The 57,671-nt window shown below is 61.6% G+C and carries 54 protein-coding genes and 1 tRNA gene; 31 read left to right on the top strand and 24 right to left on the bottom strand.

From position 1 onward, the window contains the following. Positions 1-652 precede the first annotated feature (652 nt). The 14 genes from NLR35_RS27405 to NLR35_RS27340 all read left to right on the top strand — a co-directional run bounded on the left by NLR35_RS27405 (position 653) and on the right by NLR35_RS27340 (position 11,905). On the top strand, positions 653-1,297 hold the full coding sequence (locus NLR35_RS27405; RefSeq protein ID WP_257169655.1) for a c-type cytochrome: 645 nt from the start codon (positions 653-655) through the stop codon (positions 1,295-1,297). After that, positions 1,294-2,040: an ABC transporter ATP-binding protein gene (locus tag NLR35_RS27400; protein ID WP_257169654.1), complete on the top strand. Its 747-nt coding sequence runs from the start codon at positions 1,294-1,296 to the stop codon at positions 2,038-2,040. Before NLR35_RS27405 ends, NLR35_RS27400 begins: the two co-directional genes overlap by 4 nt. After that, positions 2,027-3,400, top strand: coding sequence for an ABC transporter permease (locus NLR35_RS27395; protein ID WP_257169653.1), 1,374 nt, complete (start codon positions 2,027-2,029; stop codon positions 3,398-3,400). Before NLR35_RS27400 ends, NLR35_RS27395 begins: the two co-directional genes overlap by 14 nt. A 29-nt stretch (positions 3,401-3,429) precedes the next feature. Further along, the gene (locus tag NLR35_RS27390; protein WP_257169652.1) at positions 3,430-4,122 is read left to right on the top strand and encodes a hypothetical protein; all 693 of its coding nucleotides are present in this window, start codon (positions 3,430-3,432) and stop codon (positions 4,120-4,122) included. A 234-nt stretch (positions 4,123-4,356) separates the two neighbouring features. Continuing rightward, positions 4,357-4,953, top strand: coding sequence for a superoxide dismutase (locus tag NLR35_RS27385; RefSeq protein WP_257169733.1), 597 nt, complete (start codon positions 4,357-4,359; stop codon positions 4,951-4,953). A gap of 132 nt (positions 4,954-5,085) precedes the next feature. Further along, entirely contained in the window at positions 5,086-5,217 is a 132-nt protein-coding gene (locus NLR35_RS27380; RefSeq protein WP_257169651.1) for a hypothetical protein, read from the top strand. Between the two features lie 467 nt (positions 5,218-5,684). Continuing rightward, the gene (locus NLR35_RS27375; protein ID WP_257169650.1) at positions 5,685-5,978 is read left to right on the top strand and encodes a hypothetical protein; all 294 of its coding nucleotides are present in this window, start codon (positions 5,685-5,687) and stop codon (positions 5,976-5,978) included. Between the two features lie 425 nt (positions 5,979-6,403). After that, positions 6,404-6,994 (top strand): superoxide dismutase, encoded by a 591-nt coding sequence (locus tag NLR35_RS27370; RefSeq protein ID WP_257169649.1) that lies wholly within the window; start codon positions 6,404-6,406, stop codon positions 6,992-6,994. Between the two features lie 38 nt (positions 6,995-7,032). Beyond that, entirely contained in the window at positions 7,033-7,371 is a 339-nt protein-coding gene (locus NLR35_RS27365) for a hypothetical protein (RefSeq protein ID WP_257169648.1), read from the top strand. A 50-nt stretch (positions 7,372-7,421) separates the two neighbouring features. Next, on the top strand, positions 7,422-8,363 hold the full coding sequence (locus NLR35_RS27360; protein WP_257169647.1) for a DUF1259 domain-containing protein: 942 nt from the start codon (positions 7,422-7,424) through the stop codon (positions 8,361-8,363). Positions 8,364-8,536: 173 nt separating this feature from the next. Then, positions 8,537-9,010 carry a hypothetical protein gene (locus tag NLR35_RS27355; protein ID WP_257169646.1) on the top strand — a complete coding sequence of 158 codons (474 nt, stop codon included), beginning with the start codon at positions 8,537-8,539 and terminating at the stop codon, positions 9,008-9,010. An 8-nt stretch (positions 9,011-9,018) separates the two neighbouring features. After that, positions 9,019-10,278, top strand: coding sequence for a cytochrome b N-terminal domain-containing protein (locus NLR35_RS27350; RefSeq protein ID WP_257169645.1), 1,260 nt, complete (start codon positions 9,019-9,021; stop codon positions 10,276-10,278). Between the two features lie 50 nt (positions 10,279-10,328). Continuing rightward, a complete protein-coding gene (chrA, locus tag NLR35_RS27345; RefSeq protein WP_257169644.1) occupies positions 10,329-11,507 on the top strand; it encodes a chromate efflux transporter in 1,179 nt (392 codons plus the stop codon). Positions 11,508-11,557: 50 nt separating this feature from the next. After that, the gene (locus tag NLR35_RS27340; protein ID WP_257169643.1) at positions 11,558-11,905 is read left to right on the top strand and encodes a cytochrome c; all 348 of its coding nucleotides are present in this window, start codon (positions 11,558-11,560) and stop codon (positions 11,903-11,905) included. A gap of 688 nt (positions 11,906-12,593) precedes the next feature. Here the strand turns inward: NLR35_RS27340 and NLR35_RS27335 are convergent. Together NLR35_RS27335 and NLR35_RS27330 are read right to left on the bottom strand one after the other, a co-directional pair. Next, a complete protein-coding gene (locus NLR35_RS27335; protein ID WP_257169642.1) occupies positions 12,594-14,015 on the bottom strand; it encodes a cell wall metabolism sensor histidine kinase WalK in 1,422 nt (473 codons plus the stop codon). Then, positions 14,012-14,695 carry a response regulator transcription factor gene (locus NLR35_RS27330; RefSeq protein WP_257169641.1) on the bottom strand — a complete coding sequence of 228 codons (684 nt, stop codon included), beginning with the start codon at positions 14,693-14,695 and terminating at the stop codon, positions 14,012-14,014. Before NLR35_RS27330 ends, NLR35_RS27335 begins: the two co-directional genes overlap by 4 nt. Positions 14,696-15,011: 316 nt before the next feature. Here NLR35_RS27330 and NLR35_RS27325 point away from each other — a divergent pair, with 316 nt between their 5' ends. After that, positions 15,012-15,557, top strand: coding sequence for a hypothetical protein (locus NLR35_RS27325; RefSeq protein WP_257169640.1), 546 nt, complete (start codon positions 15,012-15,014; stop codon positions 15,555-15,557). A 642-nt stretch (positions 15,558-16,199) separates the two neighbouring features. Here NLR35_RS27325 and fetB read toward each other — a convergent pair. From fetB to NLR35_RS27310, 3 genes are read right to left on the bottom strand one after another with little or no spacing between them, the layout of a single operon-like run. Then, entirely contained in the window at positions 16,200-17,006 is an 807-nt protein-coding gene (gene fetB / locus NLR35_RS27320) for an ABC transporter permease (RefSeq protein WP_257169639.1), read from the bottom strand. After that, the gene (locus NLR35_RS27315) at positions 17,003-17,599 is read right to left on the bottom strand and encodes an ATP-binding cassette domain-containing protein (protein WP_257169638.1); all 597 of its coding nucleotides are present in this window, start codon (positions 17,597-17,599) and stop codon (positions 17,003-17,005) included. The genes fetB and NLR35_RS27315 overlap by 4 nt, the downstream gene beginning before the upstream one ends. A gap of 4 nt (positions 17,600-17,603) precedes the next feature. Next, positions 17,604-18,638, bottom strand: a complete 1,035-nt coding sequence (locus tag NLR35_RS27310) for a Cj0069 family protein (protein ID WP_257169637.1) — start codon at positions 18,636-18,638, stop codon at positions 17,604-17,606. A 303-nt stretch (positions 18,639-18,941) separates the two neighbouring features. Here NLR35_RS27310 and NLR35_RS27305 point away from each other — a divergent pair, with 303 nt between their 5' ends. The 13 genes from NLR35_RS27305 to NLR35_RS27245 all read left to right on the top strand — a co-directional run bounded on the left by NLR35_RS27305 (position 18,942) and on the right by NLR35_RS27245 (position 31,600). Beyond that, complete coding sequence (locus tag NLR35_RS27305) at positions 18,942-19,802, top strand: sulfurtransferase/chromate resistance protein (protein ID WP_257169636.1); 861 nt, start codon at positions 18,942-18,944, stop codon at positions 19,800-19,802. Further along, positions 19,799-21,190: a chromate efflux transporter gene (gene chrA, locus NLR35_RS27300; RefSeq protein ID WP_257169635.1), complete on the top strand. Its 1,392-nt coding sequence runs from the start codon at positions 19,799-19,801 to the stop codon at positions 21,188-21,190. Before NLR35_RS27305 ends, chrA (NLR35_RS27300) begins: the two co-directional genes overlap by 4 nt. Before the next feature lie 52 nt (positions 21,191-21,242). Then, complete coding sequence (locus NLR35_RS27295) at positions 21,243-21,479, top strand: hypothetical protein (protein WP_257169634.1); 237 nt, start codon at positions 21,243-21,245, stop codon at positions 21,477-21,479. 15 nt (positions 21,480-21,494) lie between these two features. Then, positions 21,495-22,406, top strand: a complete 912-nt coding sequence (locus tag NLR35_RS27290; protein ID WP_257169633.1) for a DUF1259 domain-containing protein — start codon at positions 21,495-21,497, stop codon at positions 22,404-22,406. 25 nt (positions 22,407-22,431) lie between these two features. Next, positions 22,432-23,106, top strand: coding sequence for a superoxide dismutase (locus NLR35_RS27285; protein WP_257169632.1), 675 nt, complete (start codon positions 22,432-22,434; stop codon positions 23,104-23,106). 61 nt (positions 23,107-23,167) lie between these two features. After that, a complete protein-coding gene (locus tag NLR35_RS27280) occupies positions 23,168-23,575 on the top strand; it encodes a hypothetical protein (RefSeq protein ID WP_257169631.1) in 408 nt (135 codons plus the stop codon). A 245-nt stretch (positions 23,576-23,820) separates the two neighbouring features. Then, complete coding sequence (locus NLR35_RS27275; RefSeq protein WP_257169630.1) at positions 23,821-24,819, top strand: YncE family protein; 999 nt, start codon at positions 23,821-23,823, stop codon at positions 24,817-24,819. Positions 24,820-24,841: 22 nt separating this feature from the next. Beyond that, entirely contained in the window at positions 24,842-25,627 is a 786-nt protein-coding gene (locus NLR35_RS27270) for a hypothetical protein (RefSeq protein ID WP_257169629.1), read from the top strand. A 284-nt stretch (positions 25,628-25,911) separates the two neighbouring features. Next, complete coding sequence (locus NLR35_RS27265; protein WP_257169628.1) at positions 25,912-26,982, top strand: YncE family protein; 1,071 nt, start codon at positions 25,912-25,914, stop codon at positions 26,980-26,982. Further along, on the top strand, positions 26,975-27,568 hold the full coding sequence (locus tag NLR35_RS27260) for a family 16 glycoside hydrolase (RefSeq protein WP_257169627.1): 594 nt from the start codon (positions 26,975-26,977) through the stop codon (positions 27,566-27,568). Before NLR35_RS27265 ends, NLR35_RS27260 begins: the two co-directional genes overlap by 8 nt. A gap of 29 nt (positions 27,569-27,597) precedes the next feature. After that, entirely contained in the window at positions 27,598-28,098 is a 501-nt protein-coding gene (locus NLR35_RS27255; protein WP_257169626.1) for a heme-binding protein, read from the top strand. 404 nt (positions 28,099-28,502) lie between these two features. Then, positions 28,503-28,910 (top strand): sensor histidine kinase KdpD, encoded by a 408-nt coding sequence (locus tag NLR35_RS27250; RefSeq protein WP_257169625.1) that lies wholly within the window; start codon positions 28,503-28,505, stop codon positions 28,908-28,910. Positions 28,911-29,191: 281 nt separating this feature from the next. Beyond that, positions 29,192-31,600 carry a family 16 glycoside hydrolase gene (locus NLR35_RS27245; RefSeq protein ID WP_257169624.1) on the top strand — a complete coding sequence of 803 codons (2,409 nt, stop codon included), beginning with the start codon at positions 29,192-29,194 and terminating at the stop codon, positions 31,598-31,600. A gap of 512 nt (positions 31,601-32,112) precedes the next feature. On the opposite strand, the gene NLR35_RS27240 is transcribed toward NLR35_RS27245, so the two are convergent. The 6 genes from NLR35_RS27240 to NLR35_RS27215 all read right to left on the bottom strand — a co-directional run bounded on the left by NLR35_RS27240 (position 32,113) and on the right by NLR35_RS27215 (position 39,769). Further along, positions 32,113-35,361: an efflux RND transporter permease subunit gene (locus NLR35_RS27240; protein WP_257169623.1), complete on the bottom strand. Its 3,249-nt coding sequence runs from the start codon at positions 35,359-35,361 to the stop codon at positions 32,113-32,115. Between the two features lie 3 nt (positions 35,362-35,364). Beyond that, a complete protein-coding gene (locus NLR35_RS27235) occupies positions 35,365-36,408 on the bottom strand; it encodes an efflux RND transporter periplasmic adaptor subunit (protein WP_257169732.1) in 1,044 nt (347 codons plus the stop codon). A 127-nt stretch (positions 36,409-36,535) separates the two neighbouring features. Next, on the bottom strand, positions 36,536-36,817 hold the full coding sequence (locus tag NLR35_RS27230; RefSeq protein ID WP_257169622.1) for a metal-sensing transcriptional repressor: 282 nt from the start codon (positions 36,815-36,817) through the stop codon (positions 36,536-36,538). A 101-nt stretch (positions 36,818-36,918) separates the two neighbouring features. Then, a complete protein-coding gene (locus NLR35_RS27225; RefSeq protein WP_257169621.1) occupies positions 36,919-37,983 on the bottom strand; it encodes a nickel/cobalt efflux transporter in 1,065 nt (354 codons plus the stop codon). Between the two features lie 4 nt (positions 37,984-37,987). Next, positions 37,988-38,266: a metal/formaldehyde-sensitive transcriptional repressor gene (locus NLR35_RS27220; protein ID WP_257169620.1), complete on the bottom strand. Its 279-nt coding sequence runs from the start codon at positions 38,264-38,266 to the stop codon at positions 37,988-37,990. 261 nt (positions 38,267-38,527) lie between these two features. Then, complete coding sequence (locus NLR35_RS27215; protein WP_257169619.1) at positions 38,528-39,769, bottom strand: APC family permease; 1,242 nt, start codon at positions 39,767-39,769, stop codon at positions 38,528-38,530. Positions 39,770-40,216: 447 nt separating this feature from the next. On the opposite strand from NLR35_RS27215, the gene NLR35_RS27210 reads away from it, so the two are divergent. Continuing rightward, entirely contained in the window at positions 40,217-40,765 is a 549-nt protein-coding gene (locus tag NLR35_RS27210; RefSeq protein WP_257169618.1) for a hypothetical protein, read from the top strand. Positions 40,766-40,920: 155 nt separating this feature from the next. Here NLR35_RS27210 and NLR35_RS27205 read toward each other — a convergent pair whose 3' ends face one another. From NLR35_RS27205 to NLR35_RS27150, 12 genes are all read right to left on the bottom strand, one after another. Then, positions 40,921-41,409 (bottom strand): DNA-binding protein, encoded by a 489-nt coding sequence (locus NLR35_RS27205; RefSeq protein ID WP_257169617.1) that lies wholly within the window; start codon positions 41,407-41,409, stop codon positions 40,921-40,923. Further along, positions 41,409-42,590, bottom strand: coding sequence for a DUF2220 domain-containing protein (locus NLR35_RS27200; RefSeq protein WP_257169616.1), 1,182 nt, complete (start codon positions 42,588-42,590; stop codon positions 41,409-41,411). Before NLR35_RS27200 ends, NLR35_RS27205 begins: the two co-directional genes overlap by 1 nt. After that, positions 42,587-46,042: an SbcC/MukB-like Walker B domain-containing protein gene (locus NLR35_RS27195; protein WP_257169615.1), complete on the bottom strand. Its 3,456-nt coding sequence runs from the start codon at positions 46,040-46,042 to the stop codon at positions 42,587-42,589. Before NLR35_RS27195 ends, NLR35_RS27200 begins: the two co-directional genes overlap by 4 nt. After that, positions 46,039-46,728, bottom strand: coding sequence for a DUF4194 domain-containing protein (locus tag NLR35_RS27190; RefSeq protein WP_257169614.1), 690 nt, complete (start codon positions 46,726-46,728; stop codon positions 46,039-46,041). Before NLR35_RS27190 ends, NLR35_RS27195 begins: the two co-directional genes overlap by 4 nt. Continuing rightward, positions 46,725-48,113, bottom strand: a complete 1,389-nt coding sequence (locus tag NLR35_RS27185) for a Wadjet anti-phage system protein JetA family protein (RefSeq protein WP_257169613.1) — start codon at positions 48,111-48,113, stop codon at positions 46,725-46,727. The genes NLR35_RS27190 and NLR35_RS27185 overlap by 4 nt, the downstream gene beginning before the upstream one ends. 241 nt (positions 48,114-48,354) lie before the next feature. Next, on the bottom strand, positions 48,355-49,317 hold the full coding sequence (locus tag NLR35_RS27180; RefSeq protein ID WP_257169612.1) for a hypothetical protein: 963 nt from the start codon (positions 49,315-49,317) through the stop codon (positions 48,355-48,357). 16 nt (positions 49,318-49,333) lie between these two features. After that, positions 49,334-50,167: a hypothetical protein gene (locus NLR35_RS27175; protein ID WP_257169611.1), complete on the bottom strand. Its 834-nt coding sequence runs from the start codon at positions 50,165-50,167 to the stop codon at positions 49,334-49,336. Continuing rightward, the gene (locus NLR35_RS27170) at positions 50,164-50,727 is read right to left on the bottom strand and encodes a hypothetical protein (protein WP_257169610.1); all 564 of its coding nucleotides are present in this window, start codon (positions 50,725-50,727) and stop codon (positions 50,164-50,166) included. The genes NLR35_RS27175 and NLR35_RS27170 overlap by 4 nt, the downstream gene beginning before the upstream one ends. A 394-nt stretch (positions 50,728-51,121) precedes the next feature. Then, on the bottom strand, positions 51,122-52,231 hold the full coding sequence (locus NLR35_RS27165) for a hypothetical protein (RefSeq protein ID WP_257169609.1): 1,110 nt from the start codon (positions 52,229-52,231) through the stop codon (positions 51,122-51,124). Between the two features lie 363 nt (positions 52,232-52,594). After that, a tRNA-Val gene (locus tag NLR35_RS27160) sits at positions 52,595-52,669 on the bottom strand. A 215-nt stretch (positions 52,670-52,884) separates the two neighbouring features. Further along, positions 52,885-54,162, bottom strand: a complete 1,278-nt coding sequence (locus NLR35_RS27155; RefSeq protein WP_257169608.1) for a hypothetical protein — start codon at positions 54,160-54,162, stop codon at positions 52,885-52,887. A 142-nt stretch (positions 54,163-54,304) separates the two neighbouring features. Further along, positions 54,305-54,970: a DUF1134 domain-containing protein gene (locus tag NLR35_RS27150; protein ID WP_257169607.1), complete on the bottom strand. Its 666-nt coding sequence runs from the start codon at positions 54,968-54,970 to the stop codon at positions 54,305-54,307. 160 nt (positions 54,971-55,130) lie between these two features. Between NLR35_RS27150 and NLR35_RS27145 the strand changes: the two genes are divergently transcribed. Then, positions 55,131-55,643 (top strand): YHS domain-containing (seleno)protein, encoded by a 513-nt coding sequence (locus NLR35_RS27145; protein ID WP_257169606.1) that lies wholly within the window; start codon positions 55,131-55,133, stop codon positions 55,641-55,643. Between the two features lie 7 nt (positions 55,644-55,650). On the opposite strand, the gene cysQ is transcribed toward NLR35_RS27145, so the two are convergent. After that, positions 55,651-56,487, bottom strand: a complete 837-nt coding sequence (cysQ, locus tag NLR35_RS27140; protein ID WP_257169605.1) for a 3'(2'),5'-bisphosphate nucleotidase CysQ — start codon at positions 56,485-56,487, stop codon at positions 55,651-55,653. Between the two features lie 241 nt (positions 56,488-56,728). On the opposite strand from cysQ, the gene chpT reads away from it, so the two are divergent. Next, a complete protein-coding gene (chpT, locus tag NLR35_RS27135; RefSeq protein ID WP_257169604.1) occupies positions 56,729-57,391 on the top strand; it encodes a histidine phosphotransferase ChpT in 663 nt (220 codons plus the stop codon). The last annotated feature ends 280 nt before the right edge of the window (positions 57,392-57,671 follow it).

The following is a 57,671-nucleotide window of genomic DNA, read 5'->3' as shown; positions in this document are numbered from 1 at the left end:
TGCAATCAAACGGCTTCCGCGGCGCGCTTGTCTCGCAAGGCCGTGACGATATGGCATCGATCCATCGGCGCAGAACGCGCAGTAGCCGATGTAAAGTTAGACTAAACTTGAACCAATCGACGGACAGTGCGCCGAACAATGCGTCGCCCGGATGATGAGATCTAATACCGTCCCTCCATATCCAGTGCGGCGAAGAACAAACAGCAAGAAATGGCTGATCAAATTCGAAAGCTACGCCTTGGCTAAGCCAGCAGCTGGGCGTAACCGGGCTCTCTGCCGCGGCTGCCGCCGGGCTTCTGCATCTATGCAGCGCTTACCGCGGTCGCGGTGCTGCAGTTTTTTGCCCAGGTACCGTCCTCGGCACACTGATCTATGCTCATGCCGGAGCTCGGCGATGTCGATCAATGCAAGGGCCGCCGACCTGGGTCGCTCCTCATCAGTCGATCGGCTGCGCGGCTTTGCGGAGCTCAATCGGGCGCTTGATCAAATGGACTTGATCAAGCAATTCTTTGGGCCAAACCGGCGATCGCGGAACCTGCTTTCGAATTGACAGGTCGAATCCCTTTGGCACTATCCCGACCTTGGGGATAGCGATCTCCCCACGAGGCGACATGCCCAAGCATCGCGTCCGGTTTTCCGAGATGGACGCTGCATGCCCGTTTTTCACCGCACAAACGCCACTGAATGCACTGCGATCTTGCGACCAGCGTCGTTGCCACGGGTCATGGTCGCGCGCGCGATAACCATCGCCACTTCAGCAGATGCCGCAGAAACGGGGAACGGTAGGGCCGAGGCATGTCTGTCTTGTCATGGCGAGAGTGGAATTTCCCAGGCGGAGAACACGCCCTCGCTCGCGGCGCAACCCGATCGGTTCCTGCAATGGCAACTGGTCTACTTCCGCAGTGGAGCCCGCAAGAATGAACTCATGGGTCCGATCGCGGAGCAGCTCAGCAACACGGATATTCGTGATTTCGCCGCCTACTTCGGTGCTTTCAAAGCTCAGGGCGTCTCTAGCAGCGCGCGCGATGATAGTCCGGAACTGACCGAGGCCGCCAGGAAAGCGATCGCCGCCGGAAGGTGCGCCTCCTGTCACGGCGATAATCTTACAGGCAGCGAGGCTGTCGTCCGCATTGCCAGGCAGCGTGAGGATTATCTCAACAAGGCGCTGCATGATTGCGGGTCGGGGCAGCCGGTTGGCGGCGGCGTCGCGGGCATGGCCGACGTGGGGTATTCACTAAGCAAGGAGCATCTTGCGGCCCTGGCTAACTACCTTTCGCGCCAGCGGGCAAGACAATGACGTCCGCGCACTTCAACTTCAATGAGGACAAGCCATTCGTGGAGGTCCTGCACGCGAACGACCTCACCAAGCGTTATGGCGATGAGGTCGCGATTGCGAATGTCTCGTTTTCGGTCGCCGCTGGTGAGATCATAGGCATCGTAGGTCCGAATGGCGCGGGCAAGACCACATTGCTCGAAGTCCTCGCTGGGCAGATAGCCTTGGATTCGGGAAACGTTGTGTGGCGTGGCCAGGCGCTGCCGGCGCCGCGCCGGAAGGAGGCGATCTTCTATATGCCCGACGGGATAAGACCTTATCAGGACCGGTTCGCCGGCGACGTGCTGCGTTTCGTTTCTGGCGTCTACGAGCGATCTCGAACAGTCGTAAGCAACGTCATCACTGCGGTGGAGCTTGCTCCCGTGCTGCGAAAACGCGTAAGCGCGCTGTCGAAAGGTTACAATCGACGACTGCTTCTCGCAATTGGGCTGCTGACACCTCAGGATGTGCTTCTGATGGACGAGCCTTTCGACGGCTTCGATATCAGGCAGAGCCGCAACATCATCCAGGTGCTCCGCAACTCGGCTGCCGGAGGCCGCACCCTGGTTTTGGCCATTCACCAGCTCGCGGATGCAGAGCGCGTCTGCGATCGATTCCTGCTTCTTGCCGGAGGAAAGGTGCGGGGCATCGGCACACTCCAAGAGTTGCGGACGCAAACCGCGCTGCCAGAGGGATCACTGGAGGACATCTTTCTTGCGCTTACTTGACGCGAACCGATTGCACAACGCGCGGCTGTACCCGCTCCTGGAAAAGGAGCTGGCGGAGATCATGAGCGGCCGGGCGCTATGGACTATGCTGCTCTTGGTCTGCCCGCTGGTTGGATACAGCTTCGTTCAGGCCGTATCGCTATACAGCGATGCCAGCGCCGCGGCATTGCAGTCGCCAGCGGCAGCGACAAGCCTATCACCGCTGGACGGGATCCTGCTTCCGACGTTCGGATCTTTTTACGTTGCAGTCACGTTGTTGTTTCCTTTTGTGGCCATCCGGGTGCTCGGGCAGGAGAAGGAATCCGGCTCGTTGCGCCTTCTCGTCCAACTCCCTTATCGCTCCTCGACGATCATTGTGATGAAGCTTGCCGCCGTCCTCGCTGCGTGGGTTTTCGTCAGCATTCCCGCGCTTTCCGCGCTGGGAGTCTGGCTCCTTCTCGGCGGACACCTGGCACCAACTGAGACACTGAACCTTGTGTTCGGTCATGTACTGTACGGGTTGTTGGTGGGAAGCATTGCGTTGTTCGCGACAACGATATCCGATAACGCTGCAACCGCCGCAATTATCGCGCTTGCAGCAACAATTGGTTCATTGGTGCTCGATTTCACACTGGCTGGCCGCTCTGGTTGGTCAGCGTGGATCGCGGAATTGTCACTAACTCAAACGCTGCGCACCTTCGAGCAGGGACTGCTGTCAGTCGGACTCGTGCTCGGGATTTCGACCGTGATTTGCGGTCTTGCCGCACTCTCCACCGTCTGGCTGCGACCCGGTACCGCAATGCGGGGAAAATTCACCCGCTCGGTCCTGTGCGTGCTCATGATGATTGCCGCGCTGGGTATCGCGACACAGATCGGAAGATCCTTTGACCTCAGCGAGGATCGAAGAAACTCGTTTCCTTCGGCCGATCAGCAATTGCTCACTACGCTTCGGCTTCCGTTGGTTATCATAGTCAATCTCGTTCCCGAGGACCCGCGCTACATAGACCTTAAGCGCAATGTGCTCGGCAAGCTCGAGCGCGCGGTGCCGAACGTATCAATCGAGGTCGCGGGCAGCCGGCAGGATTTCGCGGGCAGATCAGATGACTACGGCCAGATCGAATATGTGTACCGCAATCGCTCCGATGTGAGCCGCTCAACCAGTCCACGCGAGATACTACCACTCTTGTATGGTTTGGCCGGGGTGCAGCCGCCCCAGGCCGCTCTGGGAGTGGACTATCCCGGCTATCCGCTGGTCACGAGCGCTGACGCGTCGCTGTTTTGGTTTTTCGGCGGCCTGCCGCTGCTGATTGCATTCGCTTGGTGGAGAAGCCGTCACCCACGCGCGGTCAAGCTCGCCGCATTCGAAGGAGGCCAATCATGAGGACGAACAGGGGCACGAGATCTGCCATCGTGGCCGCAATCGGCTTTGCGGCACTGGCTTTGCCGGGCTTGGCCGCCCAGCCAACGACTATCGACCTATCCGGCGAAACCGTCGGCGCCGAACCGAAATCGTTTGTGCCGGTCGTCGGCTTCTGGCGGATTGAGCAAGACGACGGAAAGAAGGTTCTCGTCGTGGACGGCCGCCAATGGAAGGAGGGGCAATCCTCGGCCGGTATCGCCGACAAGGCCCGCGCCCTCTATGGCGAACGCTACGCGGAGTTCCTCGATCGCGTGCAGGCTTATGCCTATTACCCTTATGTTGTCGCGCCGGACATACAAGATTTCACCGACGGCGAGATCACGGTACGCTTCCAGGGACTGTCCGGCCGCATCGATCAGGGCGCCGGCATCTTGTTCAATCTGAAGCCAAATGGCGATTACCTCACCATCCGCGCCAACTGTCTTGAGGACAATCTCGTCCTCTGGAAGGTTGAGAAGGGCAAGCGCTCGTCAGTCAAATGGGTACGAAACACGCCGACCGCGACGCACGAGTGGCACGATCTGAAGGTTCGTATCAGCGGAACCAAGGTTGAGGCTTATCTCGATGGAAAACTGTATCTGGAACACACGCTCGCGCAGCCGGTTTCAGGGCGCATCGGGCTATGGTCGAAAGCGGACAGTCACATGTATTTCTCTGATTATACGGTGACGTCGACCAATTGAGACCTGACGTGGAGCAGGCAACAAGCGCCAGATTTATGGCACTGCTGTGCCATGAGGCTGCAACATGCGGTCTCTATTGTGCGGGGATAGTTCAACACGAGGAGAGACTTGATGACCATGAATACCGAGCGACGAAACTTCATCGCAGGTGTTGGCGTTACCGCTGCATCGACGGCTGTGCTTGCGAGCACTCAGGCTTTTGCCCAAGGTAGCAACCAGGCTGGAGGTAAGGCTCTGCCTTATCAGGCCAAGCCGATGCCGTTTGATCCAAAATCCATCACGGGAATCTCAGAAAAGGTGCTCGTCAGCCACTACGAAAACAACTACGTTGGTGCGGTGAAGCGCCTTAACGCGATCGGCACGCAATTGGCTGAGCTTGACTTCGCCAAGGCGCCCAACTTCGTGATCAACGGATTGAAGCGCGAAGAACTGATCGCCTCGAATTCGATGATTCTGCACGAAATCTATTTCGACGGGCTAGGTGGCGCCTCGAAGCCAAGTGGCACGCTGGCAGATGCTATCGCCCGCGATTTTGGCAGCGTCGAGCGTTGGCGCGCGGAGTTTGCGGCCATGGGCAAAGCGGAAGGCGGCGGCTCGGGTTGGGTGATCCTTGCCTATTCGCCGCGCGACAAACGACTCGTCAATCAGTGGGCCGCGGACCATACGACGACGCTCGCGGGAGGGCGTCCGGTCCTGGTGCTCGATATGTATGAGCACGCTTATCATATGGACTACGGCGCCGCGGCGGCGCGCTACGTCGATATCTATATGGAAGCTATTCGTTGGGACAACGCGATCAAGCTTTACGAGCAATATAGCCGAGAGGCGTAGAAAGAGAACATGATCATGAGAGGACGAAAGCGACAGTTAAACGACTCGTCCCGAAGGGCAGCGTCTGACGGGATCCTGCCGCGACAGGAAGCTCTGCGACAACAATCCCTGGTGAGTTCGGACGAGGAGCGCATGATGGTCTTCGGCGGCGACGCGGAGCAGGTAAGTGCCGGCTTCATGCTTGCGCTCAGTGTGATGGAGTCCAATGCGGACTTGCTGACCGCGAACCCCGATCCGGCTCAGTTGAAGAACTGCGTGCGTTAACAGCTGGTGGCCGATTCGCGCCGAACTGGCGCGTCCGGAGTGAAGTTCCGGGCGCGAGAATTAAATCCGGTGATCGCCTGTCGTAAATGAGCCCCGCCTCAACTGTGAGACGGGCAATTAGAGGTGTGACAGCTTCCGGCTGACACACTCAGATGATACCGCCCGATGCGGCGTATTCTCCTGCTCCGCACGTCCCTGGCCTGCCTCACAATTGCGGAGGAGGGGGCCTACGTCTAGCGGTAGTGGCAAGCTCGTCTCCCAGGACGCTGTTGCCGGCGATTCGATGCGGCGCAGCTTCCTGACAAGGATTTCAGAAAGTCGTCAGTGGTGGTTCGCTGAGAGGGCAGGCAAGATCAATGTGATCCAGGCCTCGGCAAAGCAATCGCGAAGGGGACCTGAGGAGGCATCGAGCACAATAATTGTCGGTGGCCAGTTCGTCCAATTGAAGCCGCGAAGAGGAGTAAGCGATGGATCGAAGATGGATATTGGCTGGTGGCGGCGTCTTCCTCTTGGGCATAGCCGGAGCGGCCATGGTTTTCGCGGAGCCGAGCAAAGGCCCAGTCTTCATCGCGGGAGATCAACCCGTTACTGAGGATCAAGTGCGCCAGAAACTGCAATCTGACGGCTGGTCGAACGTACAAGTCGTTCGTGACGGACGATACCTCGAAGCGATCGGCTCAAAGAACGACCAAACCACGAGGGTTGCAGTCGACGCGCAGACCGGTCGGTTGCGCGCCGCCGATGACGACGATGATGACTGATTAAGACCCGATTGCCGCCGGTGTGCGGCAACGTTCTCGCGATAGGCTAGGTGAGGCTGGAAGCGTCTCTCGCCGGGACAGCGGTGGCTCGTGCCTGCGATCCCGACCGGCTGCCAAAGAGCATTCGCCGGCGATGGAAACCAAAGCTTCGGAACCGTTGACAAATCCAATTTTCTCGCAATATTTGCGCGTACGGGGAAGCGATCTCCCCGCGAGGCGACATGCCCAAGAATCGCGTCCGGTCTTTTCCGAGAAGGACGCCGCATGTCTGCCGCTTGCCCGCACATTTTCGAACGATTCCTCGTCGTGGCGCCGCGATGCCTGTGCACGTCGGTGCCCCTCTGTGTTGCACACAAAGCTTGGCTTCGGCCGGCCCGGCATAACAGCGGGCGTCGCTTACCATTCATCACTTAGGGAGGGCTGCCATGACCTATGTCGTGAAGCCGTTGTCCTGCGATCCGAACCGCATCCGCGGCATGTCGGAGCGCATGATCGTCAGTCATTACGAGAACAACTATGGCGGTGCGGTGAAGCGGCTGAATCTCATCGAGGAGAAGCTTGCCGAGCTCGATTATGCAAGTGTGCCCGGGTTTCTGATGAACGGGCTGAAACGCGAACAACTCATCGCGACAAATTCGATGATCTTACATGAAGCGTTCTTCGACAGTCTCGGCGACGAAAGCGAACCGGGAGCAAATCTGAAGGAGGCGCTGTCGCGCGATTTTGGTTCATACGAGCGCTGGCGAGCCGAATTTATCGCCATCGGCAAGGCGCTCGGCGGCGGCTCTGGCTGGGTGCTGCTGACCTGGTCGCCGCGGGATCGAAAGCTCACCAACCAATGGGCGTCCGATCACTGCCACACAATGGCTGGCGGCACACCCATTTTGGCGCTCGACATGTACGAGCATTCTTACCACATCGACTATGGCGCCAAGGCCGCGAACTACGTGGACGCCTTTATGGCGGCGATCAATTGGCCGGCTGTTCAACGTGCTTTACACGAGGTGCAGAAGTGATGCCGAGCTTACGGTATCTAGTCGCATCGATGACATGCATGACCATGCTGACGGTTGGATTTCGCGCGCAAGCGGGAGACCAATTCAGAATGTTGGATGGGAAGCAGATCCATACGCGTATCGTTGGTCAGGACATCACCGACGGATCGCATTGGTCGATGTATGTACGTCCAGACGGACTTCTTATTGGTGAAGAGTCGGGGAGCTCTTGGACGGGTAGCTGGAAGATCAGGAATGACAGGCTGTGTCTTGCGCTTCCGGCCACGACCTCAGCCGAGTGCAGTGAAGTCTGGATATCGGGGACGACTATCAGAATGCGTGCAGGCAAGGACGAGGAGACGTTTGACGCGATGGTCGCGGCCCATCGACGCAAGTGACGTAAGAGCCAATCCAGGCCAAGAGCGTGAAGCTGACAAAGGAGGATACAATGAGCATTAAACTCACAATAGGTGTTCCAGCCGTCGCAGCATTGTTAATTGCCGCGGCGGGTGGCCAAGTGGCGGGATCGTTGCCTCTCATCGGTTCGCTCATCTCCTCTGCTCAAGCTCAGGGCACCGATTGGCAGAAGGTCGACGAAGCACTTGGCCGCAAACCGGCGGTTTCAGGTGACGTGCGCCGCTATGGATTTCCCCGCAGCGATCTGAACGTGACGCTGGACGGAGTTACCATCAAACCCTCCTTGGCGTTGGGTGGTTGGATCGCCTTCAAGCCTGCGCACGGCGGTGCAATGGCAATGGGTGACCTCGTGCTGCTCGAAACCGAAGTCGCTCCAGTCGTCGCCAAACTCACTGAGGGCGGCTTCGAGATCACCGCCATTCACAATCATCTGCTGCGCGCCAATCCGGCGACGTTCTACGTCCACGTCTTGGGTCATGGCGATCCCGAGAAACTTGCCAGCGCCGTCCACGATGGGCTCGCGGCCAGCAAGACGCCGCTCACGGCCGCTCCTGCCGCGCCGCCACCCGCAGTCGACCTCGACACCGCGCAGCTCGATCAGATAATCGGCGTGAAGGGACAAAACAACGGCGGGGTATACGCGTTTGCCGTTCCGCGCCGCGATCCGGTCAACGAAGATGGGATGGAAATGGCGCCTGTCGGGCCGATGGGTGTGGCACAGGCCATCAACTTCCAGCCGACCGGCGGCGGCAAGGCGGCGATTACGGGAGACTTTGTGCTGACCAGCAACGAAGTCAACCCCGTGATCAAAGCGCTGCTGGAAAACGGGATCGAGGTGACGGCAGTCCACAGTCATATGCTGGACGAGCAGCCGCGGCTCTTCTTTCTCCACTTCTGGGCCAATAACGATGCTCAGAAACTGGCGAAAGGCCTTCGCGTAGCGCTCGACAAGACGGCGAGCACGAAGAGCTAAGGAATGAACTCAATGTGCGCGTCGGCGTTCGCGGCGCAATCAAACTTACCCGGAGAGGAAAAGACCAGAATGAGAAAGCTTGTTATTGCCTTGTCAGCGCTCGCCGCCCTCGTTGCCGACCAACATGCGGTCCAGGCGCAAACTTGCAAGGTCTGCGCCGAACAACGGGCCGCGTGTATGAAGAACTACGCCGGACCCGCGTGCAAAACCGAGTATCAGATGTGTTTAAAGTCCTGCAAAAAATAGGAACGCCTGAATTGAGCAACCTGCGTAGGAAGTGCCTCATCGCGGCACTCGCCTCCGGCATCGGGGGCCTAGTTGCCCTCGGTGCCGGCTTTGTCGCTGCGGAGACCTTGCAGAAATTGTCCGGCAGGCAAATTCGGGCGAAATTTGCAGGGATGCAGCTGACCGACGAGGTTCACTACCGCTTTGTTTATGAACGAAATGGAACGCTAAGAAGCGTTGCGCTCGGAGTGAAGAAGCGCGGCAAGTGGGTTATCGATAAGGACCAGCTTTGCCTCTATCTGCAGGAGCCGGACGATGGTTGCTATGACGTGGCGCTTTCCGGCAAGACCTTTACCCTGACACCTACTGGATTGGGATCGGCCGTGGACGGCATCCTCCAGCCTATTTCCGATCCACAGTGAGAACGACGATGTCATCGCAGATCGCCGAAAAGGTCTCGCAAGATAACAGCGATTTCTCGAACCCGGTGATCCGCTGGATCGATTATCGGCTTCCTGTCTTCACGTTCCTCCACCACGAGTTGAACGTCTATCCGACGCCTCGAAACCTGAACTATCTCTGGAATTTTGGGTCACTTGCGGGCATGGCGCTCGTGATCATGATCGCGACCGGTATCGTGCTCGCCATGCACTACGTTCCGACCGGTGAAGGCGCATTCAAGTCGGTCGAGCACATCATGCGCGACGTGAACTACGGATGGCTGATCCGGTACATTCACACGACTGGTGCATCCATGTTCTTTGCCGTGGTTTACATTCACAGTTTTCGTGGGCTTTACTACGGATCGTACAAGGCGCCACGAGAGCTGCTCTGGTGGCTCGGAGTCGTCATCCTGCTCTTGATGATGGCAACCGCTTTCTTTGGCTATACCCTGCCGTGGGGGCAGATGAGTTTTTGGGGAGCGACCGTTATTACAAACCTGTTTTCCGCGATCCCAGTGGTCGGAGATAGCATCGTGACCTGGCTCTGGGGGGGATTCGCAGTGGGAGATCCGACTCTCAATCGGTTCTATGCCTTGCACTACCTCTTGCCATTTGTGATCGTCGGCGTTGTCGGTCTCCATCTCGTTGCATTGCATCGTTTCGGGTCAAATAATCCGACCGGTGTCGATATCCAGGATAGTGGCGACACGATCCCGGTTCATCCCTATTACACGATCAAAGATCTGCTCGGGCTTGTCGTCTTCCTTATGGTCTTTGCGTGGTTCACGTTCTATGAACCGAGCGCACTTCTCAATTCAGACAACTACGTTCCGGCGAACCCGGGACTCACACCGCCCCACATTGTGCCCGAGTGGTACCTGCTCCCTTACTACGCAATCCTTCGATCGATCCCGAACAAGATTCTGGGGGTCACTGCCATGCTGACCTCGATCCTCGTTCTGTTCGCGTTGCCGTGGCTCGACACCAGTCCGGTTCGCTCAGGGCGGTTCAGGCCTATGTTCAAGCAATTCTATTGGGTCCTGGTCGCAGACTGCGTGTTGCTGACCTATGCCGGCGGGCAGCCCCCTGAGGGCACATGGCTGATCGTGAGCAGGATTGGAGCCGCATACTATTTTGCCCACTTCTTCGCGGTTTTGCCTCTTGTAGCCAGGATCGAACGCCCACGCGCACTCCCGAGCAGCATCAGCCAACCCGTGTTGCCAGAGACTGGCTCTGCGACGACTTGACTGTTAGGCCGCCTCGGTGACCAACAACCGAATCCTTGAAGGACTTTGAAATGACAACGACGACAGAGTCCAAACGCGATAGCATGGCAGAGCTTGCCCTATATTTCTTGCGTCTCGGCTTTCTCGGCTTCGGCGGCCCGGTCGCGCTCGTCGGGCAGATGGAGCGGGAGCTGGTGAACGATAAGAAGTGGCTGAGCAAGGAGGAGATGCGCGAATCCATTGCCATCTGCCAATCACTGCCCGGACCGCTTGCCATCCAGGTCGGCATTTACGTTTCTTGGCTTCGTGGCGGCTTTTGGGGTGCGTGGGTGGGCGGATGGTGCTTCATTCTGCCCAACTTCGTCATCGTCGCCGCGTTGGGGGCGCTCTACGTCTATCTCGGCGATCTGCAGCCGGTGACTGCAATCTTCTACGGCGTCAGTCCGGCGGTCATCGCGCTCATTCTGCATTCCTGCTATCGGCTGGCCAAGCTCGGCATGGAAGACTGGCTGCAGTGGGCCATCGCGGGCTTCTGCCTCGTCGTCACGGTAATCCTGCAGGCCGAGGTCGCGCTGTTGTTCATCGGTGCGGGGATTGTCGGAATTCTCTATTACGGCAGCATCTTTAAGCGCACGCCCGCGACCCTGCCAATTGTGGTCGTTCCGGCCGCGGTGGCACCGATCGCGCCGGTCGCGACCGGCTCCACGCTTGGTAAGCTTCTCCTGTTTTTCTTGAAAGCGGGCTCGCTGACCTTCGGCAGCGGCCTCGTTATCGTCCCGTTTCTCGAGCAGGGGCTCGTTCAGCAATATGGTTGGCTCGATCAGCGGCAATTTCTCATCGCAGTCGCGATCGGGATGATCAGTCCGGGACCCGTCGTGATCACTGCGACCTTCGTCGGCTATCTCGTGGCGGGGTTCTGGGGCTCGCTGGTTTCCACCATAGGCATCTTTCTGCCGTCATTCCTTCTTGTGCTGATCGTCGCGCCGATATTGGCCAGGCACCGGGGAAACGCGAACGTCCAGGGGTTTGTCAAAGGCGCTTATGCCGCTGCGATCGGTACGATTCTGGGAGCGTGCATCCTGCTCGGAAAGATCGCAATTGGTGACTGGCTCACGATCGCAATTGGCGTGGTTTCACTCGCCATCTTGTTCCGCTGGAAGGTGAGCAATCCTGTCCTGATTGCTGCGACAGCCGTTGTGGGGCTAATCGCCTATCCGTGGCTGCAGCCGGCGTGGGTGATGGTGAAATAGCAACGACGAGAGGGCAGGAGGGCATCTCGATCGAATTGGAGTTGAGTGTAATGAAATTGAACAATGGTATCATGAGTTTGCTGCCGGTGATGTTAGCCGGCTCGTTGGGATGCGGCGCGCCGGCTCAAGCGCAGCCTGCCACCGCCGCGCCAGACGATACCCAAGTCGATGTCCACCAGTTGTTCGCAACGACCTGCGGGTGGTGCCACTCCGATGGTGGCCGCGCTGCCGGCAAGGGGCCACAGCTCATGGATACAAAACGAGATGACGAGTTCATACGCAACCGTATCAAGAACGGTAAGCCGGGCGCGATGCCTGCGTTCGGTACCACGTTCAGCGACGCGCAGATCGACCAAATCATCAAGTACATCCGGGAATTGAAGCGGAGCGAGGGATGAGCCGGCGAGACTTGGCAGATCGGCGCCGGCTTCAGATTGGCCCGTAAACTGCGTGTCGCTTCTATGTAGGGAGCGTTTTATGGCGACCCAAATCGTGATGGATCACACCGGCCATTCCAGCCATGAATTCGACGTCGGCGATGTCGAGGGCCTGGCAAAGGCGAGAGGCGCTTCAGGGAGTTGGTCGGCGAAGGGTTTATAGCCGCAGTGCGGACTGCGACAGCGGAGTTGTTTCTATGAGAAGGAGGTTGATCTCGAAGAAACGGCTTCTGGGTTGGCTGGACTGATCTGGCAAGTGAACGACAAGCTCTCCTTCGATGCCGCCTCCCACCACGCGCTTACCAATGGTCATGCCGTCAATGAACTCCGCGCGGGACTAACGTTTGCCGTCCGTTCCGCTTCGACGGCGCCCACTATAGATGAGCTTGCTACTGCGTGCGATCCGGAGGAAGTCATTGCTAGACCAAGCAGGCCGAAAGGTATCTGAAGCGAGGACCGAAAAGGGAAATCGGTATTCTTTGAGGTAAGGTGCCAAAGGCAAGGGTGCAGGAGCCTGTTCCGCCGCCGAAGGTCGTTGCGTTATGAACCACGTTCTGGTCACACTCTAAGGTAGGAATTACGAATCGTTTCTCATCGGGGCTGCGGGCGCATGAATTGCTGCTCAAAGCCACAGGCAACGCAACCCACTTCACGATGATACGGCCCCCTCTGTTCCCCTGCGGGTTTCATACGGCAACTTCCGATCCGCTGCGAATGCGGATGAGTCGTCCGCAGATGGTAGAAGGACCAGGAACGAGCTTCCCTCCGTCTTACCGCCCGCGAGCTCGAGTTTTCCGCCGTTCGCCTCAACCGCCCAACGAGCGATTGCGAGCCCGAGCCCGACTCCGCCCTCCTCCCTCGATCGGCCGGGGTCGACGCGATAGAAGCGATCGAAAATGCGATCCCGGTGCGTGGCAGGAATTCCCGATCCCGTGTCTCGTACCTCGATCATCACCTGGCCGCCCGTCTCCCTCACTTCGACAGTGATCGCGCCGCCATCTGGGGTATATTTTATCGCATTGTGTATCAAGTTCATAAGCGCCTGCCGGATCAGCGCGGCGTCTCCCGCAGCGTGAACTCGGATCGGAGCTCGGAGCGTGAGCTCCTGCTGCTTTTCGTCGGCCAGCACGCGGAGCTGGTCGATGACATGGCCCGCCAACCCTCCCACGTCGAGGGCCTCTGCTGCCAGATGCACTTTTCCCGAATCGGCGCGCGTGAGGATCAGAAGGCTCTCGACGAGCCGCGTGAGCCTGTCAACCTCCTCCAGCATGCTACCGATGACGTCACGATAGGCGGCGGCGTCAAGTGTGTGCTGCAATGCCACCTCTCCCACGCTGCGCATCGCAGTGAGAGGAGTACGCAGCTCGTGCGAAGCATCGGCCGTGAAACGGCGCATTCGTTCGAACGCATCTTGCAGACGGGACAGCGTGTCGTTGAAGACCGTCGCGAGCTGCCCGAACTCGTCCTGGGCGTTCTCGACGGGAAGCCGTTTGGCGCGCGATTCCGCGGTAATCTCCCGGGCCCTTTTTGCCATGGTGCCGACAGGAGAGAGGACACGGCCGGCAAGGAAGTAACCTCCCGCGATCGCAAGACCGGCGGCGAAGGGTATGCCAATCGCGAGGATCACCGCTAACGTCCAGAGCGTGCTGTGCAGAGAGGCTTCGTTAACTGCCGCGGCAACGCGATAAGAACGTTCAGAAACGCTATGGACACGATAGCGACGACCGTCTGGCGACGTCCAAGACAGCGGTGATGTCGACCGGCCTGTTTGCAGCGCACGCGACAGTCCTTCTCGTTCCCAAGCCTCGCTCTGACGAGGGACGTTACCGTCATCAACTTCGAATAATGTGATGCCCCAGTCGGGAGCCAAATCCCTAAGTTCGTCCGGCTCATCGCGATAGATCTTAGCGATGGTTGCGACCTCTCTGTCGAGTTGCGCGTCCAAGCCCCCGTAGAGGCGAGCCTCGACAAAAACGAGAATGGCTGCGGAAAAAACACACACAATCAGCGTTAACACCCCCGCGTGCCAGAGTGTAAGCCGTGCGCGCACGCTTGGCGGGCGGAATCTCATCCTTGCCTCCCGCTCAAAAGATATCCAAGACCGCGGACCGTGTGCAGCAACTTTCTTTCGTACGGCTCGTCGACCTTACGACGCAGCCGCGCCATGGTAACGTCGATGACGTTGTCGAGCGGTGTCGCCCTGGCAGTCGCGTGCCACACATCTCGTGCAAGCATCTCCCGCGACACAACGCGGTCACTATGGCGCAAGAGATATTCGAGCAAGTCGAACTCCTTGCTAGTCAGGTCGAGAGACCGAACCCCTCTCGTGACCTTGTGCGTGACGAGATCCATCTCAAGATCCTCGTGCCGCAACTTGAGGATCTGGTCCATGCGGCCGCGGCGGAGCAGCGCGCGGATGCGTGCGAGCAGTTCCGAGAACGCAAACGGCTTTGTGAGGTAGTCGTCAGCGCCTTGATCAAGGCCAATTACCCTATCCTCGACCGCGTCTTTGGCCGTAACGACCAATATCGGCGTCTGATTGCCGCACTTGCGCAACGTCGCGAGGACATCGATGCCGTCGCGCCGCGGCAACATGAGATCGAGCAATAGAAGATCGAACGAGCGCTGGCTCGCGAGAAAGAAGCCTTCCTCTCCCGTCCGGGCGATTGTGACTTCGTAGCGCTCCTTTTCAAGGCCCTCGCGCAGGGCGTTCGCAACCTTCTTTTCGTCCTCAATGATCAGAATATGCACCTATGTGCTCCGCTTCGAAAGCTGCTTTCGCACCGGCAGTATAGACCGGTTCCGTGCTGCCGCGGCGATCCTGACAGCAATTTAAGGAACTATTCAGTGGTGGCGTAGCTGGAAGGCCACCAAGATCAAGTCGTGGATCGAGGGACCGGGCCGGCTCCGGCGCGGTCTCGAATAGCAGCGACGCAGGGACACGCGGGAACAATTGCGACCGGCACGGTACGTAAAAGGTGCCGCGACAGCTGTAGTCGGCCTGATCGCTCATCCGACAGGCGGCGCGGGAAAGTTTCACGATGTCGATCAATGTAGGAGGGATCTCATGACTAGACGCAAGATTTTACTTACGTCCGCACTCGGGTTCGCTGTCGCCTTGGCGATATCCTTAGCCGCGCAGCCGCCTGCGCTTGCGATAGGCCCCGACCAAGAACAGGCGGAGTTGGTGAACGCGTTGAGCGGCGTAAAGGTTAGCTTGCAGCAGGGATTCTCCGCGAGCGAACGAGAGGGCCTGCCGATCTCCGGAAAATTCGAGATCGATGAGGGCAAAGTCCAGCTTTCCGTCTATACGGTGAAAGAGGGAAAGTTCTTCGAGGTCGTTGTCGATCCCATGACGGGGACCATCGCGAAGGTCGAGCCGATTACCGAGGGCGATGATCTTGCTCACGCCAAAGCACAGAAGGCTGCGATGGACAGGGCCAAGGTCAAGCTAGCAGATGCCGCGAACAAGGCAAAAGGACAGGACAAGGGAGAGGCGGCGGACGTAGCCGTCGTAAGCGTCATGCCAGAGCTGAAGGACGATCGTCCGGAGGCCACAATCCTTCTGCTGCAAGGAAAGAAGTTTTCCACTGCTTCTGAACGGCTCGATTAGAAGTCGAGGCGACTATAGGAGGATGACATGAGAAGTGCCCCGATGTGGATTAGCGCGATGCTGGCGGCCGGCGTGGTCACGATCGGCCTCGGTATTGACATTGCAGGCTGGCGCAGCGCCGCAATCGCTCAGAAGAGGTCCGGTGCGGTTGGTCGATCGCATCGTGAGCTCGTTGCGCGGGGTTGATACGGCGTACGCGTCAGGCAACGCGGCTGAAGCTCAAACCCGATTCAGGGAGGCGCGTGCGGCCTGGAACGGCGTGGCGCCGAAGAGTTTCAGCGCGCGAAGCTTGCGAGCAACAGCTGCTGTTCGATTTGCTGGACAGGCAGCTCAGGAGCGACTCAACGCATCACAATGCGTTTGCCTCTACCATGTCAGAAGCTCGGTTCCTAGTTCGGAACTGAGCTGAAAGCAGGTTGCCTGGGACGTCCCGTGCTCAAGGAGACGGCGGCGCAATCGGGAAGGCCGTGAGTCGGGACTGAAGTATGCGAGCGCATACGACGGACGCCCGACCGGGCAAGCAACGGAAGCAGGGTCGCGCAAGGGAGGAGCGTTGACAGAACAGGGTTTGCCTCGAAAGAATCGAGGGGCGTCCAACAATGCCTTTACCGCCCCCGAGAGTCTCGGAAGCCTGTAAGCCGTCTAAGTGGACTTTTCAGCGGGAATTCGATCGAGGCGTAGTCGATGTCTATGATCCGTGAGCAGGCGTGCGCCACCCAGTACGGCCGTGAGCGTCCCCAAACCTGTCCCGCCGGTAATCAAAAACATGATCAAGAGCTGGTATTTAGCCGCGTCTATTGGCTCAACGCCGGCAAGGATTTGACCGGTCATCATCCCCGGAAGAGAAACAAGACCGATCGCCGCCATGCTGTTCATGATCGGCATGAAGCCGGTTCTCAACGCGTCCCGTATGATTGGTAGCACGGCCTGATACCGCGAGCCGCCCAGTGCGAGACACGCTTCTACAGCCGCTCGTTCGCGGACTAGGCCATTTGTCAGCGCGTCCAGACCCAGGCTTATACCTGTCATGGTGTTGCCCAACATCATGCCCAACAAAGGCAGCGCGTAGCGCGGGTGATACCAGGGATCCGGACGCAGTTCCGTCAAGAGCGCAAACATCGTGACGGTACCTGCGGCGAGCAGGGTGCATCCCGCGCCCAAGCCGTAGCTCCAGACGGCCGGTAGGCGCCGCTTCTGTCGCGCGACGATCTCCCGCGAGGCGAAGAGAACCATTATTGAGGCGGCGAGGGCGGTCCAGAGCGGCGACACAGCAGCAAATAAGAACGTCAGCACGTATCCAACGAGAACGAGCTGGAGCACCATCCGCACCGTCGCGATTGCCAGTTGTCTTTCGAGCTTGAGGCGGAGGACAAGCGAGAGAGCGCCGTCCATCACGACAAGAAGGGCGGGAAGTACCAAATCACCGTACGACAGTTGGATATAAGTCACGGTCGATCTTCCTCGATCCTGCCATCGGCGCTCATCGCGAATATCCTTGACCCGATGCGGCGGGCTTGAGCGTTGTCGTGGGTGCTCCAAACGACGCTCGTTCCGTTCGCAACGCGTTCGGCGATCAGGCATTCCACGGCCGTAGCGGATGCGGAGTCGAGCGCCGACGTCGGCTCGTCCAGCAGAAGCACGCGCGATCGCAGCATGAGCGCCCGCACGAGCCCCAATCGCTGTCTCTCGCCGGTCGAAAGTCGCTGGATCGGCCAAGGTCCGCAGTCGTCCGGCAGCCCTAGGCGTTTGACCAGAGGTAGAGCATCATTCCAGGCCGTGAAGTGCTCCTGCACGATGTCGGACCACCAGCCAGGCTCGGCGGCGAGGTAGGTCACTTGCTTTCGCCAGGCGGGTGCGGGAATCGCCTCCCTGAGCGCTCCGTCCAGCTTGACCGTTCCCTCGTTGGGATCAAGATCGGCGATGGCGCGAAGCAGCAGGGTCTTTCCAACCCCAGAGGGTCCTTGCAGGGCGACGCATTCGCCGTCCTGCAAGTCGAATGACGCGGCGATGTGCAGGCGCTTGAGGCCGCTGACTGTCAGCATGGCGTCAAAGCTTGTGCTGCAGCCGATCGAAGACCTGCTTGGCGATCGCTGCCGGCGCTTCCTCCGGGTAGGGATGCACCGAGCTGACATTGATCTCACCGAGCACGTAGCTATCGCTTCCATCGGCCTGGACTGGGCCGAGCATGAAGTCGGCGTCCCAGATCATAGGCAAGTCGTCTCGCGCGATTTCGAGCACCGAAGTCAGCTGTGGCGTCCACTCGTCCTCCATCAGCCGGCGTAGCCGCTGGAAGCGGGGGTCTGCATTGGACGAGTAGAGCCGTGGTTCAGCCTCCGCGCGCGCGGCCGGCGAATCGACCAAGGCTTTGACTTTGTGGTAGCCGAAGCCCGCGCAGCGATCGCCTGCCATGTAGCAACGCACGATGCCCTCGTTCAGTCGAGGCTCGTATGGTTGGTCGATCACGCTGCCGTTCTCGAAATATTCAGCGCAGCGACTGAAAAAGTCATCCAGCGTCACTTCCTCGGGCGCGTCCTTGGTCGCGTCCAGGACCTTTATCAAAGAGGAGGTCGGCAGACTCTCGACCTTCCAGACGCCTTGGCCGCCATTCCCCCGGTTACGCTTGATCACGCGCGGACCGGCGGCGAGCCGCGCTGGCAACTCGGCGCGCATTGCCGCAGCGGTTTGATATAACGCTGTGTCGCTTCCCCATCCCATCGAGCGGGTGCGATACAGAACCTCCTTGGTTCCCATTTTGAGTATGACGTCGGGATGGGCACTTACCCACACTGCACGCGCTGCGACGTCCCGTAGCAGGGCGTCGAGACCGGTGCGGTTTCGGCCGTCTTGAATCGGGTTGACCCAGACCAGCACCCCATCGACTGCGAGCAGTTGTTCGCGGACGGTGTCCGCGAAACTCTCGTCGTAGACAATAGGGCGCGCGTCGACGCCCACGGCGGCGAGCGCTTCGAAGACGTCGGCAAAGCGGCTATTTTTCAGAGACGTATCTCGACGCGCGACGGCGTCTCCTCGCGAGAGGATGGCGATGGTAGGTCGGGGCGAGGGGCGTTTTTCGGTGTCCATGCGCTAGCTCCACAAATTGCGTGCTGCGCAGAGCTTGGACCGAGGTCTCACGGGGAGTCTGCATTTCCCCTCGGATACACTCTACGTGAGTCCGTCAGGACGTTTCAAGATGTCCGCCCCGAGCGAGCCCAGGTGGCAGGGATGGCACCAAGGAACTGTTCCGAAATGCGGTTTCGCCAAGGACCGAGATTCGCGACGTCGCCGCGATGATTCTCAGAATGCTCGCGAAGACGCGGGTTGACAGTCCGCTCATCTGGGATTTTATTCGGGGCACGGGGATGTGCGATCTCCCCGCGAGGCGACATGCCCAAGTATCGCGTCCTGGATCACCAAGGGCGCAGCATGTCATCATCATATACTTCAATTTCACCCGAAAAATTGTCCAGACTAATGGGTACGGCGGCAGCGCCGATGCTTGTTGACGTCCGCGTCGATGAGGATTTTTCCGCCGACCCGCGCCTCATCCCTGGTGCCGTGCGACGGTCGCACCGCGATGTTCAGGATTGGGCCACTGGGTTCACGGGACAGTCGGTCGTCGTGGTCTGCCAAAAGGGACAGAAACTTAGCGAGGGAACCGCGGCTTGGCTCAGGTGCAGCAATATCGCCGCTGAGGTTCTCGAAGGTGGCCATGTCGGCTGGAAGGAAGAGAACCTTCCGACCGTCCCTGCCGACAAGATCCCCAAGCGCGACGGGCGCGGCCGCACGGTCTGGGTGACGAGAGCGCGTCCCAAGATCGATCGTATTGCCTGTCCCTGGCTGATCCGCCGCTTCATAGATCCTGCGGCTGTTTTTCTTTTCGTGACGCCGGCCGAAGTCGAAAGCGTGGCCGCGCGGTTCGACGCTACGCCCTTCGATATCGAAAACGTGTTCTGGAGCCATCGCGGCGAGCTCTGCACTTTCGACGTGATGGTCAGGGAGTTCGGGCTTTCGACGCCGCGGATGGAGCGGCTCGCAGCCATGGTCCGTGCCGCCGATACGGGCCGTCTCGAGCTCTCTCCTGAGGCGCCGGGCTTGCTCGCGGCCTCCCTCGGCCTATCCCGTATGTTCGACGACGACCTCGAACAGTTGAATGCCGGCTTCCTCCTATACGACGCCTTCTACAGATGGTGCCGCGACGCCACGAAGGAGACCCACAACTGGCCGACCAACAAGGTGAAGCCATGACCGACCTCGCAGCAAGCCAGAAGGTCGTTGCACAAGAGCCGGCACACGGAATCTCCCTTGGCGAGGCCGTTTTCGTCTGGATGCGAGTTGCGATCCTGAGCTTTGGTGGCCCGGCGGGTCAGATCGCGGTCATGCATCGCATTCTGGTGGAGGAGAAGAACTGGATTTCAGAAGGCCGGTTTCTTCACGCACTGAACTACTGCATGCTTTTGCCTGGTCCTGAGGCGCAGCAGCTCGCCACCTACATCGGCTGGCTGCTGCACCGGACGGTCGGCGGCATCATCGCGGGAGGTCTGTTCATCCTGCCCGGCATCTTCGCGATCATGGGGCTCAGCTACATCTACGCCGCCTACGGCAGTGTCGGCTTCGTCGAGGCCCTGTTCTTTGGGCTCAAAGCGGCGGTGCTAGCCATCGTGATTCAGGCCGTCGTTCGCGTCGGCAAGAGAGCCCTTCGCAATCCGATCATGGTCACTCTGGCCGCGCTCGCCTTCGTTGCCATCTTCTTCTTCGGCGCGCCGTTTCCGTTGATCATTGCCTTCGCAGCTTTTGTGGGCTTCGTCGGAGCCCGGCTCGGCCGGCCGGAGTTTGCCGCCCTCGAACACGGCAGCAAGAACTCCGCCGCGATCGACAGCATGCTCGGCGAAGGGATGCCTGATCACGTCAGGCCGAACACCGGTCGTACACTCCGGGTCGGCAGCGTCTGGCTTGCGATCTGGCTGGTTCCAGTGTTCGCGATCCTCGTCACGCTAGGGCCGAACGACGTCTTCAGCCAAGTTGCGATCTTCTTCAGCAAGATGGCGATGGTGACGTTCGGCGGGGCCTATGCTGTGCTCGCCTATGTCGCTCAGCAGGCCGCGGAATACTATCACTGGGTGACTCCGCCGGAAATGCTAGACGGTCTCGGCATGGCGGAGACGACCCCGGGGCCCCTCATCATGGTCGTTCAATTCGTGGGCTTCATGGCTGCGTTCCGGGAGGCGAGCGGGATGTCTCCGATGCTCGCTGGAACTCTCGGTGGGCTTCTGGCGACTTGGGTGACGTTTGCGCCCTGCTTCCTCTGGATCTTCGTCGGGGCGCCGTACATCGAGGCGCTGCGGGGCAACAAGGCGCTCGCCGGCATTCTCTCCGCAATCACCGCGGCTGTGGTCGGCGTGATCCTCAATTTGTCGATCTGGTTCGCGCTGCACACTCTCTTCCGAGAGACTTTTCCGGTGCACGAATTCGGGCTGTCGTTCGACGCGCCGGTGCCGTCCAGCGTGGACCTGCCGGCGCTTGCCCTGTCGGTTGCGGCAGCCACTGCGATCTTTCGCTTCAAGATCGGCATGCTCGTCGTCTTGGCCGCTTCGTGCATCACGGGCCTCCTGCTGCGATTGACGGGCATTATCTAGGAGCATCACGCGCGACCTCACCTGGGGCTGGGATACGACCAGGAGAATGGACATGCGGACACCGAAGATATTTCAGATTGTCACCTTGCTGACGCTAACGGCAGGGCTGTCACCTGCCCACGCGCTGACCCAGGAAGAGCTCGTCGCCAAGATTCAAGCGGCTGGCTATTCGCAAGTTCACGACATCAAGTCGACCGCGGAAGGCACCACGGCAAAGGCGATGAGGAACGGCAAGGAAGTGCGGCTGGTGGTCGATAGCAGCGGTCAGATCAAAGAACAGAATGACTGAGGAAGGAGTATCGCGATGAAAGCAGCAATCTTGGCCGTGATCAGCATTGGCACCTGCATCCTGTCGCCGGCTTCGCAATGGCTCATGTCGGAGGCTCATGCGCAGGAACTCGACTGGCAGAAGGTCGACGAGACGCTCGGCCGTAAACCAGCTGTCTCGGACGACGTTCACCGCTATGGCTTCCCGCGCACGGATCTCGCGGTGACGCTGGACGGAGTGGCCGTCAAGCCGGCGCTGGCGCTCGGTGGCTGGATCGCATTCAAGCCCGCGCATGGTGGCGCAATGGTCATGGGAGACCTCGTGCTCCTCGAGACCGAGATCACTCCTGTCATGACCAAGATGGTCGCAAGCGGACTTGAAATCACCGCTGTGCACAATCACCTGCTGCGCGCGACCCCTGCGACCTTCTACATGCATGTCACCGGACATGGAGATCCGATCAAGCTGGCGGCAGCGATCCACGACGCGCTTGCCGAAAGCAAGACGCCATTGACGCTCCCGGCGCCGGCGGGGCCGCCGCCCGTCGTGGACCTCGATACGGCGAAGCTCGACCAGATCATGGGTGTTAACGGTCAGGCCAATGGAGGCGTGGACCAGTACAATGTGAAGCGGCGCGATCCGATTACGCAGGAGGGTATGCCGCTGGCGCCCGTCGGTGCGATGGGCGTGGCCAACGGAATCAACTTTCGGCCGACCGGAGGGGGCAAGGCTGCAATTACCGGTGACTTCGTTCTGACCGGCGACGAGGTCAATCCAGTGATCGTCGCGTTACGGGAACACGGCATCGAGGTAACGGCCCTGCACAGTCACATGCTCGACGAGCAGCCGCGGCTCTTCTTCATGCCTTTCTGGGCGAACGATGATGCCGTCAGGCTCGCGGAAGGCCTGCGCGCGGCGCTCGACAAGACCGCCAGCACGAAGAGCTGAGCCGATGCCAAGGGAGAACCGAACGATGCTCTACCAAACCAAGCCAATGCCGCTCGATCCGAAATCGATCGGCGGCATTTCGGAGAAGGTGCTGGTTAGTCACTATGAAAACAACTACGTCAGCGCCGTCAAACGGCTCAATTCAATTGCGGCACAGCTCGCTGACCTGGACTTCGCCCAGGCTCCCAACTTCGTGATCAACGGATTGAAGCGCGAAGAACTGGTCGCATCCAATTCGATGATCTTGCATGAGATCTACTTCAATGGCCTTGGCGGCACGGAAGGCCCTCGAGGCGCTCTCGCCGAGGCGATTGCGCGGGATTTCGGCAGCATGGCGCGGTGGCGCGCGGAATTTTCTGCGATCGGAAGGGCGGAAGGCGGAGGATCGGGGCGGGTGATTCTTTCCTTCTCGCCGCGAGACGGACGGCTCCGGAATCATGGGGCCGCCGATCATACGACCACGCTCGCCGGAGGCCGGCCCGTGCTGGTGCTCGACATGTATGAGCACGCTTATCACATGGATTTCGGGGCTTCTGCGGCGCGTTACGTCGTTACACCCGGTAGAGCAAAATTGATGGGAGATCACCGATGCGAAATCGGGTTGTATGGCTGTTTGCGTTGGCAGCTGTATTCACAGGTGGGCATGCCGTCGAGGCCCAGACCTGCAAAGTGTGTGCAGAGCAGAAGGCCGCCTGCATGAAGAACTATGCTGGCGCGGCGTGCAAGACCGAATACCAGATGTGTCGCCGGGCATGCAAACAATGAACATCGTAAGCAACATCCCTGCGAGATCAATCTTAGTGGCACTAGCCTTCAGCGCCGGAGGCGTGGCTAATCTCGACGCTGACTATGCAGCGGCCGCGTCTGCTCGGGCGTTGAAAGGGGCGCAGATCCGCAAGGCATTCGCAGGAAAGCAGCTTACGGACGAGGTTCACTATCGGTTCGTCTATGAGAGTGATGGGACCCTGCGAAGTTACTCGATGGGCGTGAAGCAGGTTGGCAAATGGCGGGTCGAGAGCGATGAACTCTGCCTCATGTTCGAAGAATCGGAAAATGGCTGCTATCGCGTTTCGCAGTACGGCAGTCGCTTCGAATTGACGCCAACCGGCCTTGGCGGATCGATCGACGGTATCTTGGAGCCCGCATTTCATGGTGATGGTGACAAGTGATGGCGACGCGCATCGAGCGCGGGAGGGGACGAGTCTCTGCTATCTCCGTCTACCCTGGCTGTGTGGGTGGCAGTCGAATGGTTCGGGTAAGCCGAATGAGCGGAAGGTCGTGGACGATACAGCAACGTCCGAGGCGCAGACCCGCGAGGCAATCCCGATCCACCAGGCGGTCGGCTGATCGCATTGCAGGCGCCGCAATCGCGGCGAGTCGGTAGCGTCCTGGGTAAGCGCAGGGGAGTGCGCAGATGTCTCACTCGTTTCGGCTATGGCTAACGGTGCTCACCAGCATTTCTCTCGCTGGTGCGGCGTCCGCTCAATCGGATGGCGGCGGTCATCTGCAACTCGAGGCGAAGATCCCGCTCGGCCAGGTGCGTGGACGCATCGATCACATGGCGGTTGATCTAAAACGGCAGCGGCTGTTCGTGGCCGAGCTCGGCAATGACGCTGTAGGAGTGGTCGATCTGGCCAACCGTAGCGTGGTGCGCACCCTGTCTGGACTTCACGAACCGCAAGGCGTCGGCTACGAACCGTCTACCGACGCGCTTTATGTGGCTAATGCCGGTGACGGCTCTCTCCGCGTGTTTGACGGCAACACCTACGCGCTGCGGAGACAAATTGAGCTGGGCAGCGATGCAGACAACATTCGCGTCGATGCTGGCGCGCAACGGGTCATCGTTGGCCATGGCGGCGGCTCATTGGCATATCTCGATCCGGCGACCCTCAACACGGTTCAGAGCGCGTCGCTGAAGGCGCATCCGGAGAGCTTCCAAATCGATCCGAATTCCGGCCGGATTTTCGTGAACGTTCCCAATTCTCGCGCAGTCGCGGTGTTAGATGGTGCGTCCGGGAAACTGCTCTCCACCTGGCCGATGGAGAAGGGCGGCAACTTTGCAATGGCGATCGATCTCAATCGCAATCGGCTCTTGTTGGCATTTCGCAATCCTCCAGCACTCGTTGTTCTCGAACTCGCCGATGGCAGAGCGATCTCGACTGTCGACACATGCGATGATGTCGATGACCTCTTCGTGGATTCCAGGCGCAAGCGCACATACGTCAGTTGCGGTCAGGGTTACGTCGACGTGTTTGAGACCCAAGGGACGACTTATCAGAGAATTTCGCGCGTTCCGACCGCAGCGGGCGCGCGCACCTCGCTTTTTGTTCCGGAGCTGGACCGGTTGATGGTGGCAGTCCGCGAGGGGCCCGCGGGACCGGCTGCCATATGGATTTTCAAACCTGTACCCTGAAGCAGACAGCCGGGAGTTCGGCATGTCCACGCGTAGTCGAAGTGTTCAATGCTCCAAAGAACTTGAAACGGTATGCATGATCGCGCTGTGCCTAACAGTATGGCCGAGGGCCGCTGCGGGGTATCGGCCATTCGATGGCACCGATGCCGCGGTCGCCGCAAAGGGCGAAGTGGAGATCGAGCTTCAGCCCGCCGGCCGATTACGTGACGAAAGCGGCACCAGCCTGATCGCACCGGCGACCGTCATCAACTATGGCCTAGCCGCTGACTGGGAGGCTGTGCTTGAAGGTGTCGGCCAGACCCCGCTTTCGCCGCCTGGATCGACGAGTATGACCGCCGGAGCAGCGCTCTTGAAGCACGTGCTGGTCCCGGGAAGCCTGCAAGATAAGGCCGGCCCGAGTGTTGCGTCCGAATTCGGTGTCCTGCTGCCCGACAGTAACGGAGCGTCGGGTCTGGGCGTAAGCTTGGCCGGCATTGTGTCGCAGCGTTGGGACTGGGGAACGATCCATCTCAACCTTGAAACTGCGTTGACCCGCGATCATCACGCCGATGTCTTCGTTGGCGCGATCCTTGAGGGTCCATCGGACTGGACGGTCCGTCCGGTCGCGGAGGTCTTCTATGAAAACGAATTGAGCAAGACGGCGACCGTCTCCGGCCTCGTGGGGGTGATCTATCGGGTGAGCGAGACTCTCAACTTCGACGTGGGTTTCCGTCACGCATCGACGAACGGGCACCCCGTGAATGAGGTCCGGGCCGGTCTGACCTTCAGCTTTCCGTTGTCAAATATTGCAGGGCGCGTGTCGCATTGACTCAACATCATTACGTTCCCGCGGAAAGGCAATCTGTAGATGTTACCGGGCGGACGCTTTCAGGCGACACAACCAGGAGGTGTTCTTTGATGGACTTGGCGACGAGAGCGAGCCGGCCGCAGACCGCGACAGCCGACGGATCTGGGTGGGTCGCTTGATGGCATATTGCAGCCGGCATATCGAGACGACGGAAAATAGGCCGGAGCAGCATCACACCAAGAGAGCACTGTTGCCGCCGGTCGTCCCGACGCTGTCGTTCTCCTCCCGCTTTCGATGAGGGCATCATGCCACTGACAAGCCTCGGCGTTATCACCATCCCGAACGGCCTGAACAGCGACTTCGACCACGCCGCCTTCGATCCAAAGACGCGCCGTATCTTCATTGCGCACACCGCGCGCGACTGCCTGGAGGTGATCGATCACGATCGTCAGACACACGTTGCGACCCTGCCTGGCTTCCCCGGTGTGGCCGGTGCGGCTTCTGACGATGGGCAAGTCCTTACGACCAATCGGGGCGCGGCGACGATCACCTGGCTCGACGCCGCAACCTACAACATCAAGGGCGTCTTCCCGTCTGGACCGCGGCCGAATGGCGCAGCTATCCTCAAGCAGAGGGGAATTGGCATTGTCGCATGTATCGGCGATGCGCAACAAGGCCCAACGCTGCAGGTCATCGATCTGAAGCAAATAAGCCAGCGCGCGATCGACCTGCCGGGCCGGCCACGTTGGTGTGTCACTGATGCCGCGGGAGAGAGGATCTTCGTCTGCATTCGCGAGCCCTCGATGATTTTGACGGCTCTGCTGCCAGATCTCGCCGACGTGCTCCACTGGCCGCTACCGTGCGGCGGCGCGCACGGACTGGACATAGATCATTCCCGCCATCGGCTTTACGCTGCCTGCGACGATGGCGACCTGGTCGAAGTCGACAGCACCTCGGGGAAGGTGATGAATATCTGGCCGATCGCTGGCCCGCCCGATGTCACGTTTCTTCAATCCCGCCACGGGCCGAGTGCATGTGGCAATCGGCGGGCCCGGGGTAATCGATACCATCCATCCGGAGACGGGCGACTGCGTCCGGACCCCGACGGGCGCCAGGGCCCATACGACCGCGATCGTCGTACCGGACCGGCTCTATGTGATTTCTCCGGTGCACGGCGGCCTTCTGGTATTCTCGGACGAGCGATGACTGCTGATCAAGCGAGGCGAGCCGCATACCGATTCGGTCGCCCGAACGTCGATGATGGGACAATTGATGATCTGCACCCCCGAAAACTTTCCGTTGCGATCTTCTGCATGGGTCAGGCTTGGGCTGGCGTCCATGCTGGTTTTGTTAATGGGAGGGAATGTCATGGCTGAGACCCTGAACTTTGACGACGCTGCTGCCGGAACATCGCCGGCAGGGTGGACCTTCACGATAACCGGGAAGGGAGAAGCTAAATGGACCGTCGAGGCCGAACCCACGGCGCCAAGCAAGCCCAACGTCCTCAAGCAATCCGGACGGGCGACATTTCCGTTGGCCATCAAAAGCGATACCAGCATCCGCGACGGCTTCGTCGAGGTAAAGTTCAAGGCAGTCACTGGGGCGGAGGATCGCGCGGCGGGAGTCATCTGGCGGGCGAAGGATGCCGACAATTACCACGTCGTTCGAGCCAACGCGCTGGAGGACAATGTCGTACTTTACAAGACGATCAAGGGCGTTCGAACGTCTTTGGGGATCCTGGGTCGCAGAGGCGGCTACGGCGTCAGCACGCCGGTGCCGTCCGGGCAATGGCATGCGCTGCGTTGCGACTTCGCAGGGCCTCGGTTCAAGGTGACCTATGACGGAAAAGAATTGTTCGAGGTGGAAGACGCCAGCATTACGGACGCCGGGATGATCGGCCTGTGGACCAAGGCGGATAGCGTCACCCTGTTCGACGATCTGACATATGGTGAGATCAAATAGCCGTTTGCCCACCTTTTTCGGAGATGGCCATGAACTTTCGACGCCTGTCGATCGCGACCGCCCTGTTGATTGGGTCCATCTGCCCACTGCGGGCGGAGGAAGGTTTGGTGGCCTACAAATCACTTAGCCCGGAACTGGCGCTCGATCTAGCGCGTGCTGCATTGGATAGCTGCCGCACCCGCGGATACCAAGTTGCAGTCGCTGTTGTCGATCGCTTCGGCGTCACGCAAGTGATGTTGCGCGACCGCTTTGCAGGCCCCCACACGCCGTCAACGGCTACCGGCAAGGCGTGGACCGCTGCGACGTTCAAAACCAGCACGACTGAGCTGAATGCGATCAGCCAGCCGGGCATGATGCAGGCGGGCATTCGTGATCTTCCCGGAACGGTCATCATCGGAGGAGGGCTGATCGTCGATGCAGGAGGCTCTCTGGTCGGAGCGGTCGGCGTATCCGGCGCTCCGGGCGGCGACGCAGACGAAACATGCGCGAGAGCCGGAATTGACGCCATACGTGACAAGTTGGAATTTTAACGAGGCGTCAAGATCCCGACTGGAACGTCTACCAGCCCTTTCGCGAGCTTGGCGGCCGCCTGATGCGCAGAGATAAACAGACGCGCCGCCCCCCGTACGCTCAGGTGCGGGCGCTCATCGATAGAATGTGACAATCTCCAAATTGTCGCGCCAGTCTGAGAAGTAACACCGTCGAGCTTCCCCAACGATTGTTCTCGATAGACCCATATCCGCGAGAAGACGGTCGTCCAATCCTCCGTGCAGCTTCTGCGCGGCGATGCGGCGCGAATGAATCGGCTCGTGGAGCAATTGCTACGTGTTGCGCGCCTGGACAACCTATCCCCGTCGCACACCGCCGTCGAACTGAACGCCCTTGCAGCAACAGCCGTCCCTGGTTGGCGCCTTGGGCGATCGGGCGCAAGCGCATGATTGACTTCGACGGTCCGGAACAGCCGGTCTGGGTGTCGGGTCAGTCCGATGCGGTTGAAGACGCTTTGCGCAACCTGATCGAGAATGCCATTATCTATTCGCCGCCGCAGACCGAAGTCACTGTAGCAGTGCTGCCGGAAGGCGCCGTCAGCATCTCGGACCACGGGCCTGGAATTCCCGAACAGTACAGACGGAGTAGTTTCGAGCGGTTCTGGCGGGGGCGTGGCGCCCGAGGAGCAGGGGCGGGCTTGCGACTTGCCATCGTCGCCCAGATTGCCGCGGCGCATGGTGGCTCGGTTGAATTCAAAGAAACATCCGGTGGCGGTGCCACGTTCACGCTTCGCCTGAAATCCATGGCCGACAATCGGGCAGTCCCGGCGGGAAATCGCGCCGCCGCTTGCTAGTCACTTGGGTGGATCGACCTAATTGCCGCTTCGCGCTATTGCTTCGTCGCCTCCAATGCCCGGCCGATCGCAAGGAGAAAATCATCCGGGCGTGTGAACCGGATCACACAACCTAGCATAGGTTTTCTCTTATCTTTCGACCGCGCCCACGCGAGGCGGGTTTTTGAAAGCTGCTCCGTTCACGCTGAGGAGCGTCCTCTGGCGCCCTTCCAATCGAACGGATGCAGCGGGGCCGAGCGTTTCGCGGGCTGTGGCGATAACGCCTCGAAAGGAGCTCTCCGATGCTACCCTTTCTGCGACAGGACCCTTCCAATCAGGTCGAGATTCAGAACACCGAGTTCACGGGTGATCTGCTCGGCAGATACGTGTGCAGCACTTTCGACGAGGCCGCGAACAACGGCGGCAGGCCGTTCGACGTCGTGGTCATCGGTGCGGGCATGTTCGGCGCCTATGTCGCCGACAAGATCTATCGCGGCGGAGCCGACCAGAACCTCCGGATACTCCTGCTCGACGCAGGAGGCTATCTCGTTTCAACGCACGTGCAGAACCTGCCGCATCTCGGACTGAACCCGCCCGACAGCGCGCTGGTCACGCGTAACGATCAGGATCCCGGCGGGCGCAACGGTGTCTGGGGCAATCCCTGGCACAGCAACGAGCCGTTCACCGGGCTGGCCTATTGCCCGGGAGGCCGGTCGCTGTTCTGGGGCGGCTGGTCGCCACGGCTCACGCCGGCTGACCTGGCGGCATGGCCGAAAGGCGCGCGCGATTTTCTGACCGCGAATTACCCGGACGTCGAGGCCGAGATCGGAGTTCAGGACAAGGCGGACTATCTGTCGGGTCCGCTCAATGCGGCGATCAATGCGAATCTGCAAGCCGTGACGACCGGCGCGAACCCGGTCATTCCCAATGTGACGGTGGACATGGTCGAAGAGGCACCGATCGCGGTGCAGGCGAGCGCACCGGGTCCCGGACTGTTTTCCTTCGACAAGTTCAGCAGCGGACCCATGCTGCTTGAAAGCATCCGGGACGACATCGCGAAACGATGGACGTTGAACGACAACTCGCGGCGCCGCTTCTTCCTTGTTCCGCGCTGCCACGTGATCCGCCTGAAGACCACCGCCGGCAGCGTCACCGGCATCGATCTCACCTACAATGGTCAGTTTAGATCGCTGTCCCTTCCGGCAAACCTCAGTCCCGATTGCCGGGTGATCCTGGCAGCGGGCACGATCGAATCGACACGGCTGGCACTCGAGTCGTTCCCGATCACGCGAAGCGCATATGGCATGGGCGCCAACTTCATGGCCCATTTGCGCACCAATCTCACCGTGCGCGTCAAACGCAGCGCGCTTGGGCTCGGCGCGCCCACGACACTCGAGCAGGGCGGCGCCATCGTGCGGGGCGAGATCACCGACCCCGGCGGCAGCAAACGCCGCTATCACATCCAGGTGCTCGCATCAGCCGAGAAGGGACAGAATCCGGAAGCGACGATGTGGACGATGGTGCCCGACATCGACCTGCTCCGAAACCTGCTTTCCAATGAGGACCCGGATTGGGTGGCAATCGTGTTTCGCGGCCTCGGCGAAATGGATGGCGACAAGAGAGCCGGCCCGGGCGGTGTCACGAGCTTCGTGAACCTCACCAATGCAGCCGATCCGCTTCAAAACGACGGCATGAGCGCCCGCGCGTGGGTCAATTTCACGCCGACATCTAATGACTACGCGGCATGGCGCGAACTCGCGGCCGCGGCCGTCAAGCTGGCGGAGCGCCTCGGTAAGAACCCCGGTGACGTCCAGTACCTGTACAACGGCGGCTGGCAAAGCGCACCGCCTTCCGATCCGTTTGCTGCCACGAAGGACCAGTTGGGTAACACCCATCACGAAGCCGGCACGCTATGGATGGGAGAGGATCCGGCCACGTCGATCACCGACACCAACGGGCGTTTCCATCACATCTCGAATGCCTATGTGGCCGGCCCGGCTCTATTCCCCACCGTCGGCTCGGCCAATCCGTCCTTGACGGGGCTTACGCTCGCCCGTCGAACCAGCGCGGCTGTGATTTCGGCCTTGGCACCGACGCCATTGGCGCGCTTCACGCCGCTGTACACCGGGAGTCTGGCAGACTGGCAAATGTCGGGAGCCGGAGGCTTCCTGCAGGTGTATGACATTCTCGAATCCGTCGGCGGACCCGGATTGCTCTGGTACACGCGCGAAAGCTTTTCCGACTTCGTGCTCGAGCTCGAATGGCAATACGCGAACCGGACGGACAACTCTGGCATTTTCATCCGCGTTCCCAACCTGAACAGCTCGAATCCGAATGATTGGACGGCTGCGATCGACCAGAGCTACGAGATCCAAATCGATCCACGCGGCTACAACTCCGAAACCAACATGGAGAACGATCCTCTGCGGAGCACCGGTGCCATTTACAACATCAACGCGCCGATCCGCACCGATGTTGCGAAAGGCCCCTGGCAATGGAACAAGTTCGTGATCGAGGCTGTCGGAAACCGCATCAGAGTGACGCTCAACGACGTGCTGGTGAACGACTTCACCGATCCGAAGTCCCGGTCGCTTCGTGGCCATCTCGCGCTGCAGAACCATCACGATGGATCGAAGGTGCAATTCCGCAACATCCGCATAAAGACGGTGTTGCCGGGCGTCACTGAGCTGCCTGTCCCCAAGGTCGCTTAATCGCCCTGTCCAAAAGAAGCGCTCTGACGCATGAAGAGCGAGGATTCGGGCTTCATCGGCCTGCAGGTGCATACCGGCAGCGTGGCCTTCGCAAACGTCCGCATCCGTTCTAACGTTCCTCTCACAGCCTGAGTCGATCGTTCTGTGGTCTGAGGGCGAGCACGATGATCGAATAGATCGGCGTCCCTGAGGTGAAGCCCGCGCAGATAGAGGTCGTTGCGCAGGTCTCAGGGCCACCGTGAATGCAGGTCATCAAGCACATGGGCGTGCGCATGCTCCGATTGCTGACTGCTCAAAATGCGGGTGAGCGGGCGGTAGATCGGGATAGTCGTGACGAATGAGGTCCGCATGGCCTCGCGGCCAAACATGGAATGCCAGCACGAGGCTACTCGACATCAGGGCTGCGAGCACAAGAGAGCGGTGGTCATCAGTCCCGTTCCGATCAACGCAATCACCCCGGCGGCAGACAGATGGCGGTAGGTGCAATCGGCCAGAACTGACAACAGGAGCCGCTATTCCGCTGCACGGTCGTGGACGAGCGGAGCAACCGCACTGCTGCGCCGCTGCGTCGGAGCCGGGGCGGCGAAGCGGGCATACAACGCGGGTAGAACGACCAGTGTGAGCAGGGTCGCGGTCAGGAGCCCACCGATCACGACGGTCGCCAGCGGCTTCTGGACCTCGGCACCTGTGCCGGTCGCCAGCGCCATCGGCACGAATCCGAGCGAGGCGACGAGCGCGGTCATTGCGACGGGTCGAAAGCGGGTCTGCGCCCCCTCGCGGATCGCAGGTCCGGGATCCACCCCCTCGACGATCAGCCGCCTGATCTGTGTCAGCATGACCAGACCATTCAGCACGGCTACGCCCGACAGCGCGATGAAGCCCACGGCCGCCGAGATGGAGAAGGGCATGCCGCGAAGCCAAAGCGCAGCTATGCCGCCGGTCAGGGCGAGTGGAACCGCGCTGAAGACGAGCGCCGCGTCCCGCGCTGAGCCCAGCGCCCCGAACAGCAGCATGAAAATCAGTGCGAACACGCCAGGTACGACGAAGACGAGGCGCTGGCGCGCGACCGCGAAATTTTCGAACTGACCGCCCCAGGCGAGGTAACTGCCCGCCGGCAGCTTTACCTGTTCGGCGACCTTCGTCTGCGCCTCAGTCACCAGGGAGCCGATGTCTCGACCTCGGATCTCGGCGGTCGCCACCACCCGGCGCTTGCCGTTCTCGCGACTGATCTGATTGTAGCCAACGGTCTGCTCAAAAGAGGCGACGTTCCGGAGCGGAATTGATGCCCCCGGCGCGTTCGGGTTCGCATGCGGGAGCGGGACCGGCAGTTCCTCGAGTGCAGGAATGCTGTCCCGGAGCCCGTCCGGAAGCCGCACCACGATCTTGAAGCGCCGGTCGCCCTCAAAGACCAGGCCAGCGTCGGTGCCTCCGATGGCGGTGGCGATCAGGTCCTGCACCGAGGCGAGGCTCAGGCCCCGCCGCGCGATCTCGCCCTTGTCGATATTGATGTCCAGGAAGGGGAGGCCGGTCGTCTCCTCCGTCTTGACGCTCTGGGCGCCGTCGATCTTGCGGATGACGTCGGCGATCTGTCCGGCGGTCTTCTGCATGCGCTCGAAGTCGTCGCCGAAGACCTTGACTGCAAGATCCTCGCGCACGCCGGCGATGAGCTCGTTGAACCGCATCTCGATCGGCTGCGAGAAGCCGATCTTGTTGCCGGGCAGCTTTGCGGTCACCTCCTCGATCTTCTTGATCAGATCTTCCTTCGTCATCGAAGGATCGGGCCATTCTTCCTGCGGTTTGACGATGATGTAGGTGTCGGACGAGGACGGCGGCATCGGGTCTGCGGCGAGGTCGGGCGTGCCGGTGCGCGAGAAGACGAACGAGACTTCGTCCAGAGCGCTGATCTGACGCTCGATAAGAAGCTGCATCCTCTGCGACTGTTCGAGCGCCGTGGACGGCACGCGTTTCACCTCCATGACGATGTTCTTCTCGTCGAGCGTGGGGGTGAATTCCTGGCCGAGACGTGTGAAGAGCAGGGTGGCGCCGACGAAGAGAAGGCCTGCAGCAGCGACGACAGGGAGCGGTCTTGCGACTGATCCGGCAAGGAGCGGGGCGTACCAGCGCTTCAGTGTCCGGACGATGATGTTCTCGTGCTCGGTGACGCGCCCGCGTATCGCGATGGCGATCGCCGCGGGGACGAACGTCAGAGAAACCACGAAGGCCACGGCAAGGGCGATCATCACGGTGAGCGCCATGGGTTCGAAGGTCTTTCCCTCAACGCCGGAGAAGGCGAGCAGGGGCGTGTAGACCAGGATGATGATGATCTGGCCGAATACGGTGGGGCGGATCATCTCGACGGTGGACGTCGTCACGGTGTCCAGGCGCTCCTGCAACGACAGAGCGCGGCCGAACTCGCGCTGGCGCTCCGCGAGGTGCCGAAGGCTGTTTTCCGCGATGATGACGGCGCCGTCGACGATGAGGCCGAAGTCTAACGCACCGAGGCTCATCAGGTTCGCGCTGATCCGTCCCTGCAGCATGCCGCTCGCGGTGACAAGCATCGTGACCGGGATGACGAGGGCGGTGACCAGCGCCGCGCGGAAGTTGCCGAGCATGACGAAGAGCACGGCGATGACCAGGAGCGCGCCTTCGGCGAGATTCTTGGCGACCGTGTAGACCGTGGCGTCGACCAGTTGAGTACGATTGAGAACCGTGTGAGCGTAGATGCCCGGCGGTAGCGTCCTGCCGATTTCCTTGATCTTGGCGTCCGCCGCGGCCGCTACCGTCCGGCTGTTGCCACCGATCAGCATCAGCGCGGTTCCGAGTACGACCTCGCGTCCGTCGACGCTTGCGCTGCCGGTCCGAAGCTCCCTCCCGATCGCGACCTCGGCGAGATCCTTGACGCGGACCGGTACGCCGCCTCGCGTCGCGACGACGACGTTCTCGATGTCTCCGAGGTTCTCGAGGCGGCCGGCGGAGCGTACCACATATCCTTCGCCGTTCTGCTCGATGTAGTTTGCGCCGCGGTTCGCGTTATTGGCCTCGATCGCCTCGATGACCTGCTTCAAGGACAATCCGTAGCCGACGAGCTTCGCCGGATCCGGCTGCACCTGGTACTGCTTGACGAAGCCACCGATGGCGTCCGCGCCGGCGACGCCGGGCACGGTCTTCATCTGCGGCCGGACGATCCAGTCCTGCACCGTCCGGAGGTAGACGGTGCGCTGGAAGTCGTCTATCAGCCGATCGCCTTCCGGAGTGAGGTAGCTCCCGTCGGTCTGCCAGCCGGGCTTGCCGTCGCGAATTGGTGCGGAAGTGCCGGGCCTTTCGTATTCCACGGCCCACCAGTAGATCTCGCCGAGGCCCGTCGAGACCGGCCCCATCCGGATGTCGACGCCCGGGGGCATATTGGACTTGGCTTCGTTGACGCGCTCGGAGACGAGTTGCCGCGCGAAATAGATGTTGGTCCGATCGGCGAATACCGCGGTGATCTGCGCGAAGCCATTGCGAGAGAACGATCGCGTCGATTCCAGGCCGGGAATGCCGGCTAGCGCCGTCTCCAAGGCGACGGTGACCTGTTTTTCGATCTCGACAGGCGTCATGGCCGGCGCCACGGCGTTGACCTGCACCTGGACGTTCGTGACGTCGGGCACGGCGTCGATGGGAAGCTTCGTCAGCGACCAGATGCCGGATACAGCGGCGGCTAGCGCGATCAGCACGACCAGCCATCTTCGGCGCACTGAGAATTCTACGATGCGTTCGATCATCGCTCAGTCCTCGTCGCCGGGCTTGGAGACCTCCGCCTTGAGCGGGAACGTGTTCGAGGCGGCGACGGTCTCACCGGCGGTTAGGCCTGAGACGATCTCGACGACCGGTCCGTCCCGTCCGCCGAGCACGACATTGCGCGCTTCGAAACCGTCCTTGGTCCGGACGAAGACCGCTTTTCGTCCATCGACGGTCTGGACCGCGGCGAACGGAACGGTGACTGCCGCGTCGTGCCTCTCGACGGCGATGTTCGCGGTTACGAAGGAGCCGGGACGCCATCTGCCGCCGGCATTGTCGAGCGAAACCACGACGCGGGCCGTGCGGGTCTCCTTGTCCAGGAGCGGGCTGACAAACGTGATCTTGCCCGAGCCGGTCTCGGAGATCCCACGTACGGCCACGGTGACCTCCTGACCCTCCCTGACCAGGGGCAGATCGGTCGACGAGACCGCCAGGTCCACCCAGACGCGGTTCAGGTCGACGATGACGAAGAGCTCGGTTTCGAGGCTGTCCCGTCCGACCGCAGTGCCGAGCTCCACCTTTCGCTCGACGATGCGTCCGGAGATGGGCGCGCGGACGTTCTGACTGCGCAGCGTCCCATCCGGCGCCTGTGGCAACCCGGCGATCTCCGCGTCGCTGACGCCGAGCGCCATCAGCTTCTGGCGAGCGATGCCGAAGCGCATTTCGGTCTGCGCCGCTGCGTTGCGCGACTTGATGTACTGCTGTTCAGGGACGGCGCGGCCGTCCCATAGCGACTTGTCGCGCGTCGTGAGGTCTTGCTGCAGTTCGTTCGAGAGTTTGGCGGAGAGATACTCGCTCTTGGCGTCGGCGACCTCGCGACTTTCCAGGACGCCCAGGACTTCGTCTTTGACGACGTCGTCGCCGATGTTCTTCCGCAGATCAGCGACGGTTCCTGCGACCTTGATCGAAACGTGCGCGACCCGGTCTGCGTCGGGGACGATGGTGCCCGGCACCGTGAGCCGCTTTGCGATCGAGCTAGGCCCTGCCTCGCGGAGCTCGATGCCCGAGAGCCGGATGCGTTCGTCGTCCATGACGATGACCGCCGGCTTCGCGGAGTTCAACTCCGCGGTTGCTGGCACGATGGCTCCCGCCATCGCCGCAAGCGTCGCGACGAGGATCATGGATGCCGTCCGAATAACCGGGACCATCTTTTGCTTTCTATAGGTAGCGCGAGATCGCCTTGAACTCGGCGAGTACGTTTTTCGTCGACTTGCCCGCTCCGCCGTTGGCGGCAGCGTCCAGGCAGTTGTCGACGTGATCGTGGATCAGGGTCTTCTTCGCCTCTGAGATCGCCTTCTCAACGGCGTGCAGCTGCTGAGCCAAGTCGAGACATGGTCGGCCTTCGGCGAGCATCGCGATGACCTTTTGAAGATGCCCGTCGGCCCGCTTCAGCCGTTTGACGATGTCCTTGTGGCTTTCGTGGACGTGGTCCTTGCTCATGATCCCCTTATCCTATCCTGGGGGAGGGGATACGCCCATCTATCCGTTCCATCAACGGCCCGTGTGGCCGCGCGCTACGGCAAATCGACGCGGCCGGTGATTCAGATCATCAATTCGTGCAGGCCCGACCAACCCGTGTAGAGACCGACCAGGACAATCAACGCCGCAGAGACGTAGGGCGCGCGATGCGCGAAGCGGCTGAAGCCGCTCCAGTGACGTTCGACGTGCCTGATGCTGAGAGCCGCCGCAACGCCTGCGGATACCATTGTGATGGCCAGGCCTATGCCGAAGCAGAGCACCAGCACGAAGCCGAGGCTGAACTGCTTCAACTGAATGCAGAGCAGGAGAACTGTTATGGCAGCAGGGCAGGGGATCAGGCCGCCGGTGAGACCGAACAGGACGATCTGCGGCGTGGTGACGTTGCGTCCAGCGAAGCGCTTTCGGATGTCGGCGGCGTGAGCGCGAGCGTGCGCGTCATCCTGTTCCCCGAGGTCCATGTGGTCGTGATCGTGCTCCTCGAAGCGAATTTCGGCGACATCGCCCGCGAACGAGACCCGCGCCTTGAAGGCGTGCGGTTCAGGAATCTCGTCTATACTCTCCAAATACCCGTCACGTTCGGCGAGCGCGAACCTCTGTTCGCGGCCGTCGGCGCGGACAGTCGTCACCCGGATATCCGTGGCGGAGGGGAGGCCGCCCGCGTCGCTCCGGATCCGCCAGCGTGGCGGAACGCCGGTCTCGAAGATCTCGATCGACAGCATCCTACCTGCGAGCGAGACGACTTGTCGTTCGTCATGGTGATGATCGTGATCGTGCTCCTCGGTTTGCTCGCGCCAGGTGCGCCAGACCATCCACGCGGCGACGCCGAGGATGATCAGTGCGGACGCGATCTGGAGATAGGCTTCGCTGCGCTCCCCGGAGAGATCGTGGCCGAAGTAGAGGCCGAGAAGGGCGACAGCCCAAACCACCGCCGTGTGCGACACCGTCGCCGACAGTCCGAGAAGCACGGCCTGGAAAACCGTGCCGCGGATCGCCACGATGAACGCAGCCATCATGGTCTTGGAATGGCCGGGCTCGAGACCATGCAGCGCTCCGAGAAGGATTGCGCTCGGTACGAAGAACCATGCGTGCGCGCTGCTCTGCTGCAGCAGTTGAGACAGATCGGTCATGGCCTCACTTCAGGTAGGTTCTGACGACGTCGATCAGGTCGGCCGCGCCCTTTGCCTTCTCGGAATCCGTTTCGTGATCTGGGTCCACGACGTGATGGCGGATGTGGTCCTCGATCAATTCGGTGGTGAGCCCGCTGACGGCGCCGCGGACCGACGCGACGAGCATCAGCACGTCCGTGCAGCCGAGTTCGGCATCCAGCGCACGCTCGACCGCATCCAGCTGCCCTTTGATGCGTTTCACGCGCGCCAGGAGCTTCGACTTGTGCTTGATGGTGTGGGACATGACGATAAGATAGGGGGGTACCCTATCCGGGTCAAGGTGGGCCGCCGGACCTGTTGGTCGACCAAGGTGTGGCCGCTGACGCGGGCGCTCCAGACGGATCGGTAGGCCAACGACGCCCGAGCTCCTCGCTAAAAGCATAAGACGCGTCGGTCTCTTCGGGCGGAGCCAGCCAGCTCTTGAGCCCTCGACGTCTCCACAGTGCCGGGCGCGGAGCGGGGAGTTGTCATGACACCGAAATTAGCGGGCTAACCGCGCCATTCTTCACACGATAACATCGACAACTAGAAGTAGAAGGCTGGAGACGAGGCCAAAGAAGGGCACCCACATTGGGCAGATGAACGCCCCAGAAGGCGACGCCTCATTCCTAATTTTGATTCGGATTAGCGCGACATTAACGACTGCGAAAACAACGAGAGTGAAGCGCGCCGTAAGATCTGCAAGGCCACCAAGCGGGACGGCCAGTGCGAGCACCAGGATCGCTCCAATGCCGAACGCCGTGGCAAGAAGCGGTGTGTGCGTCACCGCGTTCAACCGCGCAAAGACCTTTGGCAGGTTGCCCTGGTCGGCGAGACCGTAGATCACGCGGCCGATCATGATCATGTGAACAATGACGCCGTTGAGGGTGGCCACAACGGCGATTGCGCTCATGGTGACGAGCGGCAGGCCCGTCAGTCGCTCGAAGACAAGGGCTAGCGGCGCCGACGAGCGCGCGAGCTCTTGCGGGGGCACCGCGGTTACGGCGATCCACACCACCAGCGCGTAGATCAGCGCCGTCAAACCGAGGGTCAGGAACAGCGCGCGGGGCAGGGTTCGGCTCGGCTCCTTCATTTCTTCCGCAACGTTGACCACGTGCTCGAAGCCGATGTAGGAAAAGACCGCGATGAGGGCCGTGCCGCCCAATCCGATCCAGGCCGTCGAATCGCGCGTCGAAGGCCACAGTTCCGGAAGGCGGGTGACGACATCCGTTCCGTGACCCAAACCAGTAACAATGATCAGAACGAGGCCGCCCACCTCGACCAGCGTCATGATCCCTGCGAAGGTGACCGACTGCACCGTTGCGAGACATGCGACGACTCCCATCGCGAGAACGACGCCCGAGATGATCCACGGAGCCGAAACGGGCAGAAACACCGCGACATAACCCGCGCTCCCAACACTGATGGTTGCGGCGGAGATTGTTGCAGTCGCAACCACAAGAAGCCCGACCCCGAGGCTGAGCCATTCGCGACCAAAAGCGGCCTGCACATAGGCTGCCTCGCTGGCGCTGACTGGCATGCGCGTTCCCAGTTCGGCAAATGATGCTGCACTGAACGCCATCACAAGGGCTGCACCGATGAAGGCGAGTGGCGCATGCATACCACTGCGTGCTGCGGCGATCCCGACCAGGACGTAGATTCCTGCGCCAATGGTGACGCCAAGGCCATAAAGCACCGCATGGGTCAGGGACAGTGACCGCAACAGGCGCTGCGACTCGGCCTGCGAGCCAGCAGCCTCGATAGACATTCGACGTTCTCCTCGCTTGGAATGACACGTGCACCCCGCACGTGATCAGGGCAAAAATGGTCGCAACTGCAAGCCGATCGAGGAAGGCTTGCGTGGAGTGGTCTTGCTCTCAGCAGATGGATGAGCCGTAAAGTGCACCAGCCGCTGCCGCGAAAGCAACCAAGATCAAGCCCGAGACGACGTGAACAAAAAACAAGACGTGCGTGAGGATGTTGTTCACCAACTGATAAAGCGGAGATCTGGCAGCGCGGCGAACCGCGAGGACAACTCCGATGGGCAAGCTGGCTGGAACACTGGATCGCGAGCGGGCGGAGAGGAGCAGAAGCTTGAGCACTTGCCAGTATCATCACAAGTGCGGCCGCATATTGAGCCAGCGCAAGAACCGCGGCAGCTTGAGTGGTAACGGATCGCCTGAGTTGGCTAAAGCGATCTCAAACCGGATCGAGCATGACGGACGGCGCCTGCGGCCATTTGATCGAATTGCGTGTCCATAGGGTCGCGCAGCTGTTTCACACACTGGATCCATTCCCGTTCCGGGAGCGCGATCTCGACAAGGAAGCAGAAGAGTTCATCGTCGGTTGGGCCCGCGAATTACCCGGGGATCGATCGATAAAAATTGTAGTTCATGCTCCTGAGTCCGAGATCCAGACAAGCGCGGCGTCGGAGCTCAGCGAGGCGTTCAATCGCTATTTTTCTGAGCACGCCTTGACCATTCAACGCGAGATCAAGGAGCTGTTCCGTGTCGGTCGGCGGTCCCTGGCGATCGGAATCACGATTCTGATCATATGTCTCGTCTCGGCGCATTTCGCTGGCAAGGATCTGATTGATAGTCCGTTCAGGCGCCTGGTCGAGGAGAGTTTCTTGATTCTCGGGTGGGTAGCGAATTGGCGGCCCCTTGAAATATTTCTGTATGATTGGCTACCGCTCGCCCGCAGACGTGATTTGTACCGCCGGCTGTCGTCCGCAACGGTCGAGTTGAAAGCATACGATAATTAAAAGTCACTCGAGAGCGGGTTGGCGACAACGACTTGATGCCGTCCATTTAGTCCGTGCCGGGTAAGGAACATAAGCCGTAAGAGGCGCCGCCTTCGACCTCGCCGGAGACCGAAGTCGCGCGGGCGCCACGCGGCGGCGCGGGCCGCACGGCGCGGCTACTTTGCCCCTCCGCGGCCGGCGATGATGATCTCGTTCTGCAGGGCTTCGACTGTCCGGCGGTGTCGGGCCTCGTCTTCGCGCCGGGCGCTCCGCTCCTCCTCCAGAAGTATTTTGAGCACCCGTATCTCGCTCTGAAGTTGGGGAAGCCCGCCTTCCGGCACGGGGTCCGTGGCTTGGCCCGCGACGGGGTTCGAAGCCGTGGTCCGATCGGCTGGCTTTGCTGGCGCGGCGGGCGGCACGCCCCGGCCGGAGGCCAGTCCGGACTTCTGCGGTCCGGACCGTGAACTTCGGACCACGGTCGGTCCGGACTGTTGTGGCACTCCTGCCTGTTGTCCGTCAGAATGCTCTTTGAGGAGCGCGGAGATCCGGGTCGAACCGCCGCCGCCGAGACGGTCGCGGACCGACGCGCGTGTCAGAGCCTGCCCCTCGGCGGCGAGCGACTTGATCGCGGCGACGATCTCTCCGTCGGTGAATTGTCTGCTCACTACGCCGCCTCCAGGGGGTCCACGGGTCTCAATATCTCCTGCTCGAAGGTGCGGCAGGAATCGCCCGAAAGATACCGTGCGAGCTCGCCGAAGTCGTCGTCTCTTGCGGCGATCCCGGCGACCCGGGTTAGGGGGCGGCGTTTGGCACCGTGACGTTCAGCGAGCGTGGGTGACATGAGGTGCAGCCTGACGGTGCGGCCAGCGGCTTCACGTATCGAGTCAGCTATCAGCAGACCTCCAGCATCGACGTCTCCCCAATGGTAGATCGGGGCGTTCGGCCATAGCGCTGCCACCCGACCGACCAGCTTGCGGACGGGCGGCGGCGGAAAGCCGTGGGTGTAGATCACGGCGCCGCGGCCGATCTCTCGGCATTGGCCGTTGAAGCTGGTCCAGTTCTCGACCGTCATGATGAACTGGGGCGCGTCTCCGTCCGCATTGCAGCCAACGATCAGGTCGGGGTTCACGGCGCTCCAGGGGGCGGCGCGACCGGACACCGGGATGCCCGCCGGATCGGCGAAGCGGACCGGGGCACGTAGGCAGACGGGATGCCCGAACCTGACGAGACCCAGCGTCTCCCAGATCTCGTCCTGTCTGGTGTCGTCGGGAAGAGCCAGTGCGCCACGCAGAATGGCGCAGACCGCCGCGCCGTGGCGCTCCAAGAATTTAGAGGACCCGGATGTCTGGACGGAAGCGGTGCGAAAATGCGTACCGAAGGCGATGTCAAGCAAGCCGGCGGCGGCGGCGAACACGTTGCGGACGAGCTCTGGATCCGGCGGAAGGCGGTACCAATCAGCGCCCTTGGCCCATTTGGTGCCGGCGTCCTCGATAGCCTGATCGAGACCGTCGCGGCAGGCCGCCGCCCCGCGTGCAGCGGCGATCGCGGCCGCTGCGCGCGCGCCGGCCCGCGTGATGCCAAGCTCGCGCGCCAGAAGGTCGGCGTCGACGAGACGCACGCGCTCGATGACTTCGCGCCGGTTTCCGGCTCCGCGGGCGAGCGCAACCGCCCCGGCTCGCTCGGCTCCTTCCAGCCTTTCCCTCCAGGCCCGCTGCGAGGCGGGAGAGGGATCCTTCGGAGATCCTGCGGCGACCGACAACGTGCGGGTTGCCTTCGCGTTGCGGTCCGCTGATTCCAGCAGCTTGACGAGCACCTTGCGCGCAGACTCGCCGCCGGAAATCGTCATTGCGCGGCCTCGAGCGAGGCCGCCTCGTCCGCGGATACGGTACGTTCGCGGTATGCGTCGTATCCCTTGACGCGCGGGTCTTCGTTGGCGAGATCGTCGCGCAGGGCGTCGGAGACCTTTTCAGGAACTATGTGGATGTACTCTTCGTCCCGTGCGACGTTGATGAACGTCTCCATCCCGTGCGCGAGCACGCGGGACTTCGTGTCGGGAGCCGCGGCGACGATCTGCAGATTGGTGTCGCTCATGAACTTCAGCATCTTCACCGTGTGCTCGGTGTCTAGTCCGTCGAGCGCGTCGTCCAACAGGATGATGCCGAGCGACCCGTTCCTGCGGTCCGGCGACGACGATTTGGCCGACACCGCGGCTGCCATCGCAATGTACTGCGGAACCACGCCTTCTCCGATCGAACCCTTCTTCATGCGCTGGCGCAGCGTCGAGACGACCTCGCCGGTGCCGGCGTCCTTCACCAGCACGTCGAACGTCCAGTATGCCTTCGGGTCGCGCAGATCGTTCAGCGCGCTCTGGTCGTCGCTCTCGATCATGTCGGCTATGGAGCGGACCGCGCGCGCCTGCTCGGTGTCGGCGTCGAGCGCAAGGAGGGCGGGCATCGCCCAATTCGGATCCTCCGTTGCGCGGTCGACCAGATCGACGATCGCTCCGAACTTTTCGACATGGTTCATCCTGAACACGTACTTCTCACCGTAGAACTCATGCCGTTCCATCTCGCGGTTGAGGTCATCGCGTGTGTCGCGGATCTTCGAGAACGCATGGACGAGCAGGCTGACGAACTCGTTGCGGAACGCATCGGAGAGCTGACGGCCCGCTTCTTCCGCTTCCGCGGTCTTGTCGAGCAACGTCGAGTTCTGTAGCAGATCGCGCATCGCCCGCGCCTCGCCGAGCCGCTCACGCCAAGCTTCTACGCTGAGCACCGGCATCGGCACCTCCGGGAAGTCGGCACTGTGCTGGCCCCACGCTTCGTGCCCGCGCGCGACCCCGGCGCGGCTCTCCTCGGCGCGGGTCTCGGCCGTCTCGAGCGTTTGCTTGTGCTCGCGCCAGAAGTCCTTGGCTTCAGTCAGAATACCGAGAACGCGACGTCGGACTACCTGCGCAGCATCGTATTGGTCCAACGCCTTTGCGTCGCGATCGAGAACGGCAGCGGCGAATTGTTTACCCGCGACCTCCAACTCCACTTCCGTGCGCGTGACCGCATCGCGCGCATCGGTGGCGGCTTGGAGAGCGGCAGACCAATGCTTTTCTACTTTCGTCTGTTCGGCTTCGAGCTCGCGTATCTGCTGTTCCTTCTCGGGGTCGCGTTGTCCACGCAGGTTCTGCAGCCTGCTACGGGTATCCTCTACTGCCATCTTGGCGCGCCGCAGGTCGTCGACGACCGAACCCAGCGTAGTCTGCGAACTACTTGATTGCCCGGTAAGTGTCCGATAGGCGTCCTTGGCGGTTTCGAGGATTCGTCTTTCGGTCTCGGCCTCCTTCAATTCCCCGTGCAAGCGCTGAAGCTCGGCCACCGCGTTCTGAGCCGCCTGAGCACGGCCCCGGCGTCCGACTAGCAGATAGCGTGGCGGCCGCATCTTGTAGGACGAAAAACGGGTGGCGCGCATGAGATCGACGGTTACGGCGTTCGGCTCTCGCTCGATCTCGGCCTCGGTTCGCACGCGCTTGATACGTCCCAACAGGGCGTTGATGTACGCGCCCGCGGTGGCGTTCTCGGCCTCGACGACGGCGGCCAACGAGTCCGCAGCCGGCGCTTGTGCGACCGCGGTCAGTACCGAAGGCTTGACGATCTCGCCGCCGTCGCTGCGGGTCGAACGCCTTTGCACCCGGACCGCATCGATGTACTGGGCGGCGTTCTGCAGGATCATGGCTTCGCGCGCGTTGTCGAGGACGGATTCAACCGCCTGCCGCCAGTCTTCTTTGTCTTCCTTGATTTCGATCAGATCGCAGAGCGGCGTCGCGACGATTTTGGCGTCGGCGAGATCTTCGCGGAGATTCTTCGCCTCCTGTCGCAAGTCGGCCTTGTCGATGGCTTCCGAGCGTGCCCTCCGTATCAGTTCATCGCGTACCCGGTTGATTCGATCCTCGCGGGCCGCCGCGGCGCTGTGGGCACGGTTGAGCTCGCGGACCGCGTTCGCTCCGACCTCGTCGACGACGCGTTGCAATAGTTCGGCGTCGGAAGCCATCGATTCGATCTCGACGTCGTCCTGAGCCCGGCGGAAGTCGGCGCCCGCATCCGCGACGCGTCGGACGTTGCGACTCTCGGCGTCCTTCATATAGCCCACCGCCGTGCGGATCGCGTCGATCGCTTCTGCGCGGCGCTTGAGCTCCCTTCGCACGTCACGCATCTTCGACTCTTCGCCGGAAAGGTCACGCTCGGCATGTCGGATGCTGGTTTCCAGCGCTTGGGTGCCGCCGGAGTTGCGCGCCTCCTCGACGCGCCGGGCGGCTTCTTTCTTTCGCTCGTCCGCTTTCTTCTCGTCTTCCACGGCGACGTCGACCGTAGCCCGCAGCCCGACCAGTTTCTCCTCAATGGCGTCGATCTCGGACTGGCGTTGGTTCACGGCGGCCTCCGTCGCCGCCGCCACGCGGCCGCGGGCCTCGCGGTCGTCCTCGGCGGCCTTCGAATAGTGACCGACGACGATTCCTAGCGAGTTGATCTGCCGATTGATGCTGTCGATGGTGCGTACTATCTCGCGATAGAACGCCAGACGTTCGCGCATCCGTCCGATGTCGATGATCTCGGTTTCGAGGACATGGGTGCGCATGAAGGCGGTGATGTCGCCGACGGGCTGGAAAACCAGGGCGCGCTTGACCGCCTTGTAATAGGAATGCGCGTCCGCGTGCCATGAACCGTAGGTGAGCAAGTTGAGCAGGTAGGTCGAGTAGTCCGAGGCGCTGTCGCATTCCTCGACCTTTCGGCCGCTCGCGCGCAGGCCGTCGACAGCCTGGTCGAAGCCTTTCGCCATGTCGCCTTCTTCGGTCGCGAATACAAGATCGGCCGTGGTCACGCCGCCGCCGGTCACGATCATGAAGCGCGTGTTGGGCCGCTCGCGGTGTTCGTGCGCCACGACGTGCACGACGCCCGCGACTTCTCCGCTCTCGCGGGTCCGGAAGGACAGGCCAATCCATGTCTGCGAACTCTTGCGCACGACCTTGGCCTTCTCGTTCTCGTCGTGCCGTACGACGCCGAGGCAGTATTCCTGAAGCGATCTATGCGCGTCCGGCCGGTTCTGGCGGACGGCCGCCGCGTTGTAGACGACGAGGTCGCCGGCACCGCCAGTCAGTCCCGTCTGGATCGCGTCGATGCACGAGCTCTTGCCGCTCCGGTTCGGCCCCAGGAACACGGTGTTGCCGGAGAGCTCGATGTCCTCACGTTCGATCAGGTAGAAGTCGATGAGTGAAAGGCGGACGATCTGCGGCGTCCCGAAATGCGTCGCGCTCATGCCTCGACCTTCCTCGGATCGGTATTGTCGGAATCGGAATCGGGGCGAGCTTCGCGGGCATAGCGCTTCAGCGCTGCGAGCGGCTCAGAAACGGCGACGAGACTGATCGACGGTCGCACGGTGAACGGCATTCCCTCGTGGAAGGTCGGTGGCAGCGATGCCTGGATGAGTCCGTGGTTCTTAAGGAACCGGAGGATGTCGAGCGTCCTGACCTTGCCGGGTGGTTCCTTCCTGGTCTTCTCCTTCCAAAGGTCGTACAGGCCATCGGTGTGCCACTCGGCATGGCCGTTCACGAGTCCGGTGCTTTGGATCGCCTTGTCGTAATACGCACGCAACAGCAGGATCGCGATGGCCTCATCGACGCGCAACGCAGGTGCCTGGTGAGCCTCCCGCTTGTCGCGCGGCGTGTCGGGCGCCTCCGCGATCGGCGGCATCAGGCAGACCATCCGGATGTTGCCCGAAGTGTTGAACTGGAGTCGCCAACCGAACACGTCGAACAGCCGCTCGGCGAAGGGCCGGACCTGATCGTCGTTCAGAAGCTCGTAGATGTCCTTAGAGCCGAAGTCATTGCCGAAGATGAACTGCCGCTGCATCAGCATGCGGAAGGCCCGCTGGAGGGCGACCTTCGGATAGCGCGTTCTGGCGAGCACTTCCTCGTATTCCTGCAATCCCGACAGCGCGTTCATCGCTCAGCCTCCGTGATTCTGGTGGCGGTGAAGTTAGGAAGTTCGCCGTATCGGCATACGGCGACGCCGCCGGCCGGCTCGAGAAGCCAACCCTTAATGCGACGACCGCGGCCGGTAAGCGCGAGAAGGGCGATGTACCGCCAGGTGAACCAGTCCTTGGCGTTCGCCGGTGCGAGCGCGACCGCGTCTCCGCCGCCCGTCGAGCTCAGGTAGGCGAGCGCGTGTCCGGTGGTCGGTTCGGATGCGAGATCGAACGCGCGGCAATCCTTGATGAACCGCTTCCGGTAGGGATCTTCGGGTGGCCGGCGGAGGACGCGGGGCTCTGGCGGAGGCAGGGGCTCCCGGGCCTCAGGGAAGCGGGATTCGCCCACCGGCTCAAGGGAGTTCAGAAGTGGCAGGACGCAAGGCAGCTCGACATGATCATCGAGATGGGCCAGTTCCTCCAGGCACGACTCGACGCGCTCGCGTATGGTCGCCGGATTGCGGCCGATGAACCTGAGGATATCCCGGATGCGTCCTTCGATGCCGACCTGCCCCTGATCGATGCGGACGCGCAGACGCTCGATGTCGTCGAACGAGGTCGATATCTCGGCGAGCCTTCTGCGGATCAGAGCCTCGGCCTCGCTCTCCGTGGCGGCATGTCCCGCCTCGACATAGGCGGCCATCGCCTGCCCAATCGCCGTTGACGAGCCGAGTATCTCGCGCACGGCGCGGGTGACATGGTGGCGGGATCGCCACGGATTGTTTTGCGACAGGATCTTGGTCCAGTCGCGGATCAGGATCCTGTTGACGAATTCCGCGAAGAACACGTCGACGGAATCGTCCATTCCTTCGGCCGAGTTCAGCCTGCGCGTCACCGACAGCAGCGCTGCGTCGATGCCGGCCATATGGCGCCGGAAGCCGACCGCCGTCTGCCACGCCGCGTCGATGTTGGTGGCATGCATCATCGGATCTTCGGCGGCCGCGCCGATCAGGGAAGAGACTTGGGACACCAGTCCGGTGAAGCTCTTCGCAACGTTCTCTTTCAGATCGCGAAGGACCGTCATCAGTCGCCGATACCCCTCCGGCATCGTCACCCGGATCAGCCAGCGGTCCGACTCCTCAACCAGCCAGCCGCCCTCCCGCATCTTCAGATAAAGGTAGTCCGACGACGCAGCCTCCGGCTCGTCGCCATCGTTCTCGCCGCTGGCCACCGGAGGCGCCGGCATGCCCTCGATCGCTGCTGCGATCGAGTTCTTGACCTGATCGCGCTCGGGGTTTTCCAGAGCCATCTCGCCGAAATGGGTGGCACACAGACGTAGCAGAGCAGATTCTGCCGCCAGGGCGTGGCGGCCGGTGAAAATCTTGAAAGCTTCCGGGGGAACGCAACCGAACAGATCGCTCATGCCGTCCGTTTCTCCGATCGACGGGAGATGCGACTGGAGGTCGCGGCGGACTTCGCGGGCGTGCGATCGAAGGAGGGATGGCGGCAACACCCGGCCGTTCCGCGACGCTTTCGTTTCGCGGATGCGAGATAAGCCGTTTCATTTCTTGAAAGCGACTGCCCCATGTTCGACCAAATGGTGGCAATTACGGGGGCAGTCAACCACCCAGATAGGTGTATGTCGGGGAGGACCGACCCGTCCGTCAATGCGGTCCGGAAGCGGAAGCGTGGGCGAATGCTTGGTCGATGCGCTGCAGGAGCTTCAACCGCTCGTCGGTGGGCTCCAGCTGATACAGGATCACGAGAAGGCGGAGATAAAGGTTCAGATGCGAGTAGCCCGAAGCCCGGAACAGTCCTAGCTTTTCGACCTTGTCAAATGCGCCCGTCGGATCCTCGACGAGGTCGTTTGTGTTCGAGGCGATCGCGACCACCCGATAGAGATTGCTCGCGATGCTGGAGCGTCCCATCGCTCCAGAAAACCGTCCCTTCATCTCGTCTGCATTCCAAGCGTCCGAAATGATCTCGGACGCGAACCTGTCTGCGCGCACCTCCTTGTTCGCGATGGTGGAACTCGGCTTGGTGAGGTCTTCGAGTGCAAGTCGTGCCGAATGACCGTAGCTGCCCGCATCGTCGAAATGTACATGTCCGAGTTCGTGAAGGAGAATGACAGCCGTCACCAATGACTTTTCGAACGAACTGTACTGTTCCCACGCCTTCTCTCCGCGTAGGTAGAAGGTGTCGAACTGCCGCTCGAGATTGCGGCCGCTGATGAATATCGTGCGCGCCCCCTCCGGCACGAATGCGGTCTCGACCTGTCCCAGCGATGTCGCATCGACGATGAAGACGGGTATCTCGTCCGCGTTACGAAACCGCCATCCGTTGTCGAATTCCCTGTCGATGACGTCTTCCATCGCGAAGGCGGTGTTGCGCTTCTCTTCGAAATAGAGAGTCGGATAGAAGCCGGATTGCGGCCACGTGGGACGGAGCCGCAGCGGCATGTCCCGTGGGAGCACCTCGTTCACCAGCACAATCGCGCGCTCGATGATCTCCCGGTTCTCGGTGGTCTGCGCGAGCCCGTATCGCGCCGGAACGTCGGGCGGCCCTGGGGCCTGACAGGCCGCGGACAAGGATCCGATCAACGGAAGGAGACAATACCAGGCGCTCATGCGCGCGACCGACGTGCTATTCGTCCTGCTTGCGGAAAAGGATCGTCGGACCTTGCTTCCGGCGATTGAGGAAGTCATCCGGCAACTGCTGCGCTACATCGGAGCCACTGACGAGCGCATTCACGGTCAGGATCCGGAGCTCGATGTTCGGATGCGAGTAGCCCCTATCCCAGAATGCCTGCGGCTTGCCTAGCGACGTCGCTCCGAAGTCGTCCAGCAGGCGATGCGCGGACAGATTCCACGAAAGATTGGACAGCGCCATCGTCACCTCTCCCGCGGAGAGGCCGCGCGCCCCGCTGGACTGAAGAGCGTCCTTTAGGGAGGTGGCGGCAAACCGATCCGCGGCTGTCTCGCGATCCTTTTGGGCGGTGTCGTCGCGGTTCAGCGATCCGACCCCGCCCGGCGCCGACATCGCCCCGCTTTCATCCCTGTCGATAAAATGTCCGATCTCGTGGAGGAGCATGTAGGCGAGGAGAGCGCCCGGATCGACGCTCATCAGGGCGGATCCGGATCCGACCTTTTCCTGCAACCATCGATCCAGATCGCCGGTTTTGACGAGAATGCATCGGCAATCCGAATAGATCGACACGAGTTCGCCGCGTCCGAGTCCCTGCCCGCCGACGGCGTGCACCGGCACCGCGCGGTCGGGTCTGTTCGAGCTCCATCCGGCTTCGATGACAAGCGGCGGAGGATCCGGGAGAATCTTCCGGACCAACCCGATCGCGACCCGGACGGTCGGCCGCCCCGACGGCGCCTCCACCAACCCGTATCGAGCTACGTCCCAGGACGGCGAGGGATCGTTGCACGCCAGTCCGAGGATCGCGCAGAGAAGTGATGCGACGCTGGTCATCGAGAAGCCTGAAGGGCGAGCTCGTCCAAAACGGCTTGCGCCGCTTCAGCGGTCTTCGCGTCGATGACTTCGGCGCGGGACCTGACGATCAGATCGCGGATCGCGTCGGCGCGCTTGTAGTAGTCGCCGGATTTGACGTTGGCTAGATTGCCGAACCCCGTCAAAATGGCCGCGAGCGCGGCCAGCACGCCGATGAGACGGACGCTCCTGGCCGGAAGTCCCTCCGTGTCAGGAGCGGCTCCGGCCGCAGGAACCGGCCGGCCGTAAAAGCCAACAATCAATGTGATGGCCGCCGTTGCGGCGAAGCTCAGCCATCCTGCGACGTCGCCGATTATCCTGAACTCGGTCCCAAGTTCGTTTACGGCGAGCATCCGCGAGCGGGCTGCTTCGAAGGCGGCCGCAATCTTTTCCGCTGGCAGTTGAAGACTGCCTTCGAATGCGCTGCCTAAGCCAAGGAACGACGGCGGCTTCTGATAGCCCGTCTGTAAGATGACGGCGGACGCGATCCAACAGAGCAGCAGAACTAGCAAGAGAAAGCCCACCAGGCGAAATGCGCGCATGAAGGTCCGCCAAACGAAGTTTCAACCTGGAGATTTGTCCCACATATGGCATCACCGCACCAGTGGCGGCGTTGCCCGCTACAGCCAAGGAGACTTGATTTCGCCGAGGTACTCCTCGAGGCCGTAACGAAGTTGATGGCGGGAGTGTACCTTTGACAGGCCGGTGGCGCCGATCGCGCCGATAATTGCGACGGAGACGAGGCACCCTTGCTGCCACACCTCCCCGTAGGTGGTGTCGACCCAAGATTGGGTGGTGAGCCAAGCTCTCAATGGTGGACAACCCCCGGGTAGAAAAGCGGGTACTCGGCCGATTTGATGGATTAAAAACAAAATGATTCCAGTGGGATATGGTATTGAGTATGGCGGACACTCTCCCTCGCGATATGCTTGATAACTATCGCAAGCTCGCGATGGCGTCTAACAATCCAGTGGCGCCTGAACCAAATGGATCGAGTAACTCAATCTTTGCCTTAGCCCACTCCACCCATGCGCTTGCAGGCCGGTCTGAGATGATGAGGTCGCCCTCGGTATGTAGTCGATTTTCGATTTCTTTGAGAAAGCGCAACAGCTTTGTCCGTTCATCCCAGTCTGCTGCATACTCGCGGAACTTGGTCCAACGCTTGCCTTCAAGCTCGCGCAACCGTTGGGCTTCGTAGCGGCGCGTTTCCTCTTGACGAAAACGCCTACTCTGCTCTTCACGGTCGCGCTTCATATCCTCAAGAATGGGCCCTGCCGCCAGTATCGCGCCGACGATGGTCGACATCAGCTGTCCAATTTTGACTTTCTTCGTTTCAACCCATTCATGTCGTCGGCCGTTCAAGTAGGTGATGATGCCTACCCGCAGAAAGCCTGAGGACTCCAATCCGTACTTGGAATACTGGGAAAGCGCAGTCCATTTGTATTGTTCGTCACGTTGCTTGAGAGACTGCACCATCTTTTCGACGATCGAACACTCTAGGTGGTGGCCATCGACAACAAACGTCACTTTGCCAGAAGGCAAGGATGTCTCGATTCTGCCTCCGGCCCTCTCCACTGCCTGAAAAATCGCGCTAGTGGCTCGGAATCGATAGAGATAGCGCTCCGTCAGATCGGGGACGAGGGCCGGGCCCCAATTGATTCCTCGGCCGCGTGCCAGCTTTTCGAGTTGGCGTTCTCTTTGCCGTTTTTTGTGATCGGTTATCCAAGCCTGTACCCGCGGGTGAAGTCTGTGATCTTCTTCAGGTTTCGTAAAGTCAGGAACGTGCTGGGCCGCGGTCGTCACCGACTTATCAACCTGCGGAGAACGGTCAGGCTTTGGGAGCTTAGCTCGGATGTCGATCGCGCTGGGGGCCCCATCCGGGCCAGGTGAAAGGGCAGGTTGAACGACCGGCTTGCCAGCCTCCTTCTTGGCCCAATGGCCGCGCGGAGGATACGGCACGTTCAGCCTCTTGCAGAAGTTGGCCATGTCGTGTCCGGTGATGCCAAATTCCTCGGCAAGTCGGGTCAGCGATCTGTCCCAGACCATCCGATAGAGTTCCTCTCGAGTGACTGTGCGCGCTTGCAGGGGCATCGGGCTTCTACCGCTGTTCGAGCTTGCCCGTGCCGAACGATGGCTGCGAGCTCTATGGCCAGACGGCCAGGATCGAGATCCCTCTCGTGGCTGGCGACCTGAACAGCCACAACTTCATTGCGTCGCCGCCCCCAGCCGCACGCTTCAGCGTTCGCGGAGCGGCTCTGAATGATTCTCCAGTAGTTGCCTCTCGTGAGTTGAGGCCAGCGAGATGATGCTGATCGCTGAAATTTATTGTGTGCCCAGATTGTGCCCCGGCAAACTGGGGGCACATTGGTAGGGAAGCGGTCTGCTAAGCTATTGAAATATTTGACTGAATGGTGGGCGCACAAGGGATCGAACCTTGGACCTCTCCCGTGTGAAGGGAACGCTCTCCCGCTGAGCTATGCGCCCGGATCCTGGTGGCTGCCGGCCGTGAGGCCTTTGGGCAGCTGCCGAAGCAGTCCGTCGGAGCCCGCGATTTACGAAGCGCGGGCGGGGGGTGTCAAGGATTTGCGGCGGTGTTGGTGAGGAAAACTGCGCGGGGGTGCCGCGCGGTTTGCGATTGGGCCGAAATCGGCTGTTTCGTCGGCCCTGCCCAAGGTCAGGGGCAGGAGACCCGACCCGTCTCAAGCTCCGATCTGCCGCGCCCGCGAGGCGTGCGACTGCAGCGCGCGGATGCGGTCGGCGAGGGTGCCGCCCTGGGGCGCGCCGGCGGCAGCCGGGGCTGCGGGAGCGCCGTTGGCATTCGCCGGCTTGGCGGCGGGTTCGGCGGCCAGCATCGCCTCGATGGTCGAGTTCGGGCCCTCGATCTGCATCGCGAGCTTGGCCACTTCGGCGGCGATGTCGTTGATGCGTTCGCGCAGCAGCGCGTTCTCCATGCGCTCCTGGGCCCAGGTGCTCTCGGCCTGTTGCTGGATCGCGTTCATCTCGCGCTGCAGCTTGGTGCGCTCGTCGCGGGCGGCTTGCAGCTGCTCTTCGAGCGCGGCCTTCTCGGACTTGAGCCGGTCGAAGGCGGCGGACTTGCCGCTGCCCATTCCGGCCAGCTCCTCGCGCAGCTCCTTCAGGGCGCGGTCGGCGGCGGCATTGGCCTCGCGCAGCTGGTTGTTCTCGAACTCGCGCTCGGCGAGCAGCTTGCCCTGGGTCGACAGCCGGCCTTCGAGGTCGGCGACACGGCTCGCCAGCATCTCGGCTTCCTTGACCTGGACGATCAGCTGGCGGTCGAGCTCGGTGACGCGCTGGCTGAGATTTTCCACCCGCGCGCGGGCGTCGTTGAGCGCCTTGGTGGCGGTGTCGGATTCGTCGCGCTCCAGCGCCAGGCGGGCCTGGGTGGCGGAGAATTCCTTCTCGGCGTCGGAGACGCGGCTGCGCAGCTCCTCGACCTGGGTCTTCACCGTCACCAGCTCGACCTGGCGGCTGTCGGCGAGCATGGACTTGTCGTTCAGCTCGGCGGTGAGGCGGACCAGCTCGGCCTGCTTCTCCTTCAGCGCCTGCTCGGCGGCGCGCAGCGCCTCGGTCTTGGCGGCGAACTCTTCTTCCGTCGCGCGCAGCTGGTCCTTCAGCGCCTTCTCGCGCGCCTCCAGCGCGAAGATCGCGGCGTTCTTTTCGCCGAGCTCGATCTTCATGCGGTTGATGGCGTCGGTCTTCTTGCCGAGATCGGCGAGCTGGCCGGTGGCCTTGTTCTTGAGCGCGTCGACGCTCATCTCCAGCCGCCGCGCCGACATCGCGAACTCCGCGCGCAGCTGGTCCTTGTCGGCCTGGATCTCGGCCATCGACAGCGGCGTCGCCGCTTCCAGCCGGCGCGTCGTCAGCCGCACCGCACGATTGTGCACCAGCGGCACGACCATGAGGGCACAGAGCATGGCGATCAGAAAACCGATCGCAAAATACATGATCGGCTCGACCATGACGCACAACTCCCGGTCCGAAATGATTAACGGAATCACAATGCACGGCGGGCTGATTCATTGCCAGCCCAATGCCGTGTTAACCTTGATCCGTCACGGGAGAGCGTGTCTCAACGGTACCAGTTGGCGGGCTCGGCCCGTATCAGAACGGGTTCCAGGTCGCGCTCGGGGTGAACTTGAGATAGCCGACATTGGCGCCGAGCCGCAGGCCGATGCCGGACCGGATCGGCACCAGCACGATGTTGTTGGCGGTCAGCGCCGTCATGCCGAAGCCGCCGACGATGTAGGCCGAGCCGTCGATGCCGACGAAGCGCTGATAGATCGCGCTGGTGGCCGGCAGATTGTAGACCAAGGTCATGGTGCGGGCGCCGTCGCCGCCCCAGTCGAAGCCGAGCGAGGGGCCCTGCCAGAACACGCGGAGGTCACCGGCATTCTTGGTGTAGAGCGTGCCCTCGCCGTAGCGCAGACCGGCCACGAACGCGCCGGCCCCTTCCTCGCCGAGGATGTAGCCGTTCGGCAGGCCCCATTGGCTGACGGCGCGTTCGATCACCGAGGCGAGGCCGCGCGAGACGTTGCCGAAGAAGCGGTGGCCGGCATTGACCAGCTCGTCCGGATTGAAGCTGTCAGGGCTCGGCGCCGGGCGTGCCGGCGGTGGCGCGGGCTGCTGATACGGCGGCGGCGCGGCCTGGTAGGGCGGCGCGCCCTGATAGGGCTGCGCCGGCGGGGGAGCCTGCTGCGCGGCAACCGTCGCGGTCAGGGCCATCAAGGCCGCGAGCGTCGTGGCGGCGAGGCGGATTGCGAAACTCATCGATGGAAAATCCCCTGCTAACGGCGGCCCGACCCAAGCCTTAGACGACGGCCTTAACGACGACGGCCTTAACAACAGCCTTAACCAGACGCCAACCACAGCCGGCGATGGTCGGACGAGGGGCCCGGCCCCTGCCATTCCCATGTTATCGGCACGAACTATGACCGCACAACGGCAACAAGGACACCAAAACGGCTCAAAGCCGCGCTTTCGCCGCGCATTTGCCGTCATCGCCATCATTTCGCTGCTGCTGCTGCCCTCGGCCGCGCCGGCCGCGACGACCCAGCGGATCATCGCCAACCGCTACAGCGGGCTCGCGATCGACGGTTTCGACCCGGTCTCCTATTTCGTCGACGGCCAGGCCCTGGTGGGCGAGGCCGACTTCGAGGCCGCCCAGGGCGGGGTGGTCTGGCGGTTCCGCAACGAGGGCAACCGCGCCTCCTTCCTGGCTCATCCGGAGGTCTATGGCCCGCAATTCGGCGGCTATGACCCGACCGACGTTGCGCGCGGGATCACCGTGGCCGGCAATCCGCGCCTGTTCGCGGTGGTCGAGGACCGGCTGTTCCTGTTCAGCCGCGAGGAGAGCCGGGATGCCTTCAAGGCCGATCCCGAGCGCTATCTCGCCAAGGCAGAAGCGCGCTGGCCGGCGCTGCAGGAGGATCTGCCGCAATAGATCCGTTTCAGACCGCTGTCACCGCGCCGGGATCACCCCAGGCGATGAACGATGGCACGATGAAGCTGTCGGTCCGCTCGCCATAGCGCAGCGGCACGCCGGCCTCGCTGGTCACGGTGCCGCCCGCGGCCACCACAACGGCATGACCCGCCGCGACGTCCCATTCCGAGGTCGGGCCGAGCCGGGGATAGATGTCCGCCAAGCCCTCGGCAAGACGGCCGAATTTCACCGCCGAGCCGAGCGCCAGCCGCTCGGCTCCCGGACGCGCCGCGATCAAGGCCTCGCTGCGGGCATCGCCATGCGAACGGCTGACCGCGGCGACCCATGGCTCGCCCGGCGCGGGCATCGGGCGGGTGCGGATCGGCACGGGCTCGCTCAAGCCCGCTTCGGAGAACGACAGCCGCTCCGCGCCACGGCCGACCAGGCCGCGCCAGATCAGGCCGATGGCGGGCGCGCAGACGATGCCGAGCAGGGGGCTCGCGTTGCTGACCAGCGCCAGATTGACCGTGAACTCGCCGCGGCCGGCGACGAACTCCTTGGTGCCGTCGAGCGGGTCGATCAGGAAGAAGCTCCCTTTGAACGGCGCCGCGCTGTGCCCGACCCGCTCCTCGGACAGAGCGGGGATTTCCGGCGCCAGCCGCGCCAGCCCCTCGGCGATGACGCGGTCGGCGGCGAGATCGGCCTCGGTGACCGGCGAGCCGTCGGACTTGTCGGTGACGGCCATCGCGCGCCGGTTCACCGCCAGGATCGCATGCGCCGCCTGCACGACGAGTTCGGTCAAAGGCGTCATCAGCGCCGCGGCTGTCTCGACGCCGATGGTTCCTGCAGTCTCGCCCGTCGTCATGACCACGCGCTCCCTTCCGCCGTTCCGCACGCAGCTTGCATCATCGAGTCCCCGTTCTGTGCCGGCCCGGGCGCATCCGGATACGGCGGTTCGCTTGGTCCTTGAGCAGGGGCGGCCGGGAAAACCGCCACGTACTTTCCCGTGTCCCGGCCTCAGCTCGGTGGCGGTCCCTGCTTTCGCAGTGTATCAAGCGTTAACGCAAGCATGATTCGTCCAAGTTCGCGGATTTCAGGAACATCGAATGTCCGGCACGTCCTCTTCCGAGATCGCCAATCCGATTCCCGCTCCCGATACGCTCGAACTTGCCGCTCTGCTCTGCTCGAAGGTCTGTCACGACCTGATTAGTCCGGTCGGCGCCATCGTCAACGGCCTCGAAGTGCTCGACGACAATCCGAAGCCGGAAGACCGCGATTTCGCGCTGGAGCTGATCCGCAAGAGCGCCAAGACCGCTTCGGCCCGGCTGCAGTTCTGCCGCCTCGCGTTCGGCGCGGCCGGCTCGGCCGGCGCGCAGATCGATCTCGGCGATGCCCAGAACATGGCGCGCGGCCACATCGAGGACGCCAAGACCTCGATCACCTGGAATCTGCCGCGGCTGCTGCTGCCGAAGAACCGGGTCAAGCTGCTGCTCAACATGATGGTGGTGGCCCAGCAGACGATCCCCCGCGGCGGCATGCTGACCGTCGATCCCATCGGCGACGGCGAGACCATGAGCTTCCGCGTCGCCGCCACCGGGCTGAACGCGCGGCTGCCGCAGAACATCGTCAACATCCTCGGTGGCGAGCTGCAGGCCGTGATCGACGCCCACGCGGTGCAGCCTTACTACACCCGTCTGCTCGCCGAGGCCTGCGGCCTCAAGGTGACCCTGGCGGCCGATGGCGCCGCGATGGTGGTGCAGGCGGCCTGATCACATCGCCTGATCGCGCTGTCCGATCTCGATCGCCGCGATCATCACGCGTCCATCCTGCGACGTCTTGTCGTCGATGGACGCCTGAAACCGTTTACCATGGTTAAGCAAGTCTTGATGATGTCTCCGGATTTGTCCGGAGACATCTTATCTCTTTGTTGAGTCCGTTCATTTGCGCTTACTCAACTAATATTAAACGCTTTGGACCGAAACTGGCCACGGTTTGAAGGGCGCGGCATGTCGCGCTCCGTTGCGTGCGAAGGCCAGTTTCATGGATGAC

It is taken from the genome of Bradyrhizobium sp. SRS-191 (genome assembly GCF_024586915.1).
Lineage (GTDB): Bacteria > Pseudomonadota > Alphaproteobacteria > Rhizobiales > Xanthobacteraceae > Bradyrhizobium.
This window is presented reverse-complemented; position numbering and strand designations above follow the sequence as displayed.

Coding starts and splice junctions, on each gene's coding strand:
- NLR35_RS27405 (WP_257169655.1), top strand. CDS start 653: ATGCCCGTTTTTCACCGCACAAACGCCACTGAATGCACTGCGATCTTG.
- NLR35_RS27400 (WP_257169654.1), top strand. CDS start 1,294: ATGACGTCCGCGCACTTCAACTTCAATGAGGACAAGCCATTCGTGGAG.
- NLR35_RS27380 (WP_257169651.1), top strand. CDS start 5,086: ATGATGGTCTTCGGCGGCGACGCGGAGCAGGTAAGTGCCGGCTTCATG.
- NLR35_RS27375 (WP_257169650.1), top strand. CDS start 5,685: ATGGATCGAAGATGGATATTGGCTGGTGGCGGCGTCTTCCTCTTGGGC.
- NLR35_RS27370 (WP_257169649.1), top strand. CDS start 6,404: ATGACCTATGTCGTGAAGCCGTTGTCCTGCGATCCGAACCGCATCCGC.
- NLR35_RS27365 (WP_257169648.1), top strand. CDS start 7,033: ATGACCATGCTGACGGTTGGATTTCGCGCGCAAGCGGGAGACCAATTC.
- NLR35_RS27360 (WP_257169647.1), top strand. CDS start 7,422: ATGAGCATTAAACTCACAATAGGTGTTCCAGCCGTCGCAGCATTGTTA.
- NLR35_RS27350 (WP_257169645.1), top strand. CDS start 9,019: ATGTCATCGCAGATCGCCGAAAAGGTCTCGCAAGATAACAGCGATTTC.
- chrA (WP_257169644.1), top strand. CDS start 10,329: ATGACAACGACGACAGAGTCCAAACGCGATAGCATGGCAGAGCTTGCC.
- NLR35_RS27340 (WP_257169643.1), top strand. CDS start 11,558: ATGAAATTGAACAATGGTATCATGAGTTTGCTGCCGGTGATGTTAGCC.
- NLR35_RS27335 (WP_257169642.1), bottom strand. CDS start 14,015: ATGAGATTCCGCCCGCCAAGCGTGCGCGCACGGCTTACACTCTGGCAC.
- NLR35_RS27325 (WP_257169640.1), top strand. CDS start 15,012: ATGACTAGACGCAAGATTTTACTTACGTCCGCACTCGGGTTCGCTGTC.
- NLR35_RS27315 (WP_257169638.1), bottom strand. CDS start 17,599: ATGCTGACAGTCAGCGGCCTCAAGCGCCTGCACATCGCCGCGTCATTC.
- NLR35_RS27310 (WP_257169637.1), bottom strand. CDS start 18,638: ATGGACACCGAAAAACGCCCCTCGCCCCGACCTACCATCGCCATCCTC.
- NLR35_RS27305 (WP_257169636.1), top strand. CDS start 18,942: ATGCCCAAGTATCGCGTCCTGGATCACCAAGGGCGCAGCATGTCATCA.
- chrA (WP_257169635.1), top strand. CDS start 19,799: ATGACCGACCTCGCAGCAAGCCAGAAGGTCGTTGCACAAGAGCCGGCA.
- NLR35_RS27295 (WP_257169634.1), top strand. CDS start 21,243: ATGCGGACACCGAAGATATTTCAGATTGTCACCTTGCTGACGCTAACG.
- NLR35_RS27290 (WP_257169633.1), top strand. CDS start 21,495: ATGAAAGCAGCAATCTTGGCCGTGATCAGCATTGGCACCTGCATCCTG.
- NLR35_RS27285 (WP_257169632.1), top strand. CDS start 22,432: ATGCTCTACCAAACCAAGCCAATGCCGCTCGATCCGAAATCGATCGGC.
- NLR35_RS27280 (WP_257169631.1), top strand. CDS start 23,168: ATGAACATCGTAAGCAACATCCCTGCGAGATCAATCTTAGTGGCACTA.
- NLR35_RS27275 (WP_257169630.1), top strand. CDS start 23,821: ATGTCTCACTCGTTTCGGCTATGGCTAACGGTGCTCACCAGCATTTCT.
- NLR35_RS27270 (WP_257169629.1), top strand. CDS start 24,842: ATGTCCACGCGTAGTCGAAGTGTTCAATGCTCCAAAGAACTTGAAACG.
- NLR35_RS27265 (WP_257169628.1), top strand. CDS start 25,912: ATGCCACTGACAAGCCTCGGCGTTATCACCATCCCGAACGGCCTGAAC.
- NLR35_RS27260 (WP_257169627.1), top strand. CDS start 26,975: ATGGCTGAGACCCTGAACTTTGACGACGCTGCTGCCGGAACATCGCCG.
- NLR35_RS27255 (WP_257169626.1), top strand. CDS start 27,598: ATGAACTTTCGACGCCTGTCGATCGCGACCGCCCTGTTGATTGGGTCC.
- NLR35_RS27250 (WP_257169625.1), top strand. CDS start 28,503: ATGATTGACTTCGACGGTCCGGAACAGCCGGTCTGGGTGTCGGGTCAG.
- NLR35_RS27245 (WP_257169624.1), top strand. CDS start 29,192: ATGCTACCCTTTCTGCGACAGGACCCTTCCAATCAGGTCGAGATTCAG.
- NLR35_RS27240 (WP_257169623.1), bottom strand. CDS start 35,361: ATGATCGAACGCATCGTAGAATTCTCAGTGCGCCGAAGATGGCTGGTC.
- NLR35_RS27235 (WP_257169732.1), bottom strand. CDS start 36,408: ATGGACGACGAACGCATCCGGCTCTCGGGCATCGAGCTCCGCGAGGCA.
- NLR35_RS27230 (WP_257169622.1), bottom strand. CDS start 36,817: ATGAGCAAGGACCACGTCCACGAAAGCCACAAGGACATCGTCAAACGG.
- NLR35_RS27225 (WP_257169621.1), bottom strand. CDS start 37,983: ATGACCGATCTGTCTCAACTGCTGCAGCAGAGCAGCGCGCACGCATGG.
- NLR35_RS27220 (WP_257169620.1), bottom strand. CDS start 38,266: ATGTCCCACACCATCAAGCACAAGTCGAAGCTCCTGGCGCGCGTGAAA.
- NLR35_RS27215 (WP_257169619.1), bottom strand. CDS start 39,769: ATGTCTATCGAGGCTGCTGGCTCGCAGGCCGAGTCGCAGCGCCTGTTG.
- NLR35_RS27210 (WP_257169618.1), top strand. CDS start 40,217: ATGACGGACGGCGCCTGCGGCCATTTGATCGAATTGCGTGTCCATAGG.
- NLR35_RS27200 (WP_257169616.1), bottom strand. CDS start 42,590: ATGACGATTTCCGGCGGCGAGTCTGCGCGCAAGGTGCTCGTCAAGCTG.
- NLR35_RS27195 (WP_257169615.1), bottom strand. CDS start 46,042: ATGAGCGCGACGCATTTCGGGACGCCGCAGATCGTCCGCCTTTCACTC.
- NLR35_RS27190 (WP_257169614.1), bottom strand. CDS start 46,728: ATGAACGCGCTGTCGGGATTGCAGGAATACGAGGAAGTGCTCGCCAGA.
- NLR35_RS27185 (WP_257169613.1), bottom strand. CDS start 48,113: ATGAGCGATCTGTTCGGTTGCGTTCCCCCGGAAGCTTTCAAGATTTTC.
- NLR35_RS27180 (WP_257169612.1), bottom strand. CDS start 49,317: ATGAGCGCCTGGTATTGTCTCCTTCCGTTGATCGGATCCTTGTCCGCG.
- NLR35_RS27175 (WP_257169611.1), bottom strand. CDS start 50,167: ATGACCAGCGTCGCATCACTTCTCTGCGCGATCCTCGGACTGGCGTGC.
- NLR35_RS27170 (WP_257169610.1), bottom strand. CDS start 50,727: ATGCGCGCATTTCGCCTGGTGGGCTTTCTCTTGCTAGTTCTGCTGCTC.
- NLR35_RS27165 (WP_257169609.1), bottom strand. CDS start 52,231: ATGGTCTGGGACAGATCGCTGACCCGACTTGCCGAGGAATTTGGCATC.
- NLR35_RS27155 (WP_257169608.1), bottom strand. CDS start 54,162: ATGGTCGAGCCGATCATGTATTTTGCGATCGGTTTTCTGATCGCCATG.
- NLR35_RS27150 (WP_257169607.1), bottom strand. CDS start 54,970: ATGAGTTTCGCAATCCGCCTCGCCGCCACGACGCTCGCGGCCTTGATG.
- NLR35_RS27145 (WP_257169606.1), top strand. CDS start 55,131: ATGACCGCACAACGGCAACAAGGACACCAAAACGGCTCAAAGCCGCGC.
- cysQ (WP_257169605.1), bottom strand. CDS start 56,487: ATGACGACGGGCGAGACTGCAGGAACCATCGGCGTCGAGACAGCCGCG.
- chpT (WP_257169604.1), top strand. CDS start 56,729: ATGTCCGGCACGTCCTCTTCCGAGATCGCCAATCCGATTCCCGCTCCC.